This is a genomic window from Comamonas sp. GB3 AK4-5 (assembly GCF_041320665.1).
Lineage (GTDB): Bacteria > Pseudomonadota > Gammaproteobacteria > Burkholderiales > Burkholderiaceae_C > Comamonas.
In genome coordinates, this window is the sequence record NZ_CP166730.1 from 4,919,447 (window position 1) to 4,977,117 (window position 57,671).

Annotated in this window: 42 protein-coding genes, 4 tRNA genes and 6 rRNA genes (1 of these 52 cut by a window edge); 13 read left to right on the forward strand and 39 right to left on the reverse strand. The window is 61.8% G+C overall.

Going from position 1 to position 57,671, the window contains the following annotated elements:
- The 6 genes from lptA to ACA027_RS21770 all read right to left on the reverse strand — a co-directional run.
- Window positions 1–580 carry the 5' portion of a lipopolysaccharide transport periplasmic protein LptA gene (lptA, locus tag ACA027_RS21745; RefSeq protein WP_370680265.1) on the reverse strand. 68 nt of this gene lie to the left of the window's left edge, so the window shows 580 of its 648 coding nt (coding positions 1–580); it begins with the start codon at window positions 578–580; its stop codon lies beyond the left edge, outside the window.
- A gap of 282 nt (window positions 581–862) precedes the next feature.
- Complete coding sequence (locus tag ACA027_RS21750) at window positions 863–1,516, reverse strand: thiol:disulfide interchange protein DsbA/DsbL (protein WP_370680266.1); 654 nt, start codon at window positions 1,514–1,516, stop codon at window positions 863–865.
- 213 nt (window positions 1,517–1,729) lie between these two features.
- Window positions 1,730–2,407, reverse strand: a complete 678-nt coding sequence (locus ACA027_RS21755; RefSeq protein ID WP_370680267.1) for an SPOR domain-containing protein — start codon at window positions 2,405–2,407, stop codon at window positions 1,730–1,732.
- Between the two features lie 18 nt (window positions 2,408–2,425).
- Window positions 2,426–4,132: an arginine--tRNA ligase gene (gene argS, locus ACA027_RS21760; protein WP_370680268.1), complete on the reverse strand. Its 1,707-nt coding sequence runs from the start codon at window positions 4,130–4,132 to the stop codon at window positions 2,426–2,428.
- A 69-nt stretch (window positions 4,133–4,201) separates the two neighbouring features.
- A complete protein-coding gene (locus tag ACA027_RS21765) occupies window positions 4,202–4,648 on the reverse strand; it encodes a DUF2214 family protein (protein ID WP_370680269.1) in 447 nt (148 codons plus the stop codon).
- Window positions 4,645–5,577, reverse strand: a complete 933-nt coding sequence (locus ACA027_RS21770) for a LysR family transcriptional regulator (protein WP_370680270.1) — start codon at window positions 5,575–5,577, stop codon at window positions 4,645–4,647. Before ACA027_RS21770 ends, ACA027_RS21765 begins: the two co-directional genes overlap by 4 nt.
- A 312-nt stretch (window positions 5,578–5,889) precedes the next feature.
- Here ACA027_RS21770 and ACA027_RS21775 point away from each other — a divergent pair, with 312 nt between their 5' ends.
- From ACA027_RS21775 to ACA027_RS21795, 5 genes are all read left to right on the forward strand, one after another.
- Window positions 5,890–8,082 carry a malate synthase G gene (locus ACA027_RS21775; protein ID WP_370680271.1) on the forward strand — a complete coding sequence of 731 codons (2,193 nt, stop codon included), beginning with the start codon at window positions 5,890–5,892 and terminating at the stop codon, window positions 8,080–8,082.
- Between the two features lie 160 nt (window positions 8,083–8,242).
- A complete protein-coding gene (locus ACA027_RS21780; protein WP_370680272.1) occupies window positions 8,243–8,932 on the forward strand; it encodes a CsgG/HfaB family protein in 690 nt (229 codons plus the stop codon).
- Between the two features lie 14 nt (window positions 8,933–8,946).
- Window positions 8,947–9,315 carry a DUF4810 domain-containing protein gene (locus ACA027_RS21785; RefSeq protein ID WP_370680273.1) on the forward strand — a complete coding sequence of 123 codons (369 nt, stop codon included), beginning with the start codon at window positions 8,947–8,949 and terminating at the stop codon, window positions 9,313–9,315.
- Window positions 9,316–9,476: 161 nt separating this feature from the next.
- Entirely contained in the window at window positions 9,477–10,148 is a 672-nt protein-coding gene (locus ACA027_RS21790) for a DUF799 domain-containing protein (protein ID WP_370680274.1), read from the forward strand.
- Between the two features lie 378 nt (window positions 10,149–10,526).
- On the forward strand, window positions 10,527–11,438 hold the full coding sequence (locus ACA027_RS21795; protein ID WP_370680275.1) for a ChaN family lipoprotein: 912 nt from the start codon (window positions 10,527–10,529) through the stop codon (window positions 11,436–11,438).
- 10 nt (window positions 11,439–11,448) lie between these two features.
- Here ACA027_RS21795 and ACA027_RS21800 read toward each other — a convergent pair whose 3' ends face one another.
- Together ACA027_RS21800 and ACA027_RS21805 are read right to left on the reverse strand one after the other, a co-directional pair.
- Window positions 11,449–13,440 carry a hypothetical protein gene (locus ACA027_RS21800; RefSeq protein WP_370680276.1) on the reverse strand — a complete coding sequence of 664 codons (1,992 nt, stop codon included), beginning with the start codon at window positions 13,438–13,440 and terminating at the stop codon, window positions 11,449–11,451.
- A gap of 223 nt (window positions 13,441–13,663) precedes the next feature.
- Window positions 13,664–14,569: a LysR family transcriptional regulator gene (locus ACA027_RS21805; protein WP_370680277.1), complete on the reverse strand. Its 906-nt coding sequence runs from the start codon at window positions 14,567–14,569 to the stop codon at window positions 13,664–13,666.
- Window positions 14,570–14,640: 71 nt separating this feature from the next.
- On the opposite strand from ACA027_RS21805, the gene ACA027_RS21810 reads away from it, so the two are divergent.
- Together ACA027_RS21810 and ACA027_RS21815 are read left to right on the forward strand one after the other, a co-directional pair.
- Window positions 14,641–14,805 (forward strand): hypothetical protein, encoded by a 165-nt coding sequence (locus tag ACA027_RS21810; protein ID WP_370680278.1) that lies wholly within the window; start codon window positions 14,641–14,643, stop codon window positions 14,803–14,805.
- Window positions 14,806–14,857: 52 nt separating this feature from the next.
- A complete protein-coding gene (locus ACA027_RS21815; protein WP_370680279.1) occupies window positions 14,858–15,082 on the forward strand; it encodes a cysteine-rich CWC family protein in 225 nt (74 codons plus the stop codon).
- 201 nt (window positions 15,083–15,283) lie between these two features.
- On the opposite strand, the gene rrf (ACA027_RS21820) is transcribed toward ACA027_RS21815, so the two are convergent.
- The 19 genes from rrf (ACA027_RS21820) to ACA027_RS21910 all read right to left on the reverse strand — a co-directional run bounded on the left by rrf (ACA027_RS21820) (window position 15,284) and on the right by ACA027_RS21910 (window position 39,208).
- Window positions 15,284–15,396, reverse strand: a 5S ribosomal RNA gene (gene rrf, locus ACA027_RS21820).
- 125 nt (window positions 15,397–15,521) lie between these two features.
- A 23S ribosomal RNA gene (locus ACA027_RS21825) occupies window positions 15,522–18,397 on the reverse strand.
- Between the two features lie 379 nt (window positions 18,398–18,776).
- Window positions 18,777–18,852, reverse strand: a tRNA-Ala gene (locus ACA027_RS21830).
- A 30-nt stretch (window positions 18,853–18,882) separates the two neighbouring features.
- Window positions 18,883–18,959: transfer RNA gene (locus ACA027_RS21835), tRNA-Ile, on the reverse strand.
- A 93-nt stretch (window positions 18,960–19,052) separates the two neighbouring features.
- Window positions 19,053–20,587: ribosomal RNA gene (locus ACA027_RS21840) — 16S ribosomal RNA — on the reverse strand.
- 331 nt (window positions 20,588–20,918) lie between these two features.
- Window positions 20,919–21,031, reverse strand: a 5S ribosomal RNA gene (gene rrf, locus ACA027_RS21845).
- 125 nt (window positions 21,032–21,156) lie between these two features.
- A 23S ribosomal RNA gene (locus ACA027_RS21850) occupies window positions 21,157–24,032 on the reverse strand.
- A gap of 379 nt (window positions 24,033–24,411) precedes the next feature.
- Window positions 24,412–24,487: transfer RNA gene (locus tag ACA027_RS21855), tRNA-Ala, on the reverse strand.
- Window positions 24,488–24,517: 30 nt separating this feature from the next.
- Window positions 24,518–24,594: transfer RNA gene (locus ACA027_RS21860), tRNA-Ile, on the reverse strand.
- Between the two features lie 93 nt (window positions 24,595–24,687).
- Window positions 24,688–26,222 (reverse strand): 16S ribosomal RNA (locus ACA027_RS21865).
- The 16S, 23S and 5S rRNA genes sit together here with 4 tRNA genes alongside, the layout of an rRNA operon.
- Window positions 26,223–26,654: 432 nt before the next feature.
- Window positions 26,655–27,608 (reverse strand): glutathione synthase, encoded by a 954-nt coding sequence (gshB, locus tag ACA027_RS21870; protein ID WP_370680280.1) that lies wholly within the window; start codon window positions 27,606–27,608, stop codon window positions 26,655–26,657.
- A gap of 51 nt (window positions 27,609–27,659) precedes the next feature.
- Window positions 27,660–28,838 carry a benzoate/H(+) symporter BenE family transporter gene (locus tag ACA027_RS21875; RefSeq protein WP_370680281.1) on the reverse strand — a complete coding sequence of 393 codons (1,179 nt, stop codon included), beginning with the start codon at window positions 28,836–28,838 and terminating at the stop codon, window positions 27,660–27,662.
- Between the two features lie 208 nt (window positions 28,839–29,046).
- The gene (locus tag ACA027_RS21880) at window positions 29,047–30,921 is read right to left on the reverse strand and encodes a potassium transporter Kup (protein ID WP_370680282.1); all 1,875 of its coding nucleotides are present in this window, start codon (window positions 30,919–30,921) and stop codon (window positions 29,047–29,049) included.
- A 142-nt stretch (window positions 30,922–31,063) separates the two neighbouring features.
- Window positions 31,064–32,365: a glutamate--cysteine ligase gene (gene gshA / locus ACA027_RS21885; protein ID WP_370680283.1), complete on the reverse strand. Its 1,302-nt coding sequence runs from the start codon at window positions 32,363–32,365 to the stop codon at window positions 31,064–31,066.
- Between the two features lie 93 nt (window positions 32,366–32,458).
- Window positions 32,459–33,925 carry a TrkH family potassium uptake protein gene (locus tag ACA027_RS21890; protein ID WP_370680284.1) on the reverse strand — a complete coding sequence of 489 codons (1,467 nt, stop codon included), beginning with the start codon at window positions 33,923–33,925 and terminating at the stop codon, window positions 32,459–32,461.
- Between the two features lie 15 nt (window positions 33,926–33,940).
- The gene (gene trkA, locus ACA027_RS21895; RefSeq protein ID WP_370680285.1) at window positions 33,941–35,404 is read right to left on the reverse strand and encodes a Trk system potassium transporter TrkA; all 1,464 of its coding nucleotides are present in this window, start codon (window positions 35,402–35,404) and stop codon (window positions 33,941–33,943) included.
- Window positions 35,405–35,464: 60 nt separating this feature from the next.
- Window positions 35,465–36,745: a glutamate-5-semialdehyde dehydrogenase gene (locus tag ACA027_RS21900; protein ID WP_370680286.1), complete on the reverse strand. Its 1,281-nt coding sequence runs from the start codon at window positions 36,743–36,745 to the stop codon at window positions 35,465–35,467.
- Window positions 36,746–36,948: 203 nt separating this feature from the next.
- Complete coding sequence (locus ACA027_RS21905; protein WP_370680287.1) at window positions 36,949–38,403, reverse strand: sensor histidine kinase; 1,455 nt, start codon at window positions 38,401–38,403, stop codon at window positions 36,949–36,951.
- A 139-nt stretch (window positions 38,404–38,542) separates the two neighbouring features.
- Window positions 38,543–39,208, reverse strand: a complete 666-nt coding sequence (locus tag ACA027_RS21910) for a response regulator (protein WP_370680288.1) — start codon at window positions 39,206–39,208, stop codon at window positions 38,543–38,545.
- A 189-nt stretch (window positions 39,209–39,397) separates the two neighbouring features.
- Here ACA027_RS21910 and phnD point away from each other — a divergent pair, with 189 nt between their 5' ends.
- The 4 genes from phnD to phnE (ACA027_RS21930) all read left to right on the forward strand — a co-directional run bounded on the left by phnD (window position 39,398) and on the right by phnE (ACA027_RS21930) (window position 42,863).
- Entirely contained in the window at window positions 39,398–40,387 is a 990-nt protein-coding gene (phnD, locus tag ACA027_RS21915) for a phosphate/phosphite/phosphonate ABC transporter substrate-binding protein (protein ID WP_370680289.1), read from the forward strand.
- A gap of 85 nt (window positions 40,388–40,472) precedes the next feature.
- Entirely contained in the window at window positions 40,473–41,258 is a 786-nt protein-coding gene (gene phnC / locus ACA027_RS21920; protein ID WP_370680290.1) for a phosphonate ABC transporter ATP-binding protein, read from the forward strand.
- Entirely contained in the window at window positions 41,255–42,055 is an 801-nt protein-coding gene (phnE, locus tag ACA027_RS21925) for a phosphonate ABC transporter, permease protein PhnE (RefSeq protein ID WP_370680291.1), read from the forward strand. The genes phnC and phnE (ACA027_RS21925) overlap by 4 nt, the downstream gene beginning before the upstream one ends.
- A complete protein-coding gene (gene phnE / locus ACA027_RS21930; RefSeq protein ID WP_370680292.1) occupies window positions 42,048–42,863 on the forward strand; it encodes a phosphonate ABC transporter, permease protein PhnE in 816 nt (271 codons plus the stop codon). Before phnE (ACA027_RS21925) ends, phnE (ACA027_RS21930) begins: the two co-directional genes overlap by 8 nt.
- Window positions 42,864–43,314: 451 nt before the next feature.
- Here phnE (ACA027_RS21930) and holA read toward each other — a convergent pair whose 3' ends face one another.
- The 3 genes from holA to leuS are packed head-to-tail and all read right to left on the reverse strand — an operon-like array spanning window position 43,315 to window position 47,640.
- Entirely contained in the window at window positions 43,315–44,385 is a 1,071-nt protein-coding gene (gene holA, locus ACA027_RS21935) for a DNA polymerase III subunit delta (protein ID WP_370680293.1), read from the reverse strand.
- 13 nt (window positions 44,386–44,398) lie between these two features.
- Window positions 44,399–44,911, reverse strand: coding sequence for an LPS assembly lipoprotein LptE (gene lptE / locus ACA027_RS21940; RefSeq protein ID WP_370680294.1), 513 nt, complete (start codon window positions 44,909–44,911; stop codon window positions 44,399–44,401).
- Window positions 44,912–44,928: 17 nt separating this feature from the next.
- The gene (gene leuS / locus ACA027_RS21945; protein ID WP_370680295.1) at window positions 44,929–47,640 is read right to left on the reverse strand and encodes a leucine--tRNA ligase; all 2,712 of its coding nucleotides are present in this window, start codon (window positions 47,638–47,640) and stop codon (window positions 44,929–44,931) included.
- A 214-nt stretch (window positions 47,641–47,854) separates the two neighbouring features.
- Between leuS and ACA027_RS21950 the strand changes: the two genes are divergently transcribed.
- Complete coding sequence (locus tag ACA027_RS21950) at window positions 47,855–49,051, forward strand: mechanosensitive ion channel family protein (protein WP_370682656.1); 1,197 nt, start codon at window positions 47,855–47,857, stop codon at window positions 49,049–49,051.
- A gap of 118 nt (window positions 49,052–49,169) precedes the next feature.
- Here the strand turns inward: ACA027_RS21950 and ACA027_RS21955 are convergent, their stop codons facing one another.
- From ACA027_RS21955 to ACA027_RS21980, 6 genes are all read right to left on the reverse strand, one after another.
- Window positions 49,170–50,852: a GDYXXLXY domain-containing protein gene (locus tag ACA027_RS21955; protein WP_370680296.1), complete on the reverse strand. Its 1,683-nt coding sequence runs from the start codon at window positions 50,850–50,852 to the stop codon at window positions 49,170–49,172.
- Window positions 50,849–51,850, reverse strand: coding sequence for a DUF2157 domain-containing protein (locus ACA027_RS21960; RefSeq protein ID WP_370680297.1), 1,002 nt, complete (start codon window positions 51,848–51,850; stop codon window positions 50,849–50,851). Before ACA027_RS21960 ends, ACA027_RS21955 begins: the two co-directional genes overlap by 4 nt.
- A 475-nt stretch (window positions 51,851–52,325) precedes the next feature.
- Window positions 52,326–52,766: an ExbD/TolR family protein gene (locus ACA027_RS21965; RefSeq protein ID WP_370680298.1), complete on the reverse strand. Its 441-nt coding sequence runs from the start codon at window positions 52,764–52,766 to the stop codon at window positions 52,326–52,328.
- Window positions 52,767–52,790: 24 nt separating this feature from the next.
- Complete coding sequence (locus ACA027_RS21970) at window positions 52,791–53,456, reverse strand: MotA/TolQ/ExbB proton channel family protein (protein WP_370680299.1); 666 nt, start codon at window positions 53,454–53,456, stop codon at window positions 52,791–52,793.
- Window positions 53,457–53,489: 33 nt separating this feature from the next.
- Window positions 53,490–54,320: a 4-hydroxy-tetrahydrodipicolinate reductase gene (gene dapB, locus ACA027_RS21975; RefSeq protein WP_370680300.1), complete on the reverse strand. Its 831-nt coding sequence runs from the start codon at window positions 54,318–54,320 to the stop codon at window positions 53,490–53,492.
- 146 nt (window positions 54,321–54,466) lie between these two features.
- Window positions 54,467–55,021 (reverse strand): outer membrane protein assembly factor BamE, encoded by a 555-nt coding sequence (locus tag ACA027_RS21980; RefSeq protein WP_370680301.1) that lies wholly within the window; start codon window positions 55,019–55,021, stop codon window positions 54,467–54,469.
- 148 nt (window positions 55,022–55,169) lie between these two features.
- Between ACA027_RS21980 and fur the strand changes: the two genes are divergently transcribed.
- On the forward strand, window positions 55,170–55,595 hold the full coding sequence (fur, locus tag ACA027_RS21985; RefSeq protein WP_370680302.1) for a ferric iron uptake transcriptional regulator: 426 nt from the start codon (window positions 55,170–55,172) through the stop codon (window positions 55,593–55,595).
- Between the two features lie 121 nt (window positions 55,596–55,716).
- Here fur and hprK read toward each other — a convergent pair whose 3' ends face one another.
- The 3 genes from hprK to hpf form a co-directional block, all read right to left on the reverse strand.
- The gene (hprK, locus tag ACA027_RS21990; RefSeq protein ID WP_370680303.1) at window positions 55,717–56,670 is read right to left on the reverse strand and encodes an HPr(Ser) kinase/phosphatase; all 954 of its coding nucleotides are present in this window, start codon (window positions 56,668–56,670) and stop codon (window positions 55,717–55,719) included.
- 4 nt (window positions 56,671–56,674) lie between these two features.
- Window positions 56,675–57,142 (reverse strand): PTS sugar transporter subunit IIA, encoded by a 468-nt coding sequence (locus ACA027_RS21995; protein ID WP_370680304.1) that lies wholly within the window; start codon window positions 57,140–57,142, stop codon window positions 56,675–56,677.
- Window positions 57,143–57,245: 103 nt separating this feature from the next.
- A complete protein-coding gene (hpf, locus tag ACA027_RS22000) occupies window positions 57,246–57,593 on the reverse strand; it encodes a ribosome hibernation-promoting factor, HPF/YfiA family (RefSeq protein ID WP_370680305.1) in 348 nt (115 codons plus the stop codon).
- Window positions 57,594–57,671 lie beyond the last annotated feature (78 nt).

The window sequence follows — 57,671 nt, forward strand, 5'->3', positions numbered from 1 at the left end:
GCGCTGCGGCCGGTGGGGTCTTGGGCACCAGTACGGCACGCACCCGGCTGCCGGAGCTGTTGGCCGCTTCCGCGCTGCCCGGCGTGGGTCGGCGGCTGCCGTCCACGGTGAACACGTCGGTCAGGTTGTTGTAGGTGATGATGGTGCCGGTGATGTCGTCACTCAACGTGGCACCGGTGTAGCGGCGCAGCTGACCGCGCTGGATCAGGCGCACATCATCTTTTTTGCCGTCGTACTCGATGATCTCGCCTTCGCCTTCCACATATTCCTCGGGCGCGCCCGCCAGGGTGTCGCGCTTTTGGCGGAAGAAGGCGCGCTTGCCCTTCTCGGCCCAGACCTTGCCGAACTGGTAGCCCTCGGCATCCTGGCGCACTTCGAGCCTGGCTCCGCGCAGCAAGATGGTGCCCTTGGTGAGCACCACGTTGCCGGTGAAGGTGCTGACCTGCTGCAACTCGTCGTGGTGCAGCGCGTCAGCCTCAATGTTCATGGGTTTGTTGCGATCGGCCTTTTCGGCCTGGGCCGGACCCATGGCACCAGCCAGGGCTGCCAGCAGAAGCAGCGGGAGGAGTTTGCGTGTCATAGAAGGCATGAATCTTGCTGCCATTGTAGGGGGTACGGACATCAGCCCAGCGTGTGCTGGGCCAGCGATGATGTTACGGTCTGCTCCAGCACATTGCAGACAACAAAAAGCCCGCACAACGGCGGGCTTCCACTGCGGCAGATCACCGCACAACAAACACTGCACTCACTCGCAGCGTTGAGACTGGCACGGCCCATACCAGGGCACCGCGCAAGGGCCGCCCCGCAGCGCCGGTGCCGTCCCCCTCCGGCGAAGCCAGAGAGGGGGAAGGCGCACAGCGCCTCAGGGGGTGTCCTTACTTCTGCCCGCCAGATACTCCACCACAGCCAGCACGTTCTGCATGCTGCCGGCACGGGGGCCATCGGTGTAGTACTTGCCGGCCACGCCCATGGAAGGCACGCCCTCCACGTCGTACTCCTGCTGCAGCTGCGTGGCCTTGCGGATCTGGTTGGAGACCGAGAAGGAGTTGTAGACCTCCTTGAACTTGGCCACGTCCACACCCTGCTTGCCCACCCAGGCAAAGATGTCCTCGTCCTTGGCCAGCCTGTTGCGCTCCGCATGGATGGCGTGGAACACCTTGATATGCAGGGCATCAAAATTGGGCATGGCCTGCAGCGCAAAGAAAAGCTTTTGCTGGGGCACGAAGCTGGCGTTGAAGGCCACGGGCACGCGGCGCACGCTCACATTGGCAGGTGCTTTTTGCTTCCACGCGGCGAACAAGGGCTCGAAGTCCTTGCAATGCGGGCAGCTGTACCAGAAGAACTCGACCACCTCCACCTTGCCAGCAGGCGCTTCCGTGGTGGCGGGCTTGGACAGCTTCACATAGTCCTTGCCTTCCTTGGGCGCAGCCGCCTGGGCGTGGACGCTGGATGCGGCGCCCAGCGCCAGTGTGGATGCGACCGAAGTGACGGCCAGGGAAAACTCACGGCGTTTCATCAAAGCTACTCCTGTTGATTGTTTGCGTAGTGCCACATCAGAGCCCTGGCGAGGCAAAAAGTTCGGTGTGATGCAAAAGCCCTGGGGCGCCCCTGGCCCATGTCAGGGCTGCCGTGCAAGGGCCGCCCCGCAGCACCGGCAGCGTCCCCCTGCCCGCAAGCGCAGCGAAGCGAGAGCGGGGGGAAGGCGCGCAGCGCCTCAGGGGGGTGCTCCTTACTTCGCCACCCTCACCAAAGCCGAATCCACTCCGGCCCCATCGAGCTTGCCCTTGAGCTGCTCAGCGTCATCACGCTTGCCAAACGGGCCCACGCGCACACGGAACACGGTGCGGCCGTTTTGCTCGCGCTCGCTCACGCGGGACTCCCAGCCCAGCATGGCCAGCTTGGCGCGCTGGGCGTCGGCATCGGCCTGGGTGCGGAAGGCTCCGGCCTGCACAAAGTAGTCAAAGCCATCGGCTGCCGCAGCGGACTTGGCCTCGGACTGCTTGAGCTTCTGGTTGGCCAGATCACCCAGCGGGTCGGAAGAAGTCGTCTTGCCTTCGGGCTTTTTGACCTCGGGCGCCGTGGTCGGCGGCGGAGTCACCCCTGTGGCCGGACCGGAAGTGGCCGGTGCCGTAGGTGTACCCTCGACCGGCGCGGTCGGCGCTGGCGTGGCAGGCTGCGTCACGGGCTGGGTCGGCGCCGTGGCCGGGTTCTTGCCATACAGCGGCGAGTTGGGGTCCCAGTTCTTGTTGCGCTCGGCTTCCTTGGCATCGGTGTCCTTGGGGGTCTTGGTGAGAAAGGGCACAGGCACCTTGGTCACATACACCGCCACCGCCAGAGCGGCACCCAGGCCGATGATGATGCCCAGGATCAGGCCGATCAGCGTTCCACCACGTTGCTTGGTCTTCATAATTTCAAGAGTCAATGCTTACATGCGTTCAGGCGCGGACACACCCAGTACGGCCAGGCCATTGTGCAGCACCTGGGCCGTGGCGGCGACCAGGGCCAAGCGCGCCAGCTTGACCGCTTCATCGTCCACCAGGATGCGCTCGGCGTCATAGTAGCTGTGGTAGCTGGAGGCCAGGTCGCGCAGGTAGAAGGTCACGTCGTGCGGGGCATTGCCGGCGGCGGCGGCCGTCAGCATTTCCGGGTACTTGGCCAGCAGCAGCATCAACGCCTGGGCCTGCGGGCCTTGCAGCGCGGACAGGTCCACGCTTTGCAGCAGCTCCTGCTTGCCGCCTTGCTCCTGCCAAGCCCGCAGCACCGACTGGATGCGCGCATGGGCGTATTGCACGTAGTACACCGGGTTGTCGTTGTTCTGGGCCACGGCCAGATCCACGTCAAAGGTGTATTCGGTGTCGGGCTTGCGTGACAGCAGGAAGAAGCGCACCGCATCCTTGCTGGTCCACTCGATCAGGTCGCGCAGCGTCACATAGCTGCCGGCGCGCTTGCTGATCTTCACCTCTTCGCCATTGCGCACCACGCGCACCATGGTGTGCAGCACATAGTCCGGGTAGCCCTGGGGAATGCCCACATTGGCCGCCTGCAGGCCGGCGCGCACGCGGGCGATGGTGCCGTGGTGGTCCGTGCCCTGGATGTTCACCACCTTGCCGTAGCCACGCTGGAACTTCTGGATGTGGTAGGCCACATCGGGCAGAAAGTAGGTGTAGGTGCCATCGGACTTGCGCATCACGCGGTCCTTGTCGTCACCGAACTCGGTGGACTTGAGCCACAGCGCGCCATCTTGCTCGTAGGTGTAGCCGCTGGCGATCAAGCGCTTTACGGTCTCTTCCACATGGCCGTTCTGGTAGAGGCTGGACTCCAGGTAGTACGCGTCGAACTTCAGATTGAAGGCCAGCAAGTCCTTGTCCTGCTCGTTGCGCAGATAGGCCACGGCAAAGTTGCGGATGTTGTCGTAGTCATCCACATCGCCATTGGCGGTGAATTCACGGTCATCGGCGCTGACGGTTTCCTTGGCCAAAAAGGCCTGGGCGATGTCGGCGATGTAGTCGCCGTTGTAGAAATTCTTGGCCAGCGGGTTGTCGCTGTCCGTGGGCCAGCAGTCGTCACCGGGCTTGAAGCCCTTGGCACGCAGCTGGGTGCTCTTGGTCAGGGTGTCGATCTGCACACCCGCGTCGTTGTAATAGAACTCGCGGTGCACCTTCCAGCCCTGGCTGGCGTAGAGGTTGCTGATGGCATCACCAATCGCAGCCTGGCGACCATGGCCCACGTGCAGCGGGCCGGTGGGGTTGGCGGAAACGAATTCGACCAGGATGTTCTCACCGCGCGCCGCCTGCTGGCCGAACTGGGTGCCCTGCGCCAGCACCTCGCGCACCACTTCCTGCTTGGCTGCGGGCTTGAGGCGAATGTTCAAAAAGCCGGGGCCGGCGATCTCGATGGCGTCCACCCATTGCTGGAAAGCCGGTGTGGCTTCCAGCGCGGCCTTGAGCTGCTCACCCAGGGCACGCGGATTGGCCTTGAGGGGCTTGGCCAGTTGCATGGCGGCCGTGCAAGCGAAGTCGCCATGGGCTGCCACCTTGGGGTTTTCAAATGCAGCGCGGGCGCCTGCGCCGGGCGAGAGTGTTTCGAGCTCGCCGGCCAGGGCCGCGAGCAAATCCTGTTTGACGGAAAGCATCCAGAGATTTTACGTGGCCGCCCAAGTTCCACGTTTTTGCCGGCTTTCACAACACCGGCCCACCGGCTTTTACCAGCCCCGCGCCCAGAACACGGCGATGACGGCCATCACCGGAATCAGGTGCGACTGCCACATCAGCCAGCGGCGCGTGCTGCGCACGGCGGCTTCGGGCGGCAAGCTGCCATCGGCCTGCAAGGCCTTGCGCCAGCGGCGAAATTCCAGCGAGGGTTTGATGGACATCAGCGCCACCAGCACAAACAACGTGATCTTCAGATGGAACAGCGGCTGGCCCACATACCAGCCCATGCCCTTGGCGCCCCAGACCAGGCGCGCAAGACCAGTGAGCAGCAGCACGACGGCCGAGATGCCATAGATCAGGTCCAGCCGCACCAGGCGCTGCACCACGGCGGCGTTCATCCACTCAGCACGGCACAGCGCCACTTCGCTGGTCAAAAACACCACCAGCGTCAGGATGGCCACGATATGCAGGGCGGCCAGCACGGCTTCCAGGGTCATGGAGTCACTCCTTCGCGCCAGAACTCCGGGCGCTCATAGTGCATTTTGAGGTAGTCAATCCACAGCCGCACGCGCAGCGGCAGGTGTTTGCGCTGGGGGAACACCACGTAAATGCCATTGGGAGGCGCGGCAAAGTCTTCCAGCACGGCCACCAGGCGGCCGGCCGCGATTTCGGTTTCCACCTCCCAGGTGCTGCGCCAGGCAATGCCCCAGCCGCCCAGGCACCAGTCATGCAGCACCTGGCCGTCCGAGCAATCCAGGGGCCCACCGGGCTTGATGTGCACCACCTCGCTGCCGCCGCTGTCCTGTGGCATGCGAAATGCCCAGCCCCGGGTCTGCGAGGCATCGCTGGACAGGGTCAGGCAGCGGTGCTGGACCAGCTCGCCCGGGTGGCGCGGTGTGCCGTGGCGCGCCAGATAGGCCGGCGTGGCCACGCACAGGCGACGGTTGTCGGCCATGCGCACGCTGACCAGGGAGGAGTCGGGCAGATCGCCCACGCGCACGGCGCAGTCATAGCCTTCGCCAGCCAGGTCCACCACGCGGTCGCTGAGGTTCAGCGAGATGGTCACATCGGGGTGGAGATCGTGAAAGCGCGGCACCAGCGGCGCCACATGGCGGCGGCCAAAACCGGCCGGCGCGGTGACGCGCAAATGGCCCGTGGCCTTGACGCCGCCGGCCGAGACGCTGGCCTCGGCGTTGGCCACATCGGCCAGCAGGCGCTGGCAGTCCTCCAGAAAGGCGCTGCCCTCGTGCGTGAGGCTGATGCGCCGCGTGGTGCGCACCAACAGCTTGACGCCCAGATGCTCTTCCAGCGCGTCCAGGCGCCGGCCCATGATGGCGGGCGCCACGCCCTCCGCCCTGGCAGCGGCCGTGAGGCTGCCCTTGGTGGCCACGGAAACGAAGGAGTCAAAAGCTTTGAGTTTGTCCATACACCACAGTGCAATGCGCGGTCTGGCGGCGCGGAGGCGGATTCCTGGCCTGTGCGTGAAATCGACCGCTAACGCTTGCTGTACCTGCGCAGCCAGCTATCAAAACATCTAGCCATTTCAGCGCGCGCCCTCCGCTGCTGCGGGCTGTCACGCACTTTGCAGCAGCATGCGTCACTTTTGCAAAAAAGTCATTAGTTTCTACATGTTTGCCCAGTTTATTAACTTAATTATTTCTAATACAGTGTATCCATCACCCTGACGAGCGGACCGCTCGCGGCCCATCTGCTTCTCTTTTCTGCACACGAGGCTTCCATGACCCAACGCACCAACGCCCACGGCCTGCAAGTGGCCAACACGCTGTATGACTTTGTGAACACCCAAGTGCTGCCCGGCACCGGTGTTCAGCAAGACGCCTTCTGGAAGGGTTTCAGCACCCTGGTCAGCGAACTGGCGCCCAAGAACGCCGCCCTGCTGGCCGAGCGCGATCGCCTGCAGACCGCGCTGGACGGCTGGCACAAGGCCCACCCCGGCCCCATCGCCAACATGGCCGCGTACAAGCAGTTTCTGACGCAGATCGGCTACCTGGTCGAGCCGCCCAAGGGTGCCCGCGCCACGACCGAGAACGTGGACGCCGAGCTGGCCCAGATCGCCGGCCCGCAGCTGGTGGTGCCCATCCTGAATGCCCGCTATGCCCTGAACGCCGCCAACGCCCGCTGGGGTTCGCTGTATGACGCGCTGTATGGCACGGACGCCATCGGCGAGGACGGCGGCGCCGAAAAGGGCAAGGGCTACAACCCCGTGCGCGGCGCCAAGGTGATTGCCTTTGCCCGCAACTTCCTGGACCAGGCCGTGCCATTGGCTGCCGGCTCGCATGCCGATTCCACCGGCTACGCCGTCGAAGCGGGCAAGCTGGTCGTCACGCTCAAGAACGGCAGCAAGACCGGCCTGAAGGACGCGGCCAAGTTCGTGGGCTTCCAGGGTGATGCCACAGCCCCCAGCTCGGTGCTGCTGAAGAACCACGGCCTGCACATCGACATCATCGTCAGCAAGTCCACCCCCATTGGCAGCAGCGATGCGGCCGGTGTCTCCGACGTGGTGGTGGAGGCGGCTGTGTCCACCATCCTGGACCTGGAAGACTCCGTGGCCGCCGTGGACGCCGAAGACAAGGTGCTGGGCTACAGCAACTGGCTGGGCATTTTGAAGGGCACGCTGACCGAGTCCTTTGACAAGGGCGGCAAGACCATGACCCGCGGCCTCAATGGCGACCGCAGCTACACCGGCGCCGATGGCCAGAGCGTGAAGCTGCACGGCCGCTCGCTGATGTTCCTGCGCAATGTGGGCCATCTGATGACCAATCCCGCTGTTTTGTGGGGCGCGGAAAACAAGGAAATCCCCGAAGGCATTCTGGACGCTGTGGTGACCACCGCCATCGCCATGCATGACCTGCAAGGCCATGGCGCCAACGGCATTCGCAACAGCCGCACCGGCAGCGTCTACATCGTCAAGCCCAAGATGCACGGCCCCACCGAAGTGGGCTTTGCCGACGAATTGTTCGGCCGTGTCGAACAGCTGCTGGGCCTTGCGGCCAACACCGTGAAGCTGGGCATCATGGACGAGGAGCGCCGCACCAGCGTGAACCTGAAGGCCTCGATTGCCGCCGCCCCCGCCCGCGTGGCCTTTATCAACACCGGCTTCCTGGACCGCACCGGCGACGAGATGCACACCGCCATGCAGGCCGGCCCCATGGTGCGCAAGGGCGATATGAAGACCAGCGCCTGGCTGGCCGCCTATGAACGCAACAACGTGCTGGTAGGCCTGACCATGGGCCTGCGCGGCCGCGCCCAGATCGGCAAGGGCATGTGGGCCATGCCCGACCTGATGAAGGCCATGCTGGAACAAAAGATTGCCCACCCCAAGGCCGGCGCCAACACCGCCTGGGTGCCTTCGCCCACCGGTGCCACGCTGCACGCCCTGCACTACCACCAGGTGAGCGTGGACGCTGTGCAAAAGGAGCTGGAAAAGATCAGCGCCGACACCGAGCGCGACAACATCCTGGCCGACCTGCTGCAAATCCCCGTGGCCAAGGACCCCAAGTGGACCGACGCTGAAAAGCAGCAGGAGCTGGACAACAACGTGCAAGGCATCCTGGGCTATGTGGTGCGCTGGGTGGACGCCGGCGTGGGCTGCTCCAAGGTGCCCGACATCCACAACGTGGGCCTGATGGAAGACCGTGCCACGCTGCGCATCTCCAGCCAGCACATTGCCAACTGGCTGCTGCACGGCATCGTCACGGAGCAGCAGGTGCGCGACACCTTTGCCCGCATGGCCAAGGTGGTGGACCAGCAAAACGCCGGTGACGCCAGCTACAAAAGCCTGGCCGCCAACCCGCAGGGCGCCGCCATGCAGGCCGCGCTGGACCTGGTGTTCAAGGGCGTGGCCCAGCCCTCCGGCTACACCGAGCCCCTGCTGCATGCCTGGCGCCTGAAGGTCAAGGCCGGCGCGTAAGCCTGTCCTAGCGGCATCCGCACCATCTGATGTAGCGCAAGCACGGCACCTTTGGGTGCCATTTTTGCGGGCAAAACCCTCTTCTGTAAGCCGGTGAAAGGGTTGCGCTGCTACATATTGCGAGAATCTGTTTCCTGTCTCCCTTTCACACCACAAGCACATGCGCACTCTTCACCTGCTTTCTCTGGCGGCCGTCGTGGCCACTCCCTTGCTGCTGGCCGGCTGCGCCACCGAGACCTCCCAGGCGCTGAGCGCTACCCAAACCCAGAGCGCCACCCGCAGCTACCACGGCCCGCGCAGCCCGATCGCCGTGGGCAAGTTCGACAACCGCTCCAGCTATCTGCGCGGCGCTTTCTCGGATGGCGTGGACCGCCTCGGCAGCCAGGCCAAGACGATTCTGATCTCCCACCTGCAGCAGACCAACCGCTTCAATGTGCTGGACCGCGACAACATGGCCGAGATCAAGCAGGAAGCGGCCATCCAGGGCACGGCGCAGCAGCTCAAGGGCGCGGACTATGTGGTGACTGGCGACATCTCCGAATTCGGCCGCAAGGAAGTGGGCGACAAGCAATTCTTCGGCGTGCTGGGCCGTGGCAAGACCCAAACCGCCTATGCCAAGGTGACGCTGAACATCGTCAGCATCCGCACCTCGGAAGTGGTGCGCTCGGTGCAGGGCGTGGGCGAATACCAGCTCTCCAACCGTGAGATCGTGGGCTTTGGCGGCACCGCCAGCTATGACTCCACCCTCAACGGCAAGGTGCTGGACCTGGCCATCCGCGAAGCCGTGGACCGCCTGGGCGAAGCCGTGGATGCCGGTGCCCTGCCCGCCATTGCCCCCGCACAGCGCTGAAAGGCCAGGCCACCATGAAGACTCCCTCGGCAATCCGCACGGGTGCAGCGCTGGCGCTGGCCGGGCTGCTGGTGGGCTGCGTGGCAGCCCCCAAGCCGCTCTACAGCTGGAACGGCTACCAGACACAGGTCTACAGCTACCTCAAGAACGACGCACCGGCTGCGGAAGAGCAGATTCTGGAGCTGGAAAAAGGCGTGCAGCAAACCGCCAGCAAAGGCGCGCAGCTGCCCCCCGGCTACCAGGCCCACCTGGGCTTGCTGTACCTGAACACCGGCCGCACCGACCAGGCGCTGGCCGCCTGGGCGCAAGAAAAAAAGCAGTTCCCCGAATCGGCCCAGTACATCGACTACCTGGTCAACAACATGAAGAAGAACGGAACCTGAGATGGAACACCCCCTGAGCCGCTGCGCGGCTTCCCCCTCTCTGGCTTCGCCGGAGGGGAACGACACCAGCGCGGCGGGGCGGCCCTTGCGCGGTGTCTCTGGCCTTGGGCTACGCCAGTTTCATGCAATGTGGGTCGTGCACAGCCCCATGGAGAATTGATATGTTCCGCAGTACCTTTTTTCGCACGCTGAAATGCTGCGCCCTGCTGGCCGTGAGCGCCTGGCTGGCTGGCTGCGCCGCGCCCAAGAGCAAGGACTACAGCGCCTTCCGCGCGGCCAAACCGGCCTCCATCCTCGTGCTGCCCCCTGCCAACGACTCGCCGGAAATCCAGGCCAGTGCCAGCGTGCTGTCCCAGGCCACCTTGCCATTGGCCGAAGCCGGCTACTACGTCATGCCCGTGACGCTGGTGAGCGAAACCTTCCGCCAGAACGGCCTGGAAATCGCCCACGACATCCATGAGCTGCCGCCCGCCAAGCTCAAGGAAATCTTTGGTGCCGATGCCGCGCTGTACATCCGCGTCACCAAATACGGCACCAGCTACCAGGTCATCCAAAGCGCCACCGTGGTCAGTGCCGAAGCCAGGCTGGTGGATCTGCGCAGCGGCGAGCTGCTGTGGGACGGCAGTGCCACCGCCTCCAACCAGGAAGGCGGCAACAACTCGGGCGGCGGCCTGCTGGGCATGCTGGTGACCGCACTGGTGAACCAGGTCATCAGCTCTGCCACCGATGCGGCCCACCCCGTGGCCGGCATTGCCACCAATCGCCTGCTGACAGCGGGCACGCCAGATGGGCTGCTCTACGGCCCGCGCTCGCCCAGCTACAGCAAGAACTAAGAGCGTGTTTACGATCTCCTCGCGGCGCGCCAGTGTCTTTGCGGGATGGAATACAAGGCGCGATACCGCAGCAATAGCCGCGCTATTGCGAGGATTCGCAACACAGTAGACCGCCCGCAAAGGCACTGGCCCGCAGGGTTGGAGCGAAATCGGGCGATTTCTTCGCGCTGGCTCTTGCTTGCACCCCGGTGCAAGCTACGCTCCATCACTTCGAACTCATCCCGATTGCACTCCAACGCGCCTGCGTAGAGATCGTAAACACGCTCTAAGGCCTGCAGGCCCTGCGGCTCAGCCCAAGCCCACCGGCGGAAATCCGCGGTGGGCTTTTTTTCGGGCCATGCCTGCGCAGAGGCCATAGGCAGGTATTACGATGCGCCCATGCTGTTGAAAACCATTCTCATTCACATGCCTGCGCGCCACATTCTGCTCGCGACCTTGTTCGCCGCTGCCTTGACGGGCTGCAGCAGCTTGCAGCCTGATGCCGCGCCTGTGCCGCCCGGCGAGATGGATGCCCTGGGTTGGCAACAGCAACTCATCCGCACCGCACGTACCCAGGCCCTGCCTGCCGTGCTGCTGCTGGGCGAACAACATGACGCGCCCGCGCACCAGCAATGGGAGCATGACACCGTGCAGGCCCTGGCGCAGCAAAACCATCTGGCTGCAGTGGTGCTGGAGATGGCCCATGCCGGCCATGACACCCGTGCCCTGGCACCCGACGCCAGCGAGGGCGATGTGCAGGCCGCGCTGCAATGGGAGAGCGCAGGCTGGCCCTGGGCCCGCTACGCCCCCGTGGTGATGGCGGCCGTACAGGCTGGCGTGCCCGTCTACGGCGGAAACCTGGTGCGCAACGCCATGCGCGGCGTGATGCAGCAAAGCCATTGGGAGCAGCACCTGGAGAGCACGGCCTGGGAGCGCCAGCGCGAGGCCATCCGTACCGGCCACTGCGGCCTGCTGCCGGAGAACCAACTCACGCCCATGGCCCGCATCCAGTTGGCCAAGGACGAGCGCCTGGCCCAAACGGCCAAGGCGCTGCTGCAGCCGGGCAAGACCGTGCTCATCGTGGCCGGGAGGGGCCATGTGCTGCGCGACGTGGGCATTCCCACCTGGCTGCCGCCCCATATCAGCACCGGCGTGGCCGTGGCCCAGGCCCAAGGCGCCGAGCCCACCTTGCCCAGCGACCGCGACTGGCTGGTGCACACCCCGGCCGTGGCGCCCCAGGATCATTGCGCCACCTTGGAGCAGCGCTGGAAAGCAGGCGCCCCGGGCACAGCCTCCCAGCACAAGCCCTGATGACAGCGCTTTATTGCGGCCCCATGCCTGCCAGCCCTGGACTTTGGTAGCTCAACACCCACTGGATGGTGAAGGGCGCATCGACTGTTTTGGCCGCCGTGCTGCAGCGAATGCTGGTTTTCAGCGCACCACTGGGCGTGTGGTAGTTCACGTCCTGGCTGACATCGGCCGGCACGCAGTGGTCCAGGCCCTTGATCTCAAACCCGGTCACATCGCCACGGCCAAACCGAAACTGCATGCTCCCATCAGCATGTACGGCTTCTGAAAACGAAGCGAATTCCAGCTCGATCTTGGCCAGCTGCAGCGCAGATTTGGGGGTATAGGTTTCGGTGCGCGTGATGCGGCCGGGCTCAAAACTGTATTGCGTGGCCACGGTGAAGCGCTCGTCTTTCAGCGGCTGCCGGCCACTGCCCGCACCGCTGACCCGGTCCATGCCATCCAGGCGATAGCTCACTCCCAATGTCCGGCCGCCATCGCTGGTCTGCACTTGCAGCTGCTGCTGGTAGGCGGCGGGGATCAGTGCCTGCTCCTCTCCGTCAGCACCGCGCACGGTAATGCGCGGCTGCAACTGGGGCCACTGGGCACCGGCCGCCCCAGACAGCATGTTGTAGGAATAGGGAATGGCGAAGTAGGGATTGGTACGGTGGTAGTTGGCGGCCCCATTGACTATGGGCAGGCTGATGACGCGCAGACCATCGCGGTAGGTCACCAAACCACGGTCATAGGTGTCGGGCTTGCCATCGAACCCTGCAAACTTCGTCAGCGTGCTGGCCGGCAATGTCTGCAGCGCCTTCAGAAACTCTGCCGTCGGCATCGGTGGGGATTGCGCATAACCGGCTTTTTTCCACAGCTGGTTGGTATAGAGCAGTTGGTGGGACAGGCTGAGGTTCTCTCCCAGAATGCGTCCTCGGTCGCGGTAGGCATCGGTGCGGCGGCCTTTGCTCCAGATATTGAGCGAGTCCAGCTCCGCGTCATACCAGAACTGCACGTACTTGGCCGTGATGCGCGTGGCGAATGCATAAGCCAGCTTTTTTTCGTCCCGATTCAGCACGCCCATATGCTCTGCCGCAGACAGCACCTCGGCAAAAGCGGTGTCGGCAAAGGCACTCAGGCTGCGGCCATAGTCGATGCCATTGCCCGCCGGGTTCATGCGCAGCTTGATCACGTCCACGGACTTGCGCAACCAGGCCTTGAGCTGGGCCTCGTCTTGCGCCGAGACCTGCATATCGGTCTCGATCAGACGCTGCATGATTTCACCAATCAGCAAGATGCTGTAGCGGTCAAAGCGCCCATGGCCGTCGGTTTCGTCCGAAAAGCCTTGCGCCGAAAACGCCTTGTAGTGGTGAATCATTTTTTGCAGCAAGGCCTCACTGGCTTCGGGCCCCTCCCACCCCATGAGATAGCGCAGCCTCGCCACGCTGAAGGCCACGCCGTAGTAGTTGGTCGGGAGTCTGTGCTTGAGCGAATAGTCCGATGCCTCCACAAACTGGCGCCAGTCCAGCTTGCGCTGCAGCCCCTGCAACGTCTGCGCCCGAATGGCCGCATCAGGACCGTCCAACAAGCCCGCCTGCTTGAGCTTCCACAGCGCGGACATGTAGTAATACATGCCCCAGGTCTCGTTCGGTGCCTCCAGCGTCATATCCGCCATATCCCGGTAGCCTTGCAGATAGGCTTTGTGCTTGGACTCCGGCACCGAACTGTCGAGCAGCAAATAAGAAAATCCCATGGCCATCATGCCCGGCAGAAACTTGTCGCCATTGCGCTTCGGAAACATGGGAACGCCTTGCATCTCCGCTGCCAGGCCCTTTTTTTGCACCAGAGCAAACAGGCGATCGAGCACCGGATACAGCTGCTGCACCGCAATGGCATCCATGGCTTGCTCGGATAGCAGCGGCTGGGCCACCAGCACGGAAGGGTCTACGGGGGCATTCGCCGCAACATCGCCTGTACAGGCCACCATGGCCATGCTCACAGAGGCCGTGAGCCATCGAATGGGGTACATGTTTTGCTCCTTTATTGATTATTCAAAGCACCCTGGCATGCACATGCCAGCCGGGCAGCACCCTGCCCGTCAACAGCTTCGCATGCGATGTGGCGCATGAGAAACCGCGTTGCTTCCAATTAAGGAGCAGCCTGTACAGGCCCAGCCTGCATCAACCGCTTGTGTAGTGGCTGTGTCGCGTCATGCTGTCGAACGCTCTACACCGGGGGCAGCGCTTGCGGTGTCACTCCGCGCCCGCCACACCGCTACCAAATGCCGCCAGCACTTGCAGCACGCTGTCTACCGCCGGATTGGGCACGGCAGTCTGGCGGTGTGCCACGGCCATGGGACGCAGCAGCGGGGGATACAGCGGGCGGATCTGCACATCGGCCGCATGCTGCTGGTCTTCAACTTCTTCCAGTGGCAACAGGGCAGCACTCTGGCTGGCTGCCGCCAGGCTTTTGAGTGCGCCGGGGTAGCTCAATGCCAGAAATGGCCTGGGACGATAACCCGCCTGGCCAAACCAGGTAGAGATCAGACCATGCATCTGCGTGGATGCGGAAAATGAGGCCCAACGCCGCAGGGACAGCCATTGCGGCGTCACCTGATCCGGCACATCCCAGGCAGCGGGCAGCAATGCCACCATTGGGTCAATGCGCCAGGGCGTCAGCACGATTTCCGCAACCGCTGGCTGCGGACTGGCGACAATGGCAATGTCCAGCGTTCCGCCTCCCAGACGCCGCATGGATTCCGCAGAGCCCACAGCCTCCAGCCGCACCTCCACGCCCGGGTTGCGCTGGCTGAGTGCCTCCAGCATCAACGGCAGCAGCCGAGTGCTGACGCCGGCCGACACGCCCACACGTACCAGGCCTTCGCGCCCGCTGGCCCGACGCTGGACTTGCTCCACCAAGTCATCGCTGGCCGCCAGCAACTTGCGCCCCTGCTCCACCAGCACCTGGCCTGCGGGCGTCAGCTCGGCCTGGCGCCGCCCGCGCAGCAACAACACGGCATCCAGGCGGGCTTCCAGCTCCTTGATATGCAGGCTCACCGTGGGCGGTGCCAGGTGCAGGGCTTGGGCAGCTGCAGCAAACGTGCCCAGGTCCGCAATGGCAACAAGGGTCTGCAACTGGTCGAGATTGAGGTTACGCATCAGAACTTCTGAATTGAATGTTCACTTAATTCAACTTTACAGATGGTAGGGCAAAACAGAGCATAGCGCCCATGCCCCATGAAAAGCAGCCTCCGCATTTGGACCACACAACACCGCCTGAGCACCGTGGCTGGTCTGCACATCTCTGTGCCTGGCTGGCCCGTGCACGCGCAGCGCTGTTGCGTGCAGAGCAGCGCATCACCGAAAACTTTCGCCTGCCGCCCCATGGCGGTTAAGCCGTTTCGGCTGCGCAAACGCACCGGTGCCCAAGCGTCCTACACTCCCCGCATGGACACAGCCCTGCCCACCGATCTCGATCCCCTGCGCTGCCCTCTGTGCGGCCAGAGCAACCAATGCGCCATCAGCGCCGGCCTGGCCCCGGAAAGCTGCTGGTGCATGACGGCAAATATCGCGGCCGCCGCACTGGCCGCCATTCCCGAGGCCCAGCGCCGCCAGGCCTGTCTGTGCCCACGCTGTGCAGCGGGACAGTTTCCTGGTGCGGGAGAAAAGTAGCAGCTATTGCTTGAGGAGCAGCCACAGCGCTTCAGGCCTCAATCCCCAATATCAATCAGCCCATAAACAAACAGGAGCACGCGTAGCGTGCTCCTGTTTTTCTTTGCTCTGCCGGTGAATCAATCCATAAGCTGTTTCTCTGCGTCCCAAAGACAACACCCCCAGCCTCTTGCGAGAGCTGGGGGTGTTGCGCTTGTAAGAGCCTGACGATGACCTACTTTCACACGGGAACCCGCACTATCATCGGCGCAAATTCGTTTCACTGTCCTGTTCGGGATGGGAAGGAGTGGTACCAAATCGCTATGGTCATCAGGCATAACTTGTAAAGCTGCAGATATTCCTATCTACAACTCAAATTCATAGAGTCTTTAATCAGCGATTATCTTGATTGCGTAAAACTTGGCATAACTAGTCTGAACTGCATGGCAGTCAAAGTTATAGGGTCAAGCCTCTCGGGCAATTAGTACTGGTTAGCTTAACGCATTACTGCGCTTCCACACCCAGCCTATCAACGTCGTGGTCTACAACGACCCTTCAGGGGGCTCAGGGCCCCGGCAGATCTCATCTTGAAACGAGTTTCCCGCTTAGATGCTTTCAGCGGTTATCTCTTCCACACGTAGCTACCCTGCGATGCCACTGGCGTGACAACAGGTACACCAGAGGTGTGTCCACTCCGGTCCTCTCGTACTAGGAGCAGGCTTCCTCAAATCTGCAACGCCCACGGAAGATAGGGACCAAACTGTCTCACGACGTTTTAAACCCAGCTCACGTACCTCTTTAAATGGCGAACAGCCATACCCTTGGGACCGACTACAGCCCCAGGATGAGATGAGCCGACATCGAGGTGCCAAACACCGCCGTCGATATGAACTCTTGGGCGGTATCAGCCTGTTATCCCCAGAGTACCTTTTATCCGTTGAGCGATGGCCCTTCCATACAGAACCACCGGATCACTATGTCCTGCTTTCGCATCTGCTCGACTTGTCAGTCTCGCAGTTAAGCACGCTTATGCCATTGCACTATCGTCACGATGTCCGACCGTAACTAGCGTACCTTCGAACTCCTCCGTTACGCTTTGGGAGGAGACCGCCCCAGTCAAACTGCCTACCATGCACTGTCCCCGATCCAGATAATGGACCTAGGTTAGAACCTCAAACGCACCAGGGTGGTATTTCAACGTTGGCTCCACCAGAACTAGCGTCCTGGCTTCAAAGCCTCCCACCTATCCTACACAGATCCGTTCAAAGTCCAATACAAAGCTACAGTAAAGGTTCATGGGGTCTTTCCGTCTTTCCGCGGGGAGATTGCATCATCACAAACATTTCAACTTCGCTGAGTCTCAGGAGGAGACAGTGTGGCCATCGTTACGCCATTCGTGCAGGTCGGAACTTACCCGACAAGGAATTTCGCTACCTTAGGACCGTTATAGTTACGGCCGCCGTTTACTGGGACTTCAATCAAGAGCTTGCACCCCATCATTTAATCTTCCAGCACCGGGCAGGCGTCACACCCTATACGTCCACTTTCGTGTTTGCAGAGTGCTGTGTTTTTATTAAACAGTCGCAGCCACCGATTTTTTGCAACCCCTTTTAGCTCCGTTTGTTCAACTTCACTTACTTGGGGCATACCTTCTCCCGAAGTTACGGTATCAATTTGCCGAGTTCCTTCTCCTGAGTTCTCTCAAGCGCCTTAGAATACTCATCTCGCGCACCAGTGTCGGTTTGCGGTACGGTCGTCAATAGCTGAAGCTTAGTGGCTTTTCCTGGAAGCAGGGTATCACTCACTTCGTGTGCAAGCACACTCGTTATCACCCCTCATCTAAGCCCGGCGGATTTGCCTACCAGGCACGACTACAGGCTTGAACCAACATATCCAACAGTTGGCTGAGCTAACCTTCTCCGTCCCCACATCGCACTATTGATCGGTACAGGAATATTGACCTGTTTCCCATCAGCTACGCATCTCTGCCTCGCCTTAGGGGCCGACTCACCCTACGCCGATGAACGTTGCGTAGGAAACCTTGCGCTTACGGCGAGGGGGCTTTTCACCCCCTTTAACGCTACTCATGTCAGCATTCGCACTTCTGATACCTCCAGCACCCGTCTCCAGGCACCTTCACAGGCTTACAGAACGCTCTCCTACCACGTGCAATAAATTGCACATCCGCAGCTTCGGTAACTGGCTTAGCCCCGTTACATCTTCCGCGCAGGACGACTCGATCAGTGAGCTATTACGCTTTCTTTAAATGATGGCTGCTTCTAAGCCAACATCCTGACTGTTTTAGCCTTCCCACTTCGTTTCCCACTTAGCCAATTTTAGGGACCTTAGCTGGCGGTCTGGGTTGTTTCCCTCTTGAGTCCGGACGTTAGCACCCGGTGCTCTGTCTCCCAAGCTGTACTCGTCGGTATTCGGAGTTTGCATAGGTTTGGTAAGTCGCCATGACCCCCTAGCCTAAACAGTGCTCTACCCCCGACGGTAATACTTGAGGCACTACCTAAATAGTTTTCGGAGAGAACCAGCTATTTCCAAGTTTGTTTAGCCTTTCACCCCTATCCACAGCTCATCCGCTGATTTTGCAACATCAGTCGGTTCGGACCTCCAGTACCTGTTACGGCACCTTCATCCTGGCCATGGATAGATCACTTGGTTTCGGGTCTACACCCAGCGACTGGACGCCCTATTCGGACTCGATTTCTCTACGCCTCCCCTATTCGGTTAAGCTTGCCACTGAATGTAAGTCGCTGACCCATTATACAAAAGGTACGCAGTCACCCCTTAGGGCTCCTACTTTTTGTAAGCATGCGGTTTCAGGATCTATTTCACTCCCCTCCCGGGGTTCTTTTCGCCTTTCCCTCACGGTACTGGTTCACTATCGGTCGATTACGAGTATTTAGCCTTGGAGGATGGTCCCCCCATATTCAGACAAGGTTTCTCGTGCCCCGCCCTACTTTTCTCTAGCTTAGTACCACCGTTCGGTTTTCACATACGGGGCTATCACCCACTATGGCCGGACTTTCCATTCCGTTTTGTTAACCAATCGACTATCACTAGAAGGCTGTTCCGAATTCGCTCGCCACTACTATCGGAATCTCGGTTGATGTCTTTTCCTCTGGGTACTTAGATGTTTCAGTTCTCCAGGTTCGCCTCGCATACCTATGTATTCAGTATGCGATACCCTTGCGGGTGGGTTTCCCCATTCAGAAATCTCCGGATCAAAGCTTATTTGCCAGCTCCCCGAAGCTTATCGCAGGCTATCACGTCTTTCGTCGCCTGTAATCGCCAAGGCATCCACCACATGCTCTTAGTCACTTGACCCTATAACTTTGACCTCTATCGCTAGAGATCGCCATTTCGGTGTTCAAAGACTTGTGAGGTCTCTCACCTCACGCGTTATGCCGTAATGTGAATAATTCCTCGATATTGCTATCTTGGAGATATTCGTCATTACTAGATAATTTCGCATTCGCAAAATATCTGTTTTGACGCAATCAAAATGTTGCTGGCGGCACGGTGCGAATATCTTTCGACTTCGCTTTCCACCAGCAACGCTGATTTCGACTCTATGAATTTTTAAAGAACAGCCTATTGATCGTGTCGATCAATACAAAAGCAGTCTTTGCAAGACTGCTTTTGTATTAAACGCTTTTCAGTGCGAAGCCAACGATTGTAGCACCTTCTCAGGCGCAGTTTTCGTTGGTGGAGGATGACGGGATCGAACCGACGACCCCCTGCTTGCAAAGCAGGTGCTCTCCCAGCTGAGCTAATCCCCCGGGATCCTCTGCACTGGCATTGGAATTTGATGGTGGGTCTAGTTGGGCTCGAACCAACGACCCCTGCGTTATCAACACAGTGCTCTAACCAGCTGAGCTACAGACCCATTCCTCAACGCCGCAAATCTCTTTGCAGCCTTGCGGCTTGTTCCAACAACCGATAAGTGTGGACGTTCAAACTTGATTGCTCTGTTTTCCAGAAAGGAGGTGATCCAGCCGCACCTTCCGATACGGCTACCTTGTTACGACTTCACCCCAGTCACGAACCCCGCCGTGGTAAGCGCCCTCCTTGCGGTTAGGCTACCTACTTCTGGCGAGACCCGCTCCCATGGTGTGACGGGCGGTGTGTACAAGACCCGGGAACGTATTCACCGTGACATTCTGATCCACGATTACTAGCGATTCCGACTTCACGCAGTCGAGTTGCAGACTGCGATCCGGACTACGACTGGCTTTATGGGATTAGCTCCCCCTCGCGGGTTGGCAACCCTTTGTACCAGCCATTGTATGACGTGTGTAGCCCCACCTATAAGGGCCATGAGGACTTGACGTCATCCCCACCTTCCTCCGGTTTGTCACCGGCAGTCCCATTAGAGTGCTCAACTAAATGTAGCAACTAATGGCAAGGGTTGCGCTCGTTGCGGGACTTAACCCAACATCTCACGACACGAGCTGACGACAGCCATGCAGCACCTGTGTTACGGCTCTCTTTCGAGCACTCCTCTATCTCTAAAGGATTCCGTACATGTCAAAGGTGGGTAAGGTTTTTCGCGTTGCATCGAATTAAACCACATCATCCACCGCTTGTGCGGGTCCCCGTCAATTCCTTTGAGTTTCAACCTTGCGGCCGTACTCCCCAGGCGGTCAACTTCACGCGTTAGCTTCGTTACTGAGTCAGTTAAGACCCAACAACCAGTTGACATCGTTTAGGGCGTGGACTACCAGGGTATCTAATCCTGTTTGCTCCCCACGCTTTCGTGCATGAGCGTCAGTGCAGGCCCAGGGGATTGCCTTCGCCATCGGTGTTCCTCCGCATATCTACGCATTTCACTGCTACACGCGGAATTCCATCCCCCTCTGCCGCACTCCAGCCTTGCAGTCACAATGGCAGTTCCCAGGTTGAGCCCGGGGATTTCACCACTGTCTTACAAAACCGCCTGCGCACGCTTTACGCCCAGTAATTCCGATTAACGCTTGCACCCTACGTATTACCGCGGCTGCTGGCACGTAGTTAGCCGGTGCTTATTCTTACGGTACCGTCATGACCTCTCTTTATTAGAAAAAGGCTTTTCGTTCCGTACAAAAGCAGTTTACAACCCGAGGGCCTTCATCCTGCACGCGGCATTGCTGGATCAGGCTTTCGCCCATTGTCCAAAATTCCCCACTGCTGCCTCCCGTAGGAGTCTGGGCCGTGTCTCAGTCCCAGTGTGGCTGGTCGTCCTCTCAGACCAGCTACAGATCGCAGGCTTGGTAAGCCTTTACCCCACCAACTACCTAATCTGCCATCGGCCGCTCCAGTTGCGCAAGGCCTTGCGGTCCCCTGCTTTCAACCTCAGTTCTCATGCGGTATTAGCCACTCTTTCGAGTAGTTATCCCCCACAACTGGGCACGTTCCGATGTATTACTCACCCGTTCGCCACTCGCCACCAGACCGAAGTCCGTGCTGCCGTTCGACTTGCATGTGTAAAGCATGCCGCCAGCGTTCAATCTGAGCCAGGATCAAACTCTACAGTTCGATCTTGAATTTAAAGTCTTTCGACTACTCACTCACTTGACGGAATCAAGAAAGATTTCTCTTTCCTCATTACTGTTTTTGTGAGCGTTTGTTTTAGTTCCAAAGAACTTGGCAATCGCCTTCAAACGCCCACGCTTATCGGCTGTACATTTTTAATGAATCCACTCAAAAACCACCAGGCCTTCAAGCTTGACTCGCTGCGATCAGCGAAGCCTTGTATTGTAGCACAACTTTCATTGCGCTTTTAAAACATTTTCACGTTTTCTTTTCACCCCTGATTCAGGAGGGAGAAGAAAACGCCCGGCAGCTTGCCGGGCGTTTTGGCGTAAGAGCCTGACGATGACCTACTTTCACACGGGAACCCGCACTATCATCGGCGCAAATTCGTTTCACTGTCCTGTTCGGGATGGGAAGGAGTGGTACCAAATCGCTATGGTCATCAGGCATAACTTGTAAAGCTGCAGATATTCCTATCTACAACTCAAATTCATAGAGTCTTTAATCAGCGATTATCTTGATTGCGTAAAACTTGGCATAACTAGTCTGAACTGCATGGCAGTCAAAGTTATAGGGTCAAGCCTCTCGGGCAATTAGTACTGGTTAGCTTAACGCATTACTGCGCTTCCACACCCAGCCTATCAACGTCGTGGTCTACAACGACCCTTCAGGGGGCTCAGGGCCCCGGCAGATCTCATCTTGAAACGAGTTTCCCGCTTAGATGCTTTCAGCGGTTATCTCTTCCACACGTAGCTACCCTGCGATGCCACTGGCGTGACAACAGGTACACCAGAGGTGTGTCCACTCCGGTCCTCTCGTACTAGGAGCAGGCTTCCTCAAATCTGCAACGCCCACGGAAGATAGGGACCAAACTGTCTCACGACGTTTTAAACCCAGCTCACGTACCTCTTTAAATGGCGAACAGCCATACCCTTGGGACCGACTACAGCCCCAGGATGAGATGAGCCGACATCGAGGTGCCAAACACCGCCGTCGATATGAACTCTTGGGCGGTATCAGCCTGTTATCCCCAGAGTACCTTTTATCCGTTGAGCGATGGCCCTTCCATACAGAACCACCGGATCACTATGTCCTGCTTTCGCATCTGCTCGACTTGTCAGTCTCGCAGTTAAGCACGCTTATGCCATTGCACTATCGTCACGATGTCCGACCGTAACTAGCGTACCTTCGAACTCCTCCGTTACGCTTTGGGAGGAGACCGCCCCAGTCAAACTGCCTACCATGCACTGTCCCCGATCCAGATAATGGACCTAGGTTAGAACCTCAAACGCACCAGGGTGGTATTTCAACGTTGGCTCCACCAGAACTAGCGTCCTGGCTTCAAAGCCTCCCACCTATCCTACACAGATCCGTTCAAAGTCCAATACAAAGCTACAGTAAAGGTTCATGGGGTCTTTCCGTCTTTCCGCGGGGAGATTGCATCATCACAAACATTTCAACTTCGCTGAGTCTCAGGAGGAGACAGTGTGGCCATCGTTACGCCATTCGTGCAGGTCGGAACTTACCCGACAAGGAATTTCGCTACCTTAGGACCGTTATAGTTACGGCCGCCGTTTACTGGGACTTCAATCAAGAGCTTGCACCCCATCATTTAATCTTCCAGCACCGGGCAGGCGTCACACCCTATACGTCCACTTTCGTGTTTGCAGAGTGCTGTGTTTTTATTAAACAGTCGCAGCCACCGATTTTTTGCAACCCCTTTTAGCTCCGTTTGTTCAACTTCACTTACTTGGGGCATACCTTCTCCCGAAGTTACGGTATCAATTTGCCGAGTTCCTTCTCCTGAGTTCTCTCAAGCGCCTTAGAATACTCATCTCGCGCACCAGTGTCGGTTTGCGGTACGGTCGTCAATAGCTGAAGCTTAGTGGCTTTTCCTGGAAGCAGGGTATCACTCACTTCGTGTGCAAGCACACTCGTTATCACCCCTCATCTAAGCCCGGCGGATTTGCCTACCAGGCACGACTACAGGCTTGAACCAACATATCCAACAGTTGGCTGAGCTAACCTTCTCCGTCCCCACATCGCACTATTGATCGGTACAGGAATATTGACCTGTTTCCCATCAGCTACGCATCTCTGCCTCGCCTTAGGGGCCGACTCACCCTACGCCGATGAACGTTGCGTAGGAAACCTTGCGCTTACGGCGAGGGGGCTTTTCACCCCCTTTAACGCTACTCATGTCAGCATTCGCACTTCTGATACCTCCAGCACCCGTCTCCAGGCACCTTCACAGGCTTACAGAACGCTCTCCTACCACGTGCAATAAATTGCACATCCGCAGCTTCGGTAACTGGCTTAGCCCCGTTACATCTTCCGCGCAGGACGACTCGATCAGTGAGCTATTACGCTTTCTTTAAATGATGGCTGCTTCTAAGCCAACATCCTGACTGTTTTAGCCTTCCCACTTCGTTTCCCACTTAGCCAATTTTAGGGACCTTAGCTGGCGGTCTGGGTTGTTTCCCTCTTGAGTCCGGACGTTAGCACCCGGTGCTCTGTCTCCCAAGCTGTACTCGTCGGTATTCGGAGTTTGCATAGGTTTGGTAAGTCGCCATGACCCCCTAGCCTAAACAGTGCTCTACCCCCGACGGTAATACTTGAGGCACTACCTAAATAGTTTTCGGAGAGAACCAGCTATTTCCAAGTTTGTTTAGCCTTTCACCCCTATCCACAGCTCATCCGCTGATTTTGCAACATCAGTCGGTTCGGACCTCCAGTACCTGTTACGGCACCTTCATCCTGGCCATGGATAGATCACTTGGTTTCGGGTCTACACCCAGCGACTGGACGCCCTATTCGGACTCGATTTCTCTACGCCTCCCCTATTCGGTTAAGCTTGCCACTGAATGTAAGTCGCTGACCCATTATACAAAAGGTACGCAGTCACCCCTTAGGGCTCCTACTTTTTGTAAGCATGCGGTTTCAGGATCTATTTCACTCCCCTCCCGGGGTTCTTTTCGCCTTTCCCTCACGGTACTGGTTCACTATCGGTCGATTACGAGTATTTAGCCTTGGAGGATGGTCCCCCCATATTCAGACAAGGTTTCTCGTGCCCCGCCCTACTTTTCTCTAGCTTAGTACCACCGTTCGGTTTTCACATACGGGGCTATCACCCACTATGGCCGGACTTTCCATTCCGTTTTGTTAACCAATCGACTATCACTAGAAGGCTGTTCCGAATTCGCTCGCCACTACTATCGGAATCTCGGTTGATGTCTTTTCCTCTGGGTACTTAGATGTTTCAGTTCTCCAGGTTCGCCTCGCATACCTATGTATTCAGTATGCGATACCCTTGCGGGTGGGTTTCCCCATTCAGAAATCTCCGGATCAAAGCTTATTTGCCAGCTCCCCGAAGCTTATCGCAGGCTATCACGTCTTTCGTCGCCTGTAATCGCCAAGGCATCCACCACATGCTCTTAGTCACTTGACCCTATAACTTTGACCTCTATCGCTAGAGATCGCCATTTCGGTGTTCAAAGACTTGTGAGGTCTCTCACCTCACGCGTTATGCCGTAATGTGAATAATTCCTCGATATTGCTATCTTGGAGATATTCGTCATTACTAGATAATTTCGCATTCGCAAAATATCTGTTTTGACGCAATCAAAATGTTGCTGGCGGCACGGTGCGAATATCTTTCGACTTCGCTTTCCACCAGCAACGCTGATTTCGACTCTATGAATTTTTAAAGAACAGCCTATTGATCGTGTCGATCAATACAAAAGCAGTCTTTGCAAGACTGCTTTTGTATTAAACGCTTTTCAGTGCGAAGCCAACGATTGTAGCACCTTCTCAGGCGCAGTTTTCGTTGGTGGAGGATGACGGGATCGAACCGACGACCCCCTGCTTGCAAAGCAGGTGCTCTCCCAGCTGAGCTAATCCCCCGGGATCCTCTGCACTGGCATTGGAATTTGATGGTGGGTCTAGTTGGGCTCGAACCAACGACCCCTGCGTTATCAACACAGTGCTCTAACCAGCTGAGCTACAGACCCATTCCTCAACGCCGCAAATCTCTTTGCAGCCTTGCGGCTTGTTCCAACAACCGATAAGTGTGGACGTTCAAACTTGATTGCTCTGTTTTCCAGAAAGGAGGTGATCCAGCCGCACCTTCCGATACGGCTACCTTGTTACGACTTCACCCCAGTCACGAACCCCGCCGTGGTAAGCGCCCTCCTTGCGGTTAGGCTACCTACTTCTGGCGAGACCCGCTCCCATGGTGTGACGGGCGGTGTGTACAAGACCCGGGAACGTATTCACCGTGACATTCTGATCCACGATTACTAGCGATTCCGACTTCACGCAGTCGAGTTGCAGACTGCGATCCGGACTACGACTGGCTTTATGGGATTAGCTCCCCCTCGCGGGTTGGCAACCCTTTGTACCAGCCATTGTATGACGTGTGTAGCCCCACCTATAAGGGCCATGAGGACTTGACGTCATCCCCACCTTCCTCCGGTTTGTCACCGGCAGTCCCATTAGAGTGCTCAACTAAATGTAGCAACTAATGGCAAGGGTTGCGCTCGTTGCGGGACTTAACCCAACATCTCACGACACGAGCTGACGACAGCCATGCAGCACCTGTGTTACGGCTCTCTTTCGAGCACTCCTCTATCTCTAAAGGATTCCGTACATGTCAAAGGTGGGTAAGGTTTTTCGCGTTGCATCGAATTAAACCACATCATCCACCGCTTGTGCGGGTCCCCGTCAATTCCTTTGAGTTTCAACCTTGCGGCCGTACTCCCCAGGCGGTCAACTTCACGCGTTAGCTTCGTTACTGAGTCAGTTAAGACCCAACAACCAGTTGACATCGTTTAGGGCGTGGACTACCAGGGTATCTAATCCTGTTTGCTCCCCACGCTTTCGTGCATGAGCGTCAGTGCAGGCCCAGGGGATTGCCTTCGCCATCGGTGTTCCTCCGCATATCTACGCATTTCACTGCTACACGCGGAATTCCATCCCCCTCTGCCGCACTCCAGCCTTGCAGTCACAATGGCAGTTCCCAGGTTGAGCCCGGGGATTTCACCACTGTCTTACAAAACCGCCTGCGCACGCTTTACGCCCAGTAATTCCGATTAACGCTTGCACCCTACGTATTACCGCGGCTGCTGGCACGTAGTTAGCCGGTGCTTATTCTTACGGTACCGTCATGACCTCTCTTTATTAGAAAAAGGCTTTTCGTTCCGTACAAAAGCAGTTTACAACCCGAGGGCCTTCATCCTGCACGCGGCATTGCTGGATCAGGCTTTCGCCCATTGTCCAAAATTCCCCACTGCTGCCTCCCGTAGGAGTCTGGGCCGTGTCTCAGTCCCAGTGTGGCTGGTCGTCCTCTCAGACCAGCTACAGATCGCAGGCTTGGTAAGCCTTTACCCCACCAACTACCTAATCTGCCATCGGCCGCTCCAGTTGCGCAAGGCCTTGCGGTCCCCTGCTTTCAACCTCAGTTCTCATGCGGTATTAGCCACTCTTTCGAGTAGTTATCCCCCACAACTGGGCACGTTCCGATGTATTACTCACCCGTTCGCCACTCGCCACCAGACCGAAGTCCGTGCTGCCGTTCGACTTGCATGTGTAAAGCATGCCGCCAGCGTTCAATCTGAGCCAGGATCAAACTCTACAGTTCGATCTTGAATTTAAAGTCTTTCGACTACTCACTCACTTGACGGAATCAAGAAAGATTTCTCTTTCCTCATTACTGTTTTTGTGAGCGTTTGTTTTAGTTCCAAAGAACTTGGCAATCGCCTTCAAACGCCCACGCTTATCGGCTGTACATTTTTAATGAATCCACTCAAAAACCACCAGGCCTTCAAGCTTGACTCGCTGCGATCAGCGAAGCCTTGTATTGTAGCACAACTTTCATCGTGCAGATCAAAGAATTTTTGATCTTTTCGCCACCGAGAAAAGCATCTCTTGGTAGCGAAGCCTTGCATTGTACATCGAAATTTGAAGCACTTCGATGAAGTCCTGAAGACTTCACTCAACAGCACTGCGGTGCAGCGCTGTTGAGCAAGGAGGCGAACTATAGCAGCCTTTTGTCGCCCAGACGGCAAAGCGCTCAGGCTTTTTGCGCAATGGCCTTTTCCAGCGCATCCACAAAGAGCGCTGCCACATTGCAGCCCGTCTGGTCTGCAATCTCCTGGAAGCAGGTAGGGCTGGTGACATTGATCTCGGTGACGCTGTCACCAATCACATCCACACCCACCAGCAGCAAGCCCCGCTCGACCAGCACCGGCCCCAGGGTTTCGGCGATCTGACGGTCTCGATCCGTCAAGGGGCGGGCCACGCCTTTGCCACCAGCGGCCAGGTTGCCACGCACTTCATTGCCTTGCGGGATGCGGGCCAAGCAATAAGGCACGGCCTGGCCACCAATGATGAGCACGCGTTTGTCACCATCGGCAATGGCGGGGAGAAAGCGCTGCACCATGACGCTGGTGGCGCCCTCGTGGTTCAGCGTCTCGATGACGCTGCCCAGGTTCATGCCATCCTTGCCAATGCGGAAGATGCCCATGCCCCCCATGCCGTCCAGAGGCTTGAGGATGATGTCGCCATGTTCGGCATGAAAAGCGCGAATCTGCGCAGCATCCCGCGTCACCAGCGTGGGGCCCAAGAGCTGCGGAAACTCCATGATGGAGAGTTTTTCCGGGTGCTCACGCAGCGCCGAGGGCTTGTTGAAAACCTTGGTCCCCTCCCGCTCTGCCTGGCTGAGCATATGGGTGCTGTAGAAGAACTCGCTGTCGAAGGGCGGGTCCTTGCGCATCACCACGCCATCGAAGCTGGCCAGCACGGCCACGGCTTCCTGCTCGACCGTGAACCAATCGGGCTTGGTGCCCGTCAGGCGGATTTGGCGCACCAAGGCCTGCACCTTGCCGCCGGTTTGCCAGGACACATGGCGGGGCTCGCAGGCGTAGATGACATGACCACGCGACTGGGCCTCGCGCATCATGGCGAAGGTGGTGTCCTTCTTGATGTTGAAAGATTCCAGCGGATCGGCGATGAACAGCAGTTTCATGGGAGTGCGGGCGGTGCAGGCCCGGTGTCAGCAACAAAGAAAGCGGCAGCCTCAGCCACCACGACGCCCATACTTTTGCACAAACAGCGCCACCACGCCGGCCACCACACCCCAAAACGCCGAACCCACTCCGGCTATCACCACACCGCTCAAGGTCACGAGGAAGGTAATCAGCGCCGCTTCACGGTGTGTTTCTTCCTTAAGGGCACTGGCCAAGCCCCCGCCAATGCTGCCCAGCAGCGCCAGGCCGGCAATGGCCAGCACCAGCTCCTGCGGAAAAGCGATCAGCAGGCCGGTGACCACGGCACCGAAAACGCCAATCACCATATACATGGCACCGCAGACCACGGCTGCGGTGTAGCGCCGGTCTTTATCCTCATGCGCTTCCGGCCCCATGCAGATGGCAGCGGTGATGGCAGAGAAGTTCAGTGCATAACCACCAAATGGCGCCAACAGCAGCGTGGCGATGCCCGTCATGCTGACCAGGCGCGACACCGGCAGCGCATAGCCGGTGGCACGGATCACCGCCACGCCCGGCATGTTCTGCGATGCCATGGTGACCACAAACAGCGGCAGCGCCAGGCTGACAAAGGCCTGCCAGGTGAACTCCGGGGCGGTGAACACGGGCAGGGCCAGCTCCCACTGCACACGGGACCACTCCATCTTGCCGGCCGTCGCAGCCCAGGCCACCCCCACCAGCAGCGTCAACACCACGGCATAGCGAGGCAGCAGGCGCCGGCCCAACAGATAAGCAGCCAGCATGGCCAACACCATGCCCAATGCGGTCTGCGCCGCAGCAAAGGCCTGCAGGCCAAAGCGGGCCAGCACACCGGCCAGCAGGGCTGCGGCGATTTCCATGGGAATGCGGTCCATCAGCTTCTCGAACCAGCCCGTCACCCCGCACAAGGTGATGAGTGCCGCACACACCAGAAAAGCGCCCACGGCTTCGGGCATGGTGAAGCTACCCGCCATGCCGGCCGATGCCAGCACCGCAGCGCCGGGTGTGGACCAGGCCACCATCACCGGCTTGCGCAGCAGCAGCGAAGGCACCAGACAGCACAGGCCCACGCCCAGGCCCAGCGCCCACATCCATGAGGTAATTTGTGCCGGTGTGGCACCAAAGGCCTGTGCGGCCTGAAACACCAGGGCCACCGAGCTGGTGAAACCCACCAGCACGGCCACGAATCCTGCCGTGAAGGCAGACAAGCTCAGGTCTCGAAAGAAGCGCATGGACGCAGATTCTGTCCCACTCCGCACTACAGAAGCTGACACTTAGGCAGCTACCCGCCAGGCTTTCCTAAAAGGTGAGCAACTTATGCAGACTCTGCCTGCATCAAAAGGCATTTCACCTTTGAATCATTGCCTGGCAATGCAGCCGCCTCCTCCCCAAGCAGCACGGCTTGCGCCGGTTAGGCTGTGGAAAGGCTGCAGCCCACGCTCAGATATGGACCTTGGTGCCCAGCTCCACCACGGCATTGGCCGGCAGATGCAAAAAGCCCGCCACGCCGCTGGCGCCGGCATGCATTTGTGCAAACAGCTTTTCACGCCACAGCGCCATGCGCCCGCCCATGCGAGGCACGATCACTTCGCGCGACAGGAAATAGCTGGTGCGCATGGGGTCCAGCTTCCAGCCCGGCAACTCGGCCTGGCGCAAGGCCTCGGGCACATTGGGATCGTTCTTGAAGCCAAAGTGCAGCTCCACCTGCCAGCAGCCGCGGCCCAGCGGCTCCACCTGCGCCCGCTGGCTCAGGCCAATCCATGGCACCTCATGCTGGCGCAACACCACAAACAGGTTCTGCGTGTGCAGCACCTTGTTGTGCTTGAGGTTGTGCAGCAGCGCGGGGGGCACCAGGCCCGCTTCGCTGGTGATGAACACGGCCGTGCCATCCACACGCTGCAAATTGGCATGCTGCAGGCCTTCCAGAAAACTGGTGAGGTCGACGGCCTCGGCCCGGTGCTGCTCGGACAGCAGCATGCGCCCACGGCGCCAGGTACGCATCAGCAAATAAATGCAGCAGGCAATCAGCAGCGGGAACCAGCCACCGGCCGCCAGCTTCAACGCGTTGGAGGCAAAGAACAGAATGTCTACCACGAAGAAGCAGCTGGTAGAGAGCACGCACAACCACAGCGGATAACGCCAGAGGTAACGGATGACGAAGAAGGTCAGCGTGGTGGTGATCAGCATGTCCAGCGTCACGGCCAAACCATAGGCCGCAGCCAGGTTGTCGCTGGAACGGAACATGATCACCGCCATGGCGATGGCAATGAACAGCGCCCAGTTCACAAAGGGCATGTAGATCTGGCCGGTGTCGCGCGTGCTGGTGTGCAGCACCGTCAGCCGTGGCAGGTAGCCCAGCTGCATGACCTGCTTGGTGATGCTGAAGGCCCCCGAGATCAGCGCCTGCGAGGCAATCACCGTGGCCATGGTGGCGAGCACCACCAACGGCAAGGTGGCCCAGCTGGGCGCCATCAGAAAGAAGGGGTTGCGCACGGCATCGGGCTGGTCCAGCAGCAATGCACCCTGGCCCAGGTAGTTCAGCGTCAGCGCCGGCATGGCCACCGAGAACCAGGCCAGGCGGATGGGCTTTTTGCCAAAGTGGCCCAGGTCGGCATACAGCGCCTCGGCGCCCGTGACGCACAGCACCACAGCACCCAGCAAGATGAAGGCGGTACCAGGCTGGTTCAGCACAAAGCCCAGGGCATGGCCGGGCCACAGTGCGCTCAAAATTTCCGGGTGGTGAACGATCTGCCCCACACCCAAGGCAGCCAGCACGGCAAACCACAGCAAGGTGATGGGGCCGAACCAGCGGCCAATGCTGGCCGTGCCACGCTTTTGCATGCTGAACAGAAACAGCAGCACCGCCAGTGTGACGGGGATCACCACATGCTCCATGGCCGGTGCCACCACCTCCAGGCCTTCCACGGCCGAGAGCACCGAGATGGCCGGGGTGATCACCCCATCACCGTAGAACAGGCTGGCGCCAAACAGGCCCACGGCCATCAGCACACCATGCAGCCTGGGCTTGTCCTTCACCGCCTCGGCCGCCAGGGCCAGCATGGCCACCAGGCCACCTTCGCCACGGTTGTCGGCGCGCAGCACCAGCACCACGTATTTGAGGGAGACGATGACGGTGAGCGTCCAGAATAGCAGCGACAGCACACCATAGACATTGGCTGGCGTGTACGCCACATGGCCGCTGCGAAAGACTTCCTTGACGGCATACAGCACGCTGGTGCCGATGTCGCCATACACAACGCCAATGGCGCCCAAGGTCAATGCGGCCAGGGAAGAGCGGGATGAGGATTGCTGCATCCAATGCAAACCGGGCCCTCTGGGCCCGGTCCTGTCTGAGGAAATGCCGCCATTGTGCTTGAGCGCCAGCCCCCTTGCCAGCAGCTCATCGTTTGCACCACAAGCCGTCATCGCGATGACAGCCGGCAGTGCAAGCGCCCGCTCAGTCGTAGATTTCTGCGTCGGGGTTGGTGGCTTCCAGCTCGTAGCTGGCGGCCAACATGGCCAGGCGCGCGATCACGCCATACATGTAAAAGCGGTTGGGCGCGCTGGCTCCGGCACGGGCACCGATCTGCGGCAGCTGCGTGCTTTGCGGAGGGAAGGCCAGCGGCACATAGCCCGCGCCGGGGGCGTTCAGGTTCTCGTCCTCACCGCGCTCGGGGTGCATGCGGTAGAAGCCGCCCACCACATAGCGGTCCATCATGTAGACCACGGGCTCTGCCACGGCATTGCTCATGCGCTCATAGGTCAGCACGCCCTCTTGCACCAGCACGTCATGCACAGGCTGGCCGTCCTTGATGACGCCCATCTTGCTGCGCGTGCGCTTGTCCTTGAGCACTTCCAGCTCCTTGGCATCGCGCACCGTCATCACGCCCATGCCATAGGTGCCGTTGTCGGCCTTGACCACGGCGAACGGCTTTTCCTTGATGCCGTACTCCTTGTACTTGCGGCGCACCTTGGTGAGGATGGCATCCACCTGCACCGCGAGCTGGTCCAGGCCCTTGCCTTCCACGTAGTCGATGTTCTCGCACTTGCCGAAGACGGGGTTGATCAGCCAGGGGTCTATGCCCAGCAGCTTGCCAAAGCGCTTGGAGACTTCCTCGTAGCTCTGGAAGTGGCGGCTCTTGCGGCGCACGCTCCAGCCCGCATGCAGCGGCGGCATCAGGAACTGCTCATACAGCTCTTCCAGAATGCCTGGGGCGCCGGCCGACAGATCGTTGTTCAGCAAGATGGTGCAGGGGTCGAAATTCTTCAGCCCCAGGCGACGCTTGGTGCGCAGAGCAGGCTCCAGCGTGATGGTGTCGCCATGCGGCAGCTTGATCTCGGTGGGACGCTTGATGTCCGGGCTGATCGAGCCGATGCGCACATTCAGACCCGCCATGCGGAAAATACGCTGCAGCTGCAAAATGTTGCTCAGATACGACGGATTTTTCTGCTGGTTCTCCGGAACGATCAGCAGATTGCGTGCCTCGGGGCAGATTTTCTCGATGGCAGCCATGGCGGCCTGCACCGCCAGGGGCAGCATCTCATCGGTCAGATTGTTCCAGCCGCCGGGAAAAAGATTGGTGTCCACCGGGGCCAGCTTGAAGCCCGCATTGCGGATGTCCACCGAGCTGTAAAACGGCGGTGTGTGCTCCATCCACTCAAGGCGGAACCAGCGCTCAATGGCAGGCATGGAGTCGATGATGCGCTGCTCAAGCTCGTTGATCGGGCCAGTCAAAGCGGTGATGAGATGTGGAACCATGAAGCCCTCAAGAGACGGTGGTGAGCTGGATTTTAGGGATTTGCGAAACGAATAGGTGGAAACCCTTAACTATCGTCACAAAAGAGTAGGCACTCACCGCCTCCAAAAAGAAGGGGTCAGCAGCGCCAGAAAGCTCAGAATCTCCAGTCGACCCAACAGCATACCCAGAGTACAGACCCAAATCTGAAAATCGTCGAGCACAGCGTAGGTGGACGAAGGTCCAATGCTACCCAGTCCTGGTCCGGTGCAGTGCACACTTGCAACGATGGCAGAGAAGGCGGTGATAGGGTCCAGATCGGTCAGCATCAACACCATGCTCAGCACGATGATGGTGGCCCCATAGACCAGCATGAAAGCCAGCACCGAGAAAATCATGCGGTTGTCCACCACGCTGCGCCCCAGCAGCATGGGCTGCACGGCGCGGGGATGGACCAGGCGGGTGATCTCCATGCGGGCCTGCTTCACCAGAATCAGCATGCGCACCATCTTGATGCCACCACCCGTAGAACCCGCGCTGGTCGCCACACCGGACAGAAACAGCATGAACACCGGAGCAAACGTGGGCCAGGTCAGATAGTCCACCGTGGCAAAGCCGGTGGTGGTGGCCACGGACACCACGTTGAACACCCCATAGCGCAGCGCATCCAGCGGGCCATACACCCCTTTGACCCACAGCAGCAAGGCCACAAACAGGCCGCTGCCCAACAGCACAGCAATGGTGGCCCGCATCTCGGGGTCCTGCCAGAAGCCGCGCCAGTTGCCTTTGCGCATGGCCACGAAGTACAGCGCGAAATTACAGCTGGCCAGCAGCATGAACACCAGGGCAATGCCCTCGATCAGCGGCGACTTGTAAAAACCCAGGCTGGCATCGTGGGACGACAGCCCACCCAGGCTGACGGTGGTGAACATATGCATGACCGCATCCAGCGGCGCCATGCCACCCAGCCAGAAGGCCAGGGCACAGCTGGCAGAAAACAGGCCATACACCCCCCACAGCCCCTTGGCCGTGCCGGTGATGCGGGGCGTGAGTTTGGTGTCCTTGACCGGCCCTGCCGCCTCGGCGCGGAACATCTGGCTGCCCCCCACACCCAGCAGCGGCAGGATGGCCACGGCCAGAATCAAAATCCCCATGCCGCCCAGCCACTGCAGAAAAGTGCGCCAGATGTTGATGGACACCGGCAGCGCATCCAGCTCCGACAGCACGGTGGCGCCCGAGGTGGTCAGGCCCGAGACCGCCTCGAAATACGCATGCGTGAAAGACAGGGACCGCCCGATCTCGGCATAGGCCAACAGCAGCGGCACGCTGGCGCACAGCGGCAGACACACCCAGACCAGGGTCACCAGGATCACGCCGTGGCGCGGCTGCATTTCCTTGCGGTAACGGTTCATGCTGGACCACAGCAATGCACCGGCCAGCACCGTGCCCACCAGCGACCACAGCCAGACCCGCCAGATGCCTTCCTGGGTGAACCAGGACACGCCCAAGGGCAGGCCCATGGATAGGCCAAACATCACCATCAGCGCCCCCAGCAGACGCAGGACGGGAAGCAGGTCACGCATGGAAGTCTCCGGGGATCAGAAGAAGGTGGCGCTGACGCGGAACAGCTTTTCCACATCCTGCACCAGGCGCTTGTTGGGCAGGAAGAACACCACATGGTCGTTGCTCTCGATCACGGTATGGCTGCGCGGGATGATGACTTCGGGCTCTGCGGCAGGCGACTCGGCAGGCTCGCCGTTTTCACCGGGCACCGGCAGACCGCGCACGATCAGGCCAATGTTCACCTCCGGCGGCAAGCGCAGCTCGTCCACCCTGCGCCCCACCACGCGCGAGCTTTTGCGATCGCCGCGCGCCACAATCTCCAGCGCCTCGGCCACACCACGGCGCAGGCTGTGCACGGCCTGCACATCGCCGCGGCGCACATGGGCCAGCAGCTCGCCCAGCATGGCCTGCGCGGGCGACAGGGCGATATCGATCTGCGTGCCATGCATCAAATCGGCATAGCTGCGGCGGTTGATCAGCGCCAGCACCCGCGCCGCGCCCATGCGCTTGGCCTGCAGGCAGGCCATGATGTTGTTCTCGTCGTCATTGGTCAAGGCCAGGAACAGGTCCACATCCTCGATGCCTTCGTCATCGAGCAGGTTCTCGTCCGTGGCATCACCCTGCAGCACCAGCACATCCTCGGGCAAGGCCGAGGCCAGCTCCATGCAGCGCTTGGCGTCCACCTCCACAATCTTGATGTGAAAGCGCCCCGGCTGCTCGGCCAGCAACTCCGCCAGGCGCATGGCCACACGGCCGCCACCGGCAATCAGCACCCTGCGCACCGGCCGCGCAGGCTGGCCCTCGGGCCGGTGCAGGGCCGCCAGAATGCCCGGCAGGGTTTCCCGCGCCGACAGCACAAAGACTTCATCCCCCGGCTCGATCCGGGTGCCGCCATCGCAGCGCACGAAACGGTCGGGCTCATCGGCAAAGCGGCGGTAAATGGCCACGATGCGCAGCCCCATCTCCGGGTTGTGGGTGCGCAGCTCACCAATGCGCAGGCCCACGGCCGGCGCCCCCGGGCGGGCGCGCACCGAGGCCAGACAGGCCCGGCCGCCGGCAAATGCGCGCACCTGCAATGCCTCCGGGTATTCGGTGAGTTTGCCTATGTAGCGGGTCAGCGAGGCCTCGGGGCAGATGATGGCGTCCACCCCCAGCCCATCCTTGCCCAGCACAGCCTCATCGTCGGTCAGGCCGGAAGAGCGCACGCGCGCAATCCGCGTGGGGATGTTGAACAGCAACTGCCCCAGCTTGCAGCACACCAGATTGGTTTCATCCAGGGCCGCACAGGCAATCAGCAAATCGGTATCGGCCGCGCCGGCCTCGGCCAGCACCTGGGGGTCAATGCCGCTGCCCACCACACCGCGCAGGTCAAAGCGGCTCTCCAGCTCGCGCAGGCGCTGCGCGTCCTGGTCGATCACGGTGATGTCGTTGCGTTCGGACACCAGGCTTTCAGCCACGCTGAAACCCACGCGCCCCGCGCCCAAGATAATGATTTTCATGCGCTACCTGCTGCTTGTGACATGGAGGTGCGGGCGTGCGGCGCACACCCACTGCGGGCTTCAGCCGCGCACCTGCCCTTCGCCCAGCACAATGTATTTGAGTGACGTCAGGCCTTCAATGCCCACGGGCCCACGGGCGTGGAACTTGTCGGTGCTGATCCCGATTTCCGCGCCCAGCCCGTATTCAAAGCCATCGGCAAAGCGCGTGCTGGCGTTGACCATGCAGCTTGCCGAGTCCACCTCACGCAGAAACTGCTGGGCGTGCATATGGTCGCGGGTCAGGATGGCCTCGGTGTGGTGGCTGGAATAGCGGTTGATGTGGGCAATGGCCTCATCCACCCCGGCCACCACCTTCACGCTGATGATGGGCGCCAGGTATTCCTCGCTCCAGTCCTGCTCGGTGGCCTCTGCCAGCTTGGCGCCCGCCACCTGCTGCAAGATGGCGAGAGCCTCAGCATCACCGCGCATTTCCACGCCCTTGGCCGCGTAAATGGCGCCAATCTGGGGCAGAAATTCTGCAGCCACGCCGCGCGCCACCAGCAGGCTTTCGCTGGCATTGCAAGGGCTGTATTTGTGAGTTTTGGCGTTGTCGGCCACCTTCACCGCCATGGCGATGTCGCAGGGATCGTCCACATAGGTGTGGCAGTTGCCATCCAGATGCTTGATCACCGGCACCTTGGCATCGCGGCTGATGCGCTCGATCAAGCCCTTGCCGCCGCGCGGAATGATGACATCCACATAGGCCGGCATGGCAATGAGATGGCCTACGGCCTCGCGGTCGGTGGTGGGCACCAGCTGCACGGCGTTTTCGGGCAGGCCGGCCTCAAGCAGGGCCTGGGCCACCAGTGCGGCCAGGGCCTTGTTGGATTCGATGGCCTCGGAGCCGCCGCGCAAGATGCAGGCATTGCCGCTCTTGATCGACAGGCTGGCCGCCTCGATGGTCACATTCGGGCGGCTTTCGTAAATCATGCCGAACACGCCGATGGGCACACGCATCTGGCCCACACGAATGCCGCTGGGCATTTGCTTCATGCCCGAGATTTCGCCAATCACGTCCGGCATGGCGGCCAGCTGCTCGCAGCCCTGGGCGCAGGTTTCCAGCACCTTGGGGCTCAGGCGCAGACGGTCCACCATCGGGGCGGACAGGCCATTGGCCTCGGCACGTTCCAAATCCTTGGCGTTGTCGACCTGCAGCGGTTGCTCGCGCTCGCGCAGCAAACGGGCCAGGGCCCGCAATGCCTTGTTTTTGGTAGCAGCATCTGCACTGGCCATCAGCGCGGATGCCTGTTTGGCCTGCGCACCCAACTGGTGCATGATTTCAGCAATATTCAGCGCGTTCATGGCGCCATTCTCCTCGAAATGGAAGCACCCTCTGAGGCGCTGCGGGGCGGCCCTTGCGTGGTGCCCTGGTATGGGGCGCGCCAGTTTGAGATCGTGAATACGCTCTGAAAGAACTGGGACAGAACCAAGCCTGGCGCTGGCGGCATCCCCCAGCCCACGAGCGCAGCGAGGCGAGAGGGGCGCCGGGCTACGGGGAAGGCGACTCAGGGAAGTGTTCCATCAGCCCTCGGCAACCAAAGGCTGGCGCGCACGCCCGTCTCGGGTGCAACGGCATTGGCCACCGTCAAATCACCGCCGCAGGCCTGGGCCAGGTCACGGCAGATGGCCAGGCCCAGGCCCACGCCCTGGCCGCCGCCACTCACAAATGGCGTGAACAGCGCCTGGGCTACCGCTGGCGCCAGGCCTGGCCCGCGGTCCCAGACCTGCAGCAGCCAGCCCGCACGGCCTTGCTGAGCCTGGGCCTGCAGCCGCATGCCCAGGGCTCCATGCACCGGCGTGTGCTCAATGGCATTGGTGAGCAGGTTTTTCAATACTTCCTCCACCATCCAGGGCGCGCCGCGCCACTGCGCCACCGTTTCGGGCGCCTCCAGGCCAAAGTCCAGCTGCTTGCGCGCCAGCAGCGGCGACAGCTCCACCGCCACGGCCTGCAAGGTGGCATGCAAGTCCACCAAGGCATCGGGCTGTGCGCGGGCTGCCGCATCTGCATGCATGCGGTTCCACATCAGCAGCTGATGCACCATGCGCCCCGTGCGCTGGGTGGTGGCATGGATGCTGCGCAACGCCTCCTGCGCGGGCACATCGCCATGCAGTCCGGCCTCGGCATGCAGCTGCAACACCGCCAGTGGCGTGCGCAGCTGGTGCGAGGCATCGCCCACAAAGCGCTGCTGGCGCTGCTGCGCCTGGTGCATGCGTTCCAGCAGGCCGTTGAAGGCCTGCAACAGCGGCTGCACCTCCTGGGGCGTGCCTTCGGCCTGCAACCGGTCCACGTCTTCGGGGCGACGCTGGGCCACCGTACGCGCCAGCTGGCGCAGCGGCCGCAAAGCCACCGTGGCCACGCCCCACAGCGTGACCAGCAGCAACACCAGCAAACTGCCCTGGCGCAGCAGCGTGTCCCACAAAATGGACTGGCCCATGGCGTAGCGGTAAGCCGAAAACTCACCCACCTGCACCACCACGTAGCGCATGCCTTCGGCCGACTCCACCGGCTGCCACAGCGCCACAAAGCGGGCAGGCGCACCATCCACCTGGCTGTCGTAGAACTGCAGCCGCGCGGCATAGGCCGTATCCACCGGCGGCAAATCGGCATAGGGGCGCAGGCTGGCATCTCCGGCCAGAAACTCACCGTTCAGAAAACCCACGCGGTACAGCAGCGGGCTGCGCCCGGGCTGGGCACGCAGATCCGGGCGCACATCGCCGGCATACAACTCCAGGGCCGCATGCGGCAGGCTCACCTGCAACTCGCCACGCTCCAGGCGAATCATGTCGCCCAGCGAATGCGCCGCCGTCACCAGCAGCCTGTCAAACGCCTTTTGCGCCGTGGCCAGGGCAGCGTGGTAGCTGGCCCAGGCATCGAGCAACACAAAGGCCAGCAGCGGCACCGCCATCCACCACAGCAGACGCTGGCGCAAGCTGAAAGCCTTGGTCGATATGTGTGTCATACCAGCACGACAACCCGTGCAACTGGCACGATCCACCTCAGGGCACCGCGCAAGGGCCGCCCCGCAGCGCCGGTGCCGTCCCCCTCCGGCGCGTAGCGCCAGAGGGAGGGGGAAGACGCGCAGCGGCTCAGGGGGTGCTTCATTGTTCTTCTTGCACCAGGTACCCCACCCCGCGCAGCGTGGTGATCTGCACCCCGGTGTTCACCAGCTTTTTGCGCAGCCGGTGCACCACCACCTCCACGGCATCGGCCTGGGTGGGCTGGCCGGAGGGGAAGACCAGGGCCATCAGCCTTTCCTTGGTCACCGCATGGCCGGGCCGCTCCATCAGCGCCGCCAGCAGGGCGGATTCGCGCGGCGTCAGCTCCATGGCCTGGCCGTCGGCATAGCACACGCCCGTGTCTCGTTCCAGGCGCAGCCGGCCGCAATGCATCTCGCCAGGGGCCACGCCCGCGCGGCGGCACAGGGCGCGCAATCGCGCCTCCAGCTCGTCCAGGTCAAAAGGCTTGGCCAGATAGTCGTCGGCGCCGGCATTCAGCCCGGCCACCCGGTCTCCCACCGCACCGCGCGCCGTGACCACCAGCACCGGAACCCCCTGGCCGCGGCCGCGTATGCGTGACAGCAGTTGCAGGCCGTCGAGCACCGGCAGCCCCAGGTCCAGCATGACCACGTCATAGGTCCCCACACCCAGGCGCTCCAGCGCCAGAACCCCGTCGGCGCAATGCTCGACCTGCATGCCCCGGCGCGTGAGCACCCGCGACAGCGCCAGGCTCAGGTCCCAATCATCTTCAACCAACAGCACTTTCATAAGCGACAGAGAGCAGCCGGCACGGTTACCGGAGGGTTACGGGAAAACACGGTGTTTGGGGCGGAAACGATGATTTTGAAAGGAACTTGAAAGCAGACCGAAAGCCAAGCGAAAGACTGGGCACACATGGGCCACCGGCCCTGCCTATAGTCTGCCCAAACCCGAATACCTCCCCCTCAAAGGATTGAGATGACCCTGCACCGCACTACCCGCGCCGCCTTGGTGGGCGCCGCCCTGCTGGCTTCGACCGCTGTTTTTGCCCAGGATGCCTGCCCCCACCGTGGCGACCTGGACAGCCAGTTCTGCGATGCCAACAAGGACCTGGTGGCCGACACGCCCACTGACGCCAAGAAGCTACGCGACCCCAGCACCCTGGTGTTTGCCTTCACCCCGGTGGAAGACCCCTCGGTCTACGAAAAGCTGTTCCGCCCCTTCATGGGTCATCTGTCGCAATGCGTGGGCAAGAAGGTCGTCTTCTTCCCGGTGCAGTCGAATGCTGCCCAGATCGAAGCCATGCGCTCGGGCCGCTTGCACATTGCGGCCTTCTCGCCCGGCCCGGTGAACTTCGCGGTCAACCTCTCCGGCGCCGTGCCCTTTGCCATCCGTGGCAACGAGCAAGGCCCTGTGGGCATGAATCTGAAGATGATTGTGCGCAAGGAAAGCAGCTACCAGAAGCTGGACGACCTCAAGGGCAAGCGCATTGCCCACACCTCGCCCTCGTCCAACTCCGGCAATCTGGCGCCACGCGCGCTGTTCCCCAAGCTGGGCCTGACGCCCGACACCGACTACAAGGTGGTGTATTCCGGCAAACACGACCAGTCCATCCTGGGCGTGAAGACCGGCGACTACGACGCAGCCCCCGTGGCCAGCGACGTGCTGCAGCACATGACCGACCGCGGCGTGGTGGCCAAGGACGAGTTCCGCGTGCTCTACACCAGCGAGATGTTCCCCACCGACGCCTACGCCTACGCCCACAACCTGGTGCCGGCGCTGCAGGACAAGATCAAGCAGTGCTTCTTTGACTACAAGGTGCCGGCCGAGATGGCCAAGGGCCTGGGCGGCGACCGCTTCCTGCCCATCACCTACAAGAAGGACTGGGAGCTGGTGCGCACCGTGGCCAAGGCCTCGGGCGAATCCTTCACCCGCGATGCCTTTGAAAAGGCTGCCCAAAAGAAGTAAGAGCTGAGCCTCGTCCACGCGGGCCCGCGCATTCTCTGCGCCGGCCCGCGTTGTCGTTGGCGCTCCCATTGTTGAAAGCTTTCGCATGACTGCCACCGCACACACAGGCGCCATCCAGATCCAGCGCCTGATCAAAGAATACCGGCCCGGCCAGCCCGTGCTCAAGGGCATAGACCTGAGCATTCCCGCCACGGGTCTCACCAGCATCATCGGGCCTTCGGGCACCGGCAAATCCACGCTGCTGCGCTGTATCAACCGCCTGATTGACCCCAGCACCGGCGCCATCCTGGTGCAGATCGAAGGCCAGCAGGTCGACATGGCCCAGCTGCAGGGCAGCGCGCTGCGCCGCGCACGCCGCCACATCGGCATGGTGTTCCAGGAATACAACCTGGTGGACCGGCTGACCGTGATGGAGAACGTGCTCACCGGCCGCCTGGGCTATCTCTCGGCCTGGCGTGCATGGCGCCGCAAGTTCGATGCGCGCGACTTCACCGAAGCCCAGCAGCTGCTGGACGAAGTGGGCCTGGGTGACTTCTCCCACCGCCGCGCCGATGCGCTCAGCGGCGGCCAGCGCCAGCGCGTAGGCATTGCCCGGGCGCTGATGCAGCGCCCCGCCGTGCTGCTGGCCGATGAGCCCACCTCCTCGCTGGACCCCAAGACCTCGATCGAAATCATCCAGCTGCTACGCGCCCAGGGCGTGCAGCGCAATATCCCGGTGATGGTCAACATCCACGACGTGGAGCTGGCCCGCAAGTTCTCGGACCGTATCGTCGGCATGACCGGTGGCCATGTGGTCTACGACGGCGCACCCGAAGGCCTGACCGAGGACCACCTCACCACCATCTACGGCGGCAAAGCATGGCTGGAATGACCCCCACCCCATCCGCCACGCCCGCGGGCCGCAAGGCCTTTGGCTGGAGCTGGAGCCAAAAGGCCATGCTCGCCCTGCTGCTGGGCTATGCCATCTGGGCCCTGTCCACCATGGGCGTCTCGGCCGAGCGCCTGGGCTCGGGCGGCGCTGCCGCGGCCCGTTTTCTGGGCCTGATGTTTCCGCCCGAGCTGGGCAAGATGGACGAGCTCTGGCAGGGCATCAAGGAAACCATGCAGATTGCCGTGCTGGCCACGGCCATAGGCATTGTGCTGAGCCTGCCCGTGGGCCTGATGTCGGCGTCCAACATGGCTCCGGCCCCGTTGCGCGCCGTGGGCCGCACGCTGATTGCCGTGTGCCGCGCCCTGCATCCGGTAATCAGCGCCATCTTGTTCGTCAAGGCCGTGGGTTTTGGCCCGCTGGCCGGCATTTTGTCGCTGGTAGTGGCCACCGTGGGCTTTGTCGGCAAACTGTTTGCCGATGCCATCGAGGAAATCTCGCCCAAGCCCATCGAGGCCATACGCGCCACCGGCGCCTCGTTCATGAACGTGGTGCTGTTCGGTGTGCTGCCCCAGGTCATCAGCCGCTTTGTGGGCTTTACCACCTACCAGCTGGACTCCAATCTGCGCAACTCCACCATGGTGGGCATCGTGGGCGCGGGCGGCATTGGCGGCGTGCTGTTCGCCGCCTTCCTGCGCTATGAGTACAACTTCGTCTTCACCATCCTCGCCACCGTGATCGCCATCATCGTGGCCGGAGAGCTGGTGGTGAATGCCGTGCGAAAGGCCCTCCATGTCTGAACTGGCCGCAACCTCTTCCACTCCCGTGCAATGGGAGCGCTTCACCCCGGGCCAGCGCCTGCTGCGCTACGGCCTGTGGCTGTTCTGCATCTGGGCCATTGCGCAGTCGGTGCGCCATATCGAGGTCATCCCCGAGTTTCTGTATGACGCGCCCGAGCAGATGGCCGACATGCTGGGCCGCATGTGGCCTGTGGACTGGGCCTACTACCAGCCCGATGTGCACCAGGGCCTGATGGAGACCCTGCACATGGCCACGCTGGGCACGGTGCTGTCGCTGGGCCTGGCCCTGCCACTGGGCGTGATGGTGGCCCCCAATGTGACCAAGAGCCGTTTGCTCAACATGATTGCCCGTGTGATTCTGGTGTCCAGCCGCTCGGTGAACTCCCTGGTCTGGGCCATGTTGTTCGTGGCCATCTTCGGGCCCGGCCCGCTGGCGGGCATGTTTGCCATCGCGCTGCGTTCGGTGGGCTTTGTGGGCAAGCTCATGGGCGAGGCACTGGAGCAGACACCCCAGGGCAGCATCGAGGCCTTGCAGGCCACCGGCGCCGGCAAGTTCGCCCAGCTCTGGTATGGCTACTGGCCGCAGATCAAGCCGGCCTTCTGGTCGGTGGCCCTGCTGCGCTGGGACATCAATGTGCGTGAGTCCGGCGTGCTGGGTCTGGTGGGCGCCGGCGGCATCGGCGTGGTGCTGAACACCAGCATCGACCTGTTCCAGTGGGACCGCGTGGCCCTGGTTTTGATTACCATCTTTACCGTCGTGGCACTGGCCGAAATCGTGGTGCTACAAATTCGCAAGCGCGTTTTGTGACACCTTGGATTGGGCCGCGCGCCCATTGGAGGCGGCCATACAGCGCTTGATGCTTTGTTGCACGCCCTTGCCGTACAGGCGTACTGTCTACGGGCGCGCGTCGCGCCTCAAGCGCTGTCTGACCGTTGTGGGGTGGGCGTTGGCCTCAGGCGGGATTTTTCAGGCTCGCTCCTGCAGACCACAGAGGTCCAGAGGAAACATAAAAAATCCACAAGCATTGCCTGTGGCTTTTTTTGCGGCCGCATCCCCGAGCGCAGGACAACGTCCAGCGTCCCGAGATGCATGCAGGAGCGGGCCGTCGAAATGCAGCGGGCGCTGAATCACACCCCACAACGGCCAGACGGCGCTGGAGGCACGGCGTCTCGCCCGCAGGCAGTATTCGAATACGACCAGGGCGTGCAACAAAGCATCAAGCGCCGTATGGACGCCTTCCCACGTGGCGCAGCCTAAATTACCGCGTCATGCGCGGAGGGGGGCTTTGCAGGGTCTGCACGACATCCGTGGCCAGCTTGCGCAGCGCCTGCCAGCCGTTCTGCGGCCAACCTGCGGCCGGCAGGCCTTTGACAATGCCATCCACCACATGGGCCGAGTGCAGCAGGCGCGCAGCGCCGGCATCGGTCAGGCGGGGCAGCACGCGCTCGAACAAGCGCTCCTTCACGCCCCAGATGCGCTGGGCACGCAGTGCCATGGGCAGGGGCTGTCCTGCGGCCATGGCGTCACGCACGCGCTTCATGGAGCGTATGTCTTCGGCCAGCGTCCAGTGCACCAGCACCTCGGCCGTGCCTTCGGCCTGCAGTCCGTCCAGCATGCGCAGCACCCGGGCCAACTGGCCGGAGAGCACGGCCTCGGACAGCTTGAACACGTCGTAACGCGCCACATTCAACACTGCCTGCTCCACCTGGGCAAAGCCCAGCTCACCGGCGGGGTGGAGCAGACCCAGCTTCTGGATTTCCTGGTGGGCAGCCAGCAGATTGCCTTCCACCCGGTCGGCAAAGAACTGCAACGTGCGCTGCCCTTCCTCGCCCGGCACCACACGCTGGCCTTGCAGCGCCAAACGCTGGGCGATCCAGGTGGGCAGTGCATTGCGCTCTATGGGGTCGACCTGGATGGTGATGCCCTGGGCCTCCAGCGCGCCAAACCAGGCGCCGCTCTTGGTCTGCTTGTCCAGGCGCGGCAGGGTGAGAATGGTCAGCGTGTTTTCGTCCTGCGCAGCTTGCGCAGCGAGTTGCTGGATGGCGGCGCTGCCGTCCTTACCCGGCTTGCCGGAGGGGATGCGAATTTCCACCATCTGCTTGTCGGCAAACAGGGACAGCGAGCCACCTGCTGCCAGCACCGCACTCCAGTCGAAATGCGCACCGGCCACGGTGTAGACGCTGCGCTCCGTATGGCCGGAAGCCCGGGCTGCGGCGCGAATGGCATCGGCCGCCTCCTGCAGCTGCAGCGGCTCATCGCCATGCAGGGTGTAGAGCGGGCGCAACCCTTTTTGCAAATGGGCGCCCAGCTGGTTCAGAGCCAGTTGCATGCTGTGGTGCCGCTCACTCCGCCTTGGGCGGCTGGGCCGATGCCAGGCGGCGTATGACCTGCTGCACCAGGTCGGACTGCATGGTCTGGTAGATCATTTCCGCCTCCTGGTCCTTGGCCAGGGCCAGGGTTTCGTCATAGCTCATGTCGCGCTCCTGCTCCAGCTCGGTGGGGGGCGTCCACTCCAGGCCGTCCGGGCTGTACAGGCGAAACGTCATGCGATAGCGCAGCTGCAGATCGCGCACCTGGCCGGCAGCGTTCTTGCTGACGATGATGCGCTCGCGCCGCTCACCCAGCAACTGCCAGATCACCTGGGCATCCTCCGGCTTGGCGGGTGCCCGCAGCACACGCAGGCGGTCGCTGGCCGTGGCCAGATTGCGCTGCAGATCGCGGGCGAAGGTCGAGCTTGGCGCCGCATTCAGGTAGATGGAGGAAAACGGAAAATCCGGCACCCCGCGTATGCGGAAGCCACAGGCCGAGACCACGGGGGCCAGGGCCATCAGGGAAAGCAGCGTGCGCTTGCGCATGGGTGCTCCTCGTTGCGTCAAACGACGATGTTGACCAGGCGGCCCGGCACCACCACCACCTTCTTCGGTGTGGCGCCCAGGATGAACTTCTGTGCTTCTTCGTTGGCCAGGGCCGCGGCTTCGATCTGCGCCTTGTCGGCCTGGGCCGGCACGCGGATGGAACCGCGCAGCTTGCCGTTGACCTGCAGCATCAGCTCCAGCTCGTCCTGCACCAGGGCAGAGGCGTCCACCTGCGGCCAGGCCGCATCCAGCAGCTCACCTTGCTTGTTGGCATAGCCCAGCTCGCTCCACAGCACATGGGTCAGGTGGGGCGTGGCGGGGTAGAGCACGCGCAGCAAGATACCAAAGCCTTCGATGGCGGCGATCTGGCCGTCGGCCGTGTCGGTAGCCTTGAAGGCCTCCAGCGCGTTGATCATCTTCATCGCGCCCGAGACCACGGTGTTGTACTGCATGCGCTGGTAGTCGTATTCCACCTGCTTGAGCACGGTGTGGATCTCCAGGCGCAGCGCCTTGGCCTCCTTGCCGAACTGCACCTGCGAGAAATCAGTCAGGCCGTTGGTGGCGGCGCTGGCGGCTTCATAGTCCAGCGTCAGCAGCTTGCTGCCGAAGTTGTAGACGCGGCGCAGGAAGCGGTAGCTGCCTTCCACGGCGGCGTCGTTCCACTCCAGCGTCAGCTCGGGCGGCGAGGTGAACATGGTGTACAGGCGGGCCGTGTCGGCGCCGTACTTGCCGATCAGCTCCTGCGGATCGACGCCGTTGTTCTTGGACTTGGACATGGTGCCCACGCCCTCGTAGTCAATGGCGGTGCCCACGGGCAGCATGCCGTCGGCGCTGTCCACTTCGACCTTGAGCTTGGCGCCGATGATCTTGCCCGTCTCGTCAAACACATGCTCCACATCCTTGGGCCAGAAATATTCCTTGGCGCCCTTGGCCGTGCGACGGCTGTAGATGTGGTTGAGCACCATGCCCTGGGTCAGCAGCTTGGAGAAGGGTTCATCGACCTTGACCAGGCCCAGGTCACGCATGACCTTGGTCCAGAAGCGCGCATACAGCAGATGAAGAATCGCGTGCTCGATGCCGCCGATGTACTGGTCCATGGGCATCCAGTAATTGGCTGCGTCCTGGCCCACCATTTGCTCGCTGTTCTTGGCGTCGCAATAGCGCATGAAATACCAGGACGAGTCCACAAAGGTGTCCATGGTGTCGGTCTCGCGGCGTGCGGCCTTGCCGCAGCAGGGGCAGACCACGCCGGCGTGGAATTCCTCGCTCTTGACCAGGGGGTTGCCCGAACCGTCCGGCACCAGGCCTTCGGGCAGCACCACGGGCAGGTCTTTTTCCGGCACGGGCTGGGGGCCGCAGTCCTCGCAATGGATGATGGGGATGGGCGTGCCCCAGTAGCGCTGGCGGCTCACACCCCAGTCGCGCAGACGCCAGGTGGTCTTCAGCTCGCCCAGGCCCTTGCCTGCCAGCAGCTTGGCCACGGCCTGCACCGCGTCCTGGTGGCCCAGGCCGTCGAACTCGCCGGAGGCCATCAGCACACCGCGTTCCTTGTCGCCGTACCAGTCGTGCCACTGCTTGCAGTCGTAGTCGCCCTGGCCTTCCACGGCCACGACCTGCTTGATGGGCAGACCGTACTTGTTGGCAAAGGCAAAGTCGCGCTCGTCATGGGCGGGCACGCCCATCACGGCACCGTCGCCATAGCTCATCAGCACATAGTTGCCGACCCAGACCTCGACCTGTGCACCGGTGATGGGGTGGGTGACGAACAGGCCCGTGGGCATGCCCTCTTTTTCCTTCAGCGCCAGCTCGGCCTCGGTGGTGCCGCCTTTTTTGCATTCTTCAATAAAGGCAGCCAGCGCGGGCTGCGTGGCCGCCGCATGCGTGGCCAGCGGGTGCTCGGGGGCCACGGCGCAGAAGGTGACGCCCATGACGGTGTCGGCACGCGTGGTGAAGACAAACATCTTGCCGTCCTGGATCAGCTGGCCATCTGCACCCTGGATGTCATGGGTGAAGGCAAAGCGCACACCGGCGCTCTTGCCTATCCAGTTCTCCTGCATCAGACGCACCTTGTCGGGCCAGCCGTTCAAGGTTGCTTGCTCACCGCCGACCTGCACATGGTCCAGCAGCTCCTGGGCATAGTGGGTGATGGCCAGGTAGTAGCCGGGGATTTCACGCTTTTCCACGGGAGCGCCGGTGCGCCAGCCACGGCCATCGATCACCTGCTCGTTGGCCAGCACGGTCTGGTCCACCGGGTCCCAGTTCACGACCTGGGTTTTGCGGTAGGCAATGCCTTTTTCCAGCATCTTCAGGAACAGCCACTGGTTCCACTTGTAGTAGTCGGGGTCGCAGGTGGCGAACTCGCGGCTCCAGTCGATGGCCAGGCCCATGGCCTGCATCTGGCCCTTCATGTAGGCGATGTTGTCGTAGGTCCACTGGGCCGGCGGCACCTTGTTCTTCAGCGCCGCGTTCTCGGCCGGCAGGCCGAAGGCATCCCATCCCATGGGCATCAAGACGTTAAAGCCCTTCATGCGCAGCTGGCGCGTGAGCATGTCGTTGATGGTGTAGTTGCGCACATGGCCCATGTGCAGCTTGCCGCTGGGGTAGGGCAGCATGGAGCAGGCGTAGAACTTGGGCTTCGCCTGATCTTCGGTGACGCAGTAAGCGTCCTGGGCATTCCAGTGGCTTTGCGCGGCGCGCTCGACCTCGATGTGGTTGTATTTGTCTTGCATGGAACTTGGGGTGGATGCTGCAGTCACACTACTGCCTTCGCCTGGATTTTAGGCTGCGGGCGGTCCCCCCTTGCTGCACTGGGCGACATGTCCATTCACCCGTCCGCTCTCCGGCCTCTTCCCTCGCCTTTTTCGGGCCCGGGCAAAGCCCTCCTCATTTTTCAATCTTTCATGGCCCGGCAGCCTTGCCTGGGCCCAGGTGGTGTTTGTGAATTTGACTGCGTTTTCCTTCTATACCGAGCTTCAACCCTGGGCCCAGGCGGCCCTGGGCCTGGCCCTGCTGGCCCTGCTGGCCCTGGCCCTGCGCCTGGCCTTGCAACAGGTGTTGTTCCATTTTGTGCGCGCATGGCGCAATGCCCTGCCTGCCATGGGCTGGGCCCAGATCATCTGGCATGACCATGTGCTGCTGCGCATTGCCAAGATCGCGCCCTCGCTGGTGGTGCAGCTGGGCATACGCTGGGTGGAGCATCTGCCGCCCCAGGCCACCCAGACGATTGGCAATATCGCGGCGGCCTTCACCATCTACCACGTGGTGCGCGTCGTGGCCGAGCTGCTCAACGAGATCAATGCCGCCCATGACCGCCATGACGGCCCCAAGGCCACGCGCACCCATTCCATCAAAAGCTATGTGCAGCTGGGCAAGCTGGTGGCCTATATCGTGGGCGTGCTGCTGGTGGTGGCCACCATCATGGATCGCTCCCCCCTGCTGCTGCTGTCCGGCCTGGGTGCGGCCTCGGCGATCTTGATGCTGGTGTTCAAGGACACCATCATGTCGTTTGTGGCCGGCGTGCTGCTGAGCAGCAACGACATGCTGCGCGTGGGTGACTGGATTGAAATGCCCCAGGTGGGGGCCGATGGCTTTGTGGTGGACATTGCCCTGCACACCGTGAAGGTGCAGAACTGGGACAAGACCATGACCACCATCCCGACCTGGCGGCTGATGAGCGACAGCTACAAGAACTGGCGCGGCATGTTCGAGTCTGGCGGCCGCCGCATACGCCGTGCCTTGCCCATCGATGCCCACAGCATCCATGTGCTGACGGACACCGAGCGCCAGCGCCTGGCTGCCCTGCCCCTGCTGCAGGCCTATTGGGACAGCCCGCTCTTTGGCGCCGACCCCAGCCAGTCCAGCAACTTGGCGGCCTTCAAGGCCTATGTCCAGGCCTATCTGGTGGCCCACCCCGGCATCCACAAGGCGCCCAATATGTTCATGCTGGTGCGCACCATGGAGCCCACGCCCATGGGCGTTCCGCTGGAGCTGTTTTGCTATACGGCCACCACGGTCTGGGTGGAGTACGAGGCCATTCAGGGCCAGATTTTTGACCACCTGATGAGCATGCTGCCGCTGTTCGGCCTGTGCCTGTACCAGCGTTCCTCGGACTACAACCAACACTACTCTAGCCCCCCCTGAGCCGCTTCGCGTCTTCCCCCTCTCTGGCACTACGCGCCGGAGGGGGACGGCACCAGCGCGGCGGGGCGGCCCTTGCGCGGTGCCCTGACGAGGGGAGCGCCAGTTTTGTGGCTCCTTTTTATTTAGCCGTCTCCACCGCAATCGGCTGTCCCTGGTCATCGGCCAGGCCCACCAGCAGGGCGCGCCCATCGGGCAGCACGCGGAAGTCACCAAAGCGCGCTTTCTCAAAGCGCTCGCCCTGGCCTTCGGGGAAGAAGTAGGCGTCGGACACCAGCACCCACTGGCCCTTGAGGCGTTTCAGCGGCAGCAGGATTTCACCTGCGCCGGCCAGCTCCCCGGGCTGTGCCAGGCGCAGCACCTGGGCCTGGCCTTGTGCGTCTAGGCTGGCCACCACCGGGGCGGTGGCGGCAAACTGCTGATCTAGGGCCTGCGTCACCTCGTAGGGCAGGTCAAAACGCAGGCTCATATAGTCGCCCTGCATGATGGAGCGCGGGTCCACCGGCACCAGGGGCACCAGAATCGGCTGGCCCTTGGCAATCACCGCCTCCTTGCGCGCCACATCCCAATTCACCAGGCCAAACACCAGGGCCGCGCCCAGCAGCACGCCGATGACGGCATGGCGCTGGCGCAGCGGCCCGCCCTGCACCGCTTCTGCGGCCTTGCCGGGCACGGCAGCGGTATCGACCGCACGGTGCCGCAGCGCGACCCGCACCAGGCCTATGCCCAGCAGCAGGCCCGCGCCCAGCAAGGCCAGGACCAGGCCCTTATAGGCCAGGGGCCAGCCTATCCAGTAGTAAAACTGCCCCAGCAGCCACAGCGCGCCCACGGCACACAGGGCCAGCATGCGCCAGCGCGCACCGGCCACGGCAGCGGCCGCAATCACGGCCAGCACGGCCACCGAGGCACTGAACCAAGCGCACACCGCCAGGCCCAGGCCGGCAATCACCAACAGCGCCGCCAGCTCCGGCGTCAGCCGACCGACCTGGTGCCAGTGCCATAACAAGCCGGCCAGGGCCAGCAGGGTCAACACCACCGATGCCAGCGACCACAGCCACCAGTCGCCCAGCAGCTCGGGCATGCCTCTGAGCATCTCCCAGGCGAGGGAATGCCCCCCGCCGCCCAGCAGCACGGCCACCAGCCCCACGGCAACGGCATCAACAAACACCGCCCAGCCCAGGGCCTGCGCCCGTGCAGCCCAGCGCGGCTCGCACAGCACCCAGGCGGCCCAGGCCAGGGCCAGCAGCACCGCAGCGGGGTGCAGCGGCGCCAGCAACAGGCGCTCGCCCATGAGCGCCACCAGGGCGGTATACAGCGCCACACCACAGACCGCGCCCAGAATTTGCCGCATCCACAGCGCGGCCGTCATGGAAGCCGCCAGCACCTGTACCCCGGCCACGACCGCCCCTGCCAGGGCCAGCTCCAGCAGCGCATGCCGCGACCAGCCCACCCAGCCCACGAGGAAAATGCCCAGGCCCGCCCCCAGCAGCACCAGGGCCAGGCAGAGCGAAAAAATCTCGGATGCGCTTTTGATCAGGACCAGCGCTCCCACCATCAGCACCATGCCCAGCACCACGGCGCTACTGCCGTTTTCCAGCAAACGCCACAGATCAAAACCCAGGAACAGCAGGCCGATCAGCAAGGCCGAGCACACCGCAGCACCCACCATGGCCAGGGCGATCACAAACAACGAGGGCTGTTCTGCATCCGGCGGTACATAGGTCGCATCGCCGGCCTCGTCGCTGACCAGGCCCTGGGCCCGTGCCGCCGCCCACCAGGAGGGCGTGTGAGAGAAGAATTTCATGCACCCACCTCTGCTTCAGTCTTCACAGCAGCCTGCGCCTGCACCTGCATGCGCCGCTGCACCGCCATCAGGCCCGTCACCGAACCCCACAATCCGCCCAGCCCCAGCAACAGACACAGCAGGATCAGGCCCATGATGTCCTGCGGCTCGGCCAGGTGCAGCACGGCCGCCATGGCCAGCGCATTGGCCGCCAGGGTGGCCATGCACAGGCTGGGAAAGTCCTGCAAGCGGCCCTTGAAGGACACAAAGGCAATGCCCGCCGTGAGCGCACAGGCCATGGCGAACACCTGGCCCTGGCCCCCATCCAACCAATGCCGCACGCCATAGGTGCACCAGACCAGCAGGCTCAGCCCCAGGCCCAGACGGTGCGAGATACGGCCCAGGCCTTGCGGACTGCGCAGCCAGGGCAGGCAGGAGACCAGCCAGGGCACCAGGGCCAGGCCCAACCACAGCAGCATCTGCGGCAGCACCACGGCCAGAGGCTCGGGGCGGGAGAACCACCAGTCCAGGCCATCGATGCGCCCCTGCCAGCTGGCCAGACCCAGCGCGCCCACGGCCATCCACAGGGTCCACAGCAGATCGCTGCGTGCCAGCAAGGTCCAGATCAGGGACAGCGCGGCCCAGACGGCAAACAGCTGCCAGGCATCGGCGCCGGTCTGGTAGGTCTGGCCCACAAAAGCCAGCAGGCCGCCCAGCACCAAATGGGCGCACAGCAGCGCCGCCAGGCGCGCACGCGGCCACAGGCAGGCGGCCACAATGCTCAGGGCCAGGGCCGCTTCAATCAGCCCCAGCTTGAACATGCGCGTCTGCGCCTGCCAATTGGCAGCAATCCAGAAGATCAGCCCCGAAGCCAGCAGCAAGCCCGCCACCAGCAGCAAGCCCCAACGCAATGCGCGCGCCACCGCCGGCGGCTCGCCGGCCGAAGTGGCCAGCCCATAAAGCTGCGCCCTGCGCGGTGCAGAAAGCCCCGCAAGCGCCTTGTACAAACTTGGATCCATGAAAAATGCGCTCCGTGTTCAGGCCAACCCCTTGGCGGGGCGCCATACCGGTGCACTGTAACCAAGTACATGGCGCTCACGCGGGGTGCCAGGCAAGCCTGGCCTGTCAGACGAATGCGTGAAAGCCAAATCTGCGCCATGCTGGCAACCCCTCACCCCCACCCTCTCCCCGAAGGGGCGAGGGAGTAAGTCCAGGGAGCAAGGTACGAAACCGGTGCAGCCCAAGACCAGGGCTGTCCACAAAGAGCTGGCGCCACCAGCCAAGGACATCGCGCAAGGGCCGCGCCGCTGCGCTGGTGTCGTCCCCCTCCGGCGCAGCCAGAGAGGGGGAAGGCGCGCAGTGCGTAAAACTGGCGCGGTGCGGGCAGTACCCCAAAGTCAGGGCTGCCACGCAAGGGCCGCCCCGCCGCGCTGGCAGCGTCCCCCTGCCCGTGAGCGCAGCGAGCGAGAGCGGGGGGAAGGCGCCGTAGGCGACTCAGGGGGGTGTTGCCGGTTTCTCCGCCACAAACCCAATCCGGCTCAGCCCGCTGGCATGGGCCCAGCCCATGACCTCCACCACCCGGCCATAGGGCACGGCGCGGTCGGCGCGCAATTGCAGCTCGGCCTGGGGGTCTTTGGCGGCGAGATCGGCCAGCCGCTGGCGCACCGCCGCCTCATCCACGGCCTGGGTTCCCAGGTGCAGCGCGCCTTGCGCATCCACCACCAGGGTCAGCGAGGGATGCTGGGCCGGCGCCGCCTGCGCGCCTTCGGCCTGGGGCAGCTGCACGCGCAAACTGGCCGCCAGAATGGGCGCGGCCAGGATGAAGATCACCACCAGCACCAGCATCACATCCACCAGCGGCGTGACGTTGATGGATGCCACCGGCTGTGTGGCCGGGCTGGCATTGCGCGTGGCGTTGAATTGACCGAATGCCATGGCTGCTCAACGATGCCGTAGCGCTCAGTCCTGCAGCGGCTGCGCCGCTGCAAAATGCGCATGCAAATCGTGGGTAAAGCCGTCGAGCTGGGCTTCCAGCACCGCAATGCTGCGGCCCAGCAGGTTGTAGGCCAGCACGGCGGGAATGGCTACGGCCAGGCCGGCAGCGGTCATCACCAGGGCCTCGCCCACGGGGCCGGCCAGTTGGTCCAGCGACACCTGCTGCACACCGGTCAGTGCCGACAGCGCATGGTGAATGCCCCAGACCGTGCCCAGCAGGCCCACAAAAGGCGCCAGCGCGCCGATGGAGGCCAGCAAGGTCTGTCCCCATTGCAGCCGCGCTGCCACCAGTTGCAGCGCGCCGCGCAGATGGCGCACCAGGCGGTCGCCATGGGCGCTTTGGCCGGCCAGGGTGGCAGAGGCCACGGCTTCGGCCTGGGCGATGTGCACGGCCTGCACCAAGGGCTGCAGCCAAGGCGTCTGGCGCCCCAGCTGCTGCTGGGCCGTGTCCAGATCACGCGCCTGCCAGAAGGCGGCCATGGCGGGCTGCGCCTGGCGACGGCGGCGCAGCAGCACCAGCCACTGCGCCAAGATCACCACCCAGCTGACCACCGACATGGCCAGCAGCAGCAGCGCCGTGGCGCGCGTGACCGCATCGCCCTGCGCCAGCCATTGCCATCGTGCATCCATGGGCTGCTCCGGTGCCTGGTGATGGGCTGCGCCTCAGCGCAGACCCAGCACGTCGTTCATGTCGAAAAGGCCGCTGGGGCGGGCCGCCAGATAGCGGGCCGCACGCAGGCTGCCCTGGGCGTAGCCCGCACGGCTGCTGGACTTGTGCGAGATTTCCACGCGCTCGCCAGTGCCGGCAAACAGCACGGTGTGGTCGCCCACGATGTCGCCGCCGCGCACGGTGGCAAAACCGATGGTGTTTTCCTGGCGCTCGCCGGTGTGGCCAAAGCGTTCGTATACGGCGCGGTCGGCCAGCTTGGTGCCCTGGGCCTCGGCAATCACCTCGCCCATCTTCAGCGCCGTGCCCGAGGGGGCATCCACCTTGTGCTTGTGGTGGGCCTCGATGATTTCGATGTCATAACCGCCCTCTTGCAGGGCCTTGGCCGCCATCTCCAGCAGCTTGAAGGTCACGTTCACGCCCACGCTCATATTGGGCGACAGCATGACGGCCGTCTTTTGGGCGAATGCAGCGACCTGGGCCTTTTCGGCCTCGCTGAAGCCGGTGGTGCCGATCACCACCTTCACACCCAGCTCGGCCGCCACGGCCAGGTGGGCCAGCGTGCCTTCGGGGCGGGTGAAGTCGATCAGCACATCGGCCTTGGCCAGGGCCGCGCGCACATCGCTTTCGATCAGCACGCCCGTGGTCTTGCCCAAGAAGGCGGCAGCTTCCTGGCCCAGGCTGGGGCTGGCAGAGTGGTCCAGTGCAGCGGCCAGTTGGCAATCGCCGCTGGCGAGCACGGCCTCGATCAACATATGGCCCATGCGGCCGGAAGCGCCGGCGATGGCCACGCGCAGCAAGGGAGCAGAAGAGGAGGAAGCGGTCATGGTGAACGTGCGAAATCAGGTCCAGGCGCTGTACGGCCCAGGTTCATACGACAAAAAGGCCGCCAGCGCGCATGGCGGTTCGGCGGCCCTTCTCAAAAAGATAGCGCGGCAGGTGCAGCAAGGCAAGCACGGCCACGGCGGCAGCATCAGCGTGCCGGGGCATCCAGCGGCGGATAGGACTGTGCGACGGGCGCCACCGGCACTTCAGGTGCAGGCTCGGCCTCGGCCGACTTTTTGACCGGGTAGCGCGCCAGCTGGGCCTCGGTGGCTTCGAGCGGAGGCACCTTGATCTTGTCCATCTTTTTGCCCAGCGAGGCCACGAAGTCGGCTTCGGACGGCATTTCGTCGCCCTCGGCGCGGTCAAACTGCTCGCCAGTGAAGAACACGGCCAGCTTGCGCGTCTGGGGCTCCAGGCCGGCACGCTTGAGGGTAAACACATAGTCCCAGCGGTCGGTGTGGAACACGCTGGTCACCAGGGGCGTACCCAGGACTTCCCGCACCTGTTGACGGCTCATGCCAGGCTGCAAGGCGGCGACCTGTTCTTGGGAGACGAAGTTGCCCTGCACCACGTCCACCTTGTACGGCGTGATGGAATTGGCAAGACTGCGTGTGGCGCTGTTGAAGCTGCCGCAGGCGGTAAGCAGACCGCCCAGCGACAGGGTCACGAGCACAGAAACACAACGGCGGGCTTTGACATGCATGGGTAATGGCTACGGGATATGATCCAGTCCATTGTAGCGGCAGCACTCCGGACCCCATCGGGCATGGGACCCGCCGCTGCAAGGGCCATTCCTGCCGCCGCTGGCATATCGTCGACCGCGACGAGCCAGGCCAACCAGAGACCCTGACATGAAAAATATCGAAGAGCTCAAGAGCACGGGACTGAAAGCCACGCTCCCTCGTCTGAAAATTTTGGAGATTTTCCAGACGGGCAAACAGCGCCACATGACGGCCGAAGACGTGTTCCGCGTGCTGCTGGACGAGCGCTCGGACATCGGCCTGGCCACGGTCTACCGCGTGCTGACCCAGTTTGAGCAGGCCGGCATCTTGCTGCGCAGCAATTTCGAGAGCGGCAAGGCCGTCTACGAGCTCAACGAGGGCCAGCACCACGACCACTTCGTCTGCACCAGCTGTGGCAAGGTGGAAGAGTTCTATGACCCCGAGATCGAAAAGCGCCAGCAGCTGATTGCCAACGAAATGGGCTGGACCATCCAGGACCACTCCATGTCGTTGTACGGCCAATGCGCCGAGTGCGCGGCACGCGCCACCAAATAAGCCGCTCGGCTCAACAGCCAAGAGGGCAAGGCATGCAAATGTCTTGCCCTTTTTGCATGGGGCGCAGGGTGCTGTGCTGCTTGGGTTGGTGCCCGGCCAAGGCGCAGGGCCGGGCTGCAGCCTATTCGATGCCTTGCTCCATGGCTCGGCGATGGCGGTCCACAAACTCCTGGTAGGTGTCTATGCCCCGCAGCTGCAAGATGGTGTTGCGCACGGCGGCTTCCACCAGCACGGCGATGTTGCGGCCTGCCACCACCTGGATGATCACTTTGAGCACCGGCACACCCAGCACGTCCTGGGTCAAGGGCTCCTGGGGCAGGCGCTCGTAGTCACGCTCCATGGTTTCCTTGCGCACCAGATGCACGATGAGCTTGAGCCGCATCTTGCGGCGCACCGCCGTTTCGCCAAAGATGGCACGGATGTCCAGCAGGCCTATGCCGCGCACTTCCAGCAGGTTTTGCAGCAGGTCGGGGCATTTGCCTTCGATGGTGGTCTGGTTGATGCGAAACAGGTCCACCGCATCGTCGGCCACCAGACCGTTGCCACGGGTGATCAGCTCCAGCCCCAGCTCGCTCTTGCCCAGGCCGGATTCGCCGGTGATGAGCACGCCCATGCCCAAAATGTCCATGAACACGCCGTGCATGGTGATGCGGTCGGCAAAGTGCTTGGACAGATAGGCACGCAGCACGTCGATGACGAAGGCAGCCGCCTCGTGCGTGGCGAACATGGGGATTTGCGCGCGTTCGCACATGGACAGCAGCGCGGCCGGCGCCTGCTGCCCGTCGGCCAGCACCAGCACCGGCGGCTCCAGCGTGACGATGCGCGCCACGCGGCGGGCGCAGTCTTCCGGCGTGGCGTTGGTGAGGTAGGCGACTTCGCGCTCACCGATCACCTGCACGCGGTAGGGATGGATGTAATTGAGATAGCCCACCAGGTCCGCCCCGGAGCGGGCAGAGCGCACGGCCATTTCATCGAAACGGCGCTCCGAGGCACCCAGACCGGCCAACCATTCCCAGCGAAGGCTTTCGCGGAAAGCCTCGAACATCCGGTCGGCGTTAACGGCGGTGGGTTTCACTGTGTCAGACGGCGGTGGCGGATTTCCAGCCGGCAATCAAACCATGCAGCTCCACGGCATCGGCACAGTGCACCAGATGCTCGCGCAGTGCGGAATCGCTCAGCAGCTCGGCAATCTCGGACAGGATTTCCAGGTGCTGCTGGGTGGCGGCCTCGGGCACGAGCAAAAAGATCAGCAGGCTGACGGGTTGCTCGTCGGGGGCGTCAAAGCCAATGGGGCGCGCCATCTGGAACACGGCGGCCATGGGGGACTTGAGGCCCTTGATGCGACCATGCGGAATGGCCACGCCATGGCCCAGGCCGGTAGAGCCCAGACGCTCCCGTGCGAACAGGCTGTCTGTGATGAGCGCGCGGGACAGACCGTGCAGGCTTTCAAACAAAAGCCCGGCTTCTTCGAAAGCGCGCTTCTTACTGGTGGCGTCCACGCTCACAAGGACTTGTGTGGACGGCAGGATGGAGGCAAGACGGTTCATGTGTGGGGAATTATGCACCGCACGGCTTACAGGCGACAGATAGCCCGGACCGCACAAAAAAGAGCCGCGCTCGGCGGCTCCCTGTAGTATGCATTGTGCGGTGTCAAGCTGCTGCAAGCCCTGGCATATTGCGTTTGCTTGCATCTCCCCGGCGTTCTTGCAGACGGGTTTTGTGTTTGACGACCTTGCGATCCAGCTTGTCGACCAGGGTGTCCACGGCCGCATACAGATCGAAATGCGAGCTGCCCGCATACAGGTCCGTGCCTTTGACGCGCACATTGCATTCAGCGCGTTGGCGTTTGTCCTTCTCGCTTTCGTTGTGTACCGAAAGCAGTACCTTGACATCAATCACCTGGTCGAAATGGCGCAGCACACGACCGAGCTTTTCCATGACGTAATTGCGCAGTGCGGGGGTCACATCCAGATGGTGCCCGCTGATGGTCAAGTTCATAAACCAGCCTCCTGTGGTCTCTAGGTCCAGAGTGCATCCGTGGCGGCCTGGGGCCGCTGGATGCGGTGGGCGTTGAAT

Bases quoted from the DNA above. Each gene is read 5' to 3' on its own strand.
- ACA027_RS21960 (WP_370680297.1), bottom strand. From the start codon at position 51,850: ATGGATCCAAGTTTGTACAAGGCGCTTGCGGGGCTTTCTGCACCGCGC.
- phnE (WP_370680292.1), top strand. From the start codon at position 42,048: ATGTCTGAACTGGCCGCAACCTCTTCCACTCCCGTGCAATGGGAGCGC.
- ACA027_RS21810 (WP_370680278.1), top strand. From the start codon at position 14,641: ATGCCCCATGAAAAGCAGCCTCCGCATTTGGACCACACAACACCGCCT.
- ACA027_RS21980 (WP_370680301.1), bottom strand. From the start codon at position 55,021: ATGCATGTCAAAGCCCGCCGTTGTGTTTCTGTGCTCGTGACCCTGTCG.
- ACA027_RS21995 (WP_370680304.1), bottom strand. From the start codon at position 57,142: ATGAACCGTCTTGCCTCCATCCTGCCGTCCACACAAGTCCTTGTGAGC.
- leuS (WP_370680295.1), bottom strand. From the start codon at position 47,640: ATGCAAGACAAATACAACCACATCGAGGTCGAGCGCGCCGCGCAAAGC.
- phnD (WP_370680289.1), top strand. From the start codon at position 39,398: ATGACCCTGCACCGCACTACCCGCGCCGCCTTGGTGGGCGCCGCCCTG.
- ACA027_RS21780 (WP_370680272.1), top strand. From the start codon at position 8,243: ATGCGCACTCTTCACCTGCTTTCTCTGGCGGCCGTCGTGGCCACTCCC.
- ACA027_RS21765 (WP_370680269.1), bottom strand. From the start codon at position 4,648: ATGACCCTGGAAGCCGTGCTGGCCGCCCTGCATATCGTGGCCATCCTG.
- trkA (WP_370680285.1), bottom strand. From the start codon at position 35,404: ATGAAAATCATTATCTTGGGCGCGGGGCGCGTGGGTTTCAGCGTGGCT.
- ACA027_RS21875 (WP_370680281.1), bottom strand. From the start codon at position 28,838: ATGCGCTTCTTTCGAGACCTGAGCTTGTCTGCCTTCACGGCAGGATTC.
- ACA027_RS21880 (WP_370680282.1), bottom strand. From the start codon at position 30,921: ATGCAGCAATCCTCATCCCGCTCTTCCCTGGCCGCATTGACCTTGGGC.
- phnC (WP_370680290.1), top strand. From the start codon at position 40,473: ATGACTGCCACCGCACACACAGGCGCCATCCAGATCCAGCGCCTGATC.
- ACA027_RS21805 (WP_370680277.1), bottom strand. From the start codon at position 14,569: ATGCGTAACCTCAATCTCGACCAGTTGCAGACCCTTGTTGCCATTGCG.
- ACA027_RS21900 (WP_370680286.1), bottom strand. From the start codon at position 36,745: ATGAACGCGCTGAATATTGCTGAAATCATGCACCAGTTGGGTGCGCAG.
- ACA027_RS21970 (WP_370680299.1), bottom strand. From the start codon at position 53,456: ATGGATGCACGATGGCAATGGCTGGCGCAGGGCGATGCGGTCACGCGC.
- lptE (WP_370680294.1), bottom strand. From the start codon at position 44,911: ATGCGCAAGCGCACGCTGCTTTCCCTGATGGCCCTGGCCCCCGTGGTC.
- fur (WP_370680302.1), top strand. From the start codon at position 55,170: ATGAAAAATATCGAAGAGCTCAAGAGCACGGGACTGAAAGCCACGCTC.
- ACA027_RS21750 (WP_370680266.1), bottom strand. From the start codon at position 1,516: ATGAAACGCCGTGAGTTTTCCCTGGCCGTCACTTCGGTCGCATCCACA.
- dapB (WP_370680300.1), bottom strand. From the start codon at position 54,320: ATGACCGCTTCCTCCTCTTCTGCTCCCTTGCTGCGCGTGGCCATCGCC.
- hpf (WP_370680305.1), bottom strand. From the start codon at position 57,593: ATGAACTTGACCATCAGCGGGCACCATCTGGATGTGACCCCCGCACTG.
- ACA027_RS21790 (WP_370680274.1), top strand. From the start codon at position 9,477: ATGTTCCGCAGTACCTTTTTTCGCACGCTGAAATGCTGCGCCCTGCTG.
- ACA027_RS21965 (WP_370680298.1), bottom strand. From the start codon at position 52,766: ATGGCATTCGGTCAATTCAACGCCACGCGCAATGCCAGCCCGGCCACA.
- ACA027_RS21755 (WP_370680267.1), bottom strand. From the start codon at position 2,407: ATGAAGACCAAGCAACGTGGTGGAACGCTGATCGGCCTGATCCTGGGC.
- ACA027_RS21800 (WP_370680276.1), bottom strand. From the start codon at position 13,440: ATGTACCCCATTCGATGGCTCACGGCCTCTGTGAGCATGGCCATGGTG.
- ACA027_RS21775 (WP_370680271.1), top strand. From the start codon at position 5,890: ATGACCCAACGCACCAACGCCCACGGCCTGCAAGTGGCCAACACGCTG.
- phnE (WP_370680291.1), top strand. From the start codon at position 41,255: ATGACCCCCACCCCATCCGCCACGCCCGCGGGCCGCAAGGCCTTTGGC.
- ACA027_RS21905 (WP_370680287.1), bottom strand. From the start codon at position 38,403: ATGACACACATATCGACCAAGGCTTTCAGCTTGCGCCAGCGTCTGCTG.
- ACA027_RS21770 (WP_370680270.1), bottom strand. From the start codon at position 5,577: ATGGACAAACTCAAAGCTTTTGACTCCTTCGTTTCCGTGGCCACCAAG.
- gshA (WP_370680283.1), bottom strand. From the start codon at position 32,365: ATGGTTCCACATCTCATCACCGCTTTGACTGGCCCGATCAACGAGCTT.
- argS (WP_370680268.1), bottom strand. From the start codon at position 4,132: ATGCTTTCCGTCAAACAGGATTTGCTCGCGGCCCTGGCCGGCGAGCTC.
- ACA027_RS21815 (WP_370680279.1), top strand. From the start codon at position 14,858: ATGGACACAGCCCTGCCCACCGATCTCGATCCCCTGCGCTGCCCTCTG.
- ACA027_RS21785 (WP_370680273.1), top strand. From the start codon at position 8,947: ATGAAGACTCCCTCGGCAATCCGCACGGGTGCAGCGCTGGCGCTGGCC.
- ACA027_RS21795 (WP_370680275.1), top strand. From the start codon at position 10,527: ATGCTGTTGAAAACCATTCTCATTCACATGCCTGCGCGCCACATTCTG.
- ACA027_RS21910 (WP_370680288.1), bottom strand. From the start codon at position 39,208: ATGAAAGTGCTGTTGGTTGAAGATGATTGGGACCTGAGCCTGGCGCTG.
- holA (WP_370680293.1), bottom strand. From the start codon at position 44,385: ATGCAACTGGCTCTGAACCAGCTGGGCGCCCATTTGCAAAAAGGGTTG.
- ACA027_RS21890 (WP_370680284.1), bottom strand. From the start codon at position 33,925: ATGCGTGACCTGCTTCCCGTCCTGCGTCTGCTGGGGGCGCTGATGGTG.
- ACA027_RS21955 (WP_370680296.1), bottom strand. From the start codon at position 50,852: ATGAAATTCTTCTCTCACACGCCCTCCTGGTGGGCGGCGGCACGGGCC.
- gshB (WP_370680280.1), bottom strand. From the start codon at position 27,608: ATGAAACTGCTGTTCATCGCCGATCCGCTGGAATCTTTCAACATCAAG.